This window comes from Pseudomonas sp. BCRC 81390, from assembly GCF_030341915.1.
Taxonomy (GTDB): domain Bacteria; phylum Pseudomonadota; class Gammaproteobacteria; order Pseudomonadales; family Pseudomonadaceae; genus Aquipseudomonas.
Genome location: NZ_JATAAG010000091.1, coordinates 129,793 through 182,603, shown reverse-complemented (window position 1 = coordinate 182,603; position 52,811 = coordinate 129,793). Strand labels below are relative to the sequence as shown.

General features: G+C 63.3%; 48 protein-coding genes (1 of these 48 running past the window's edge). 10 read left to right on the top strand and 38 right to left on the bottom strand.

All coding sequences use genetic code 11. The features are described from left to right. Positions 1-2,113 (top strand): T6SS effector BTH_I2691 family protein (locus QSV36_RS25870; protein ID WP_289135971.1); only part of this gene is annotated, 2,113 nt, incomplete at its 5' end. Further along, a complete protein-coding gene (locus tag QSV36_RS25975; RefSeq protein ID WP_353853269.1) occupies positions 2,113-2,883 on the top strand; it encodes a DUF6708 domain-containing protein in 771 nt (256 codons plus the stop codon). The genes QSV36_RS25870 and QSV36_RS25975, both read left to right, overlap by 1 nt. Before the next feature lie 77 nt (positions 2,884-2,960). On the opposite strand, the gene QSV36_RS25865 is transcribed toward QSV36_RS25975, so the two are convergent. The 13 genes from QSV36_RS25865 to QSV36_RS25805 form a co-directional block, all read right to left on the bottom strand. Further along, positions 2,961-3,656, bottom strand: coding sequence for a response regulator (locus QSV36_RS25865; RefSeq protein WP_289135969.1), 696 nt, complete (start codon positions 3,654-3,656; stop codon positions 2,961-2,963). Next, on the bottom strand, positions 3,653-6,313 hold the full coding sequence (locus QSV36_RS25860; protein ID WP_289135967.1) for a DUF4118 domain-containing protein: 2,661 nt from the start codon (positions 6,311-6,313) through the stop codon (positions 3,653-3,655). The genes QSV36_RS25865 and QSV36_RS25860 overlap by 4 nt, the downstream gene beginning before the upstream one ends. A 155-nt stretch (positions 6,314-6,468) precedes the next feature. Beyond that, positions 6,469-7,020, bottom strand: a complete 552-nt coding sequence (gene kdpC, locus QSV36_RS25855; RefSeq protein WP_289135965.1) for a potassium-transporting ATPase subunit KdpC — start codon at positions 7,018-7,020, stop codon at positions 6,469-6,471. A gap of 10 nt (positions 7,021-7,030) precedes the next feature. Continuing rightward, complete coding sequence (gene kdpB / locus QSV36_RS25850) at positions 7,031-9,085, bottom strand: potassium-transporting ATPase subunit KdpB (RefSeq protein ID WP_289135963.1); 2,055 nt, start codon at positions 9,083-9,085, stop codon at positions 7,031-7,033. A 9-nt stretch (positions 9,086-9,094) separates the two neighbouring features. Further along, positions 9,095-10,789, bottom strand: coding sequence for a potassium-transporting ATPase subunit KdpA (gene kdpA, locus QSV36_RS25845; protein ID WP_289135961.1), 1,695 nt, complete (start codon positions 10,787-10,789; stop codon positions 9,095-9,097). Between the two features lie 9 nt (positions 10,790-10,798). Further along, positions 10,799-10,888, bottom strand: coding sequence for a K(+)-transporting ATPase subunit F (gene kdpF, locus QSV36_RS25840; protein WP_170030809.1), 90 nt, complete (start codon positions 10,886-10,888; stop codon positions 10,799-10,801). 238 nt (positions 10,889-11,126) lie between these two features. Beyond that, positions 11,127-12,176, bottom strand: a complete 1,050-nt coding sequence (locus tag QSV36_RS25835; protein ID WP_289135956.1) for an AI-2E family transporter — start codon at positions 12,174-12,176, stop codon at positions 11,127-11,129. A gap of 11 nt (positions 12,177-12,187) precedes the next feature. Beyond that, complete coding sequence (locus QSV36_RS25830) at positions 12,188-12,982, bottom strand: DUF4892 domain-containing protein (RefSeq protein WP_289135954.1); 795 nt, start codon at positions 12,980-12,982, stop codon at positions 12,188-12,190. 109 nt (positions 12,983-13,091) lie between these two features. Then, a complete protein-coding gene (locus QSV36_RS25825; protein ID WP_289135952.1) occupies positions 13,092-13,946 on the bottom strand; it encodes an alpha/beta hydrolase in 855 nt (284 codons plus the stop codon). Continuing rightward, a complete protein-coding gene (locus QSV36_RS25820) occupies positions 13,943-14,731 on the bottom strand; it encodes an alpha/beta fold hydrolase (RefSeq protein ID WP_289135950.1) in 789 nt (262 codons plus the stop codon). The genes QSV36_RS25825 and QSV36_RS25820 overlap by 4 nt, the downstream gene beginning before the upstream one ends. 153 nt (positions 14,732-14,884) lie before the next feature. Then, positions 14,885-15,343, bottom strand: a complete 459-nt coding sequence (gene sixA / locus QSV36_RS25815; protein WP_289135948.1) for a phosphohistidine phosphatase SixA — start codon at positions 15,341-15,343, stop codon at positions 14,885-14,887. Beyond that, positions 15,340-15,687: a DUF4389 domain-containing protein gene (locus QSV36_RS25810; RefSeq protein WP_289135946.1), complete on the bottom strand. Its 348-nt coding sequence runs from the start codon at positions 15,685-15,687 to the stop codon at positions 15,340-15,342. Before QSV36_RS25810 ends, sixA begins: the two co-directional genes overlap by 4 nt. A gap of 15 nt (positions 15,688-15,702) precedes the next feature. Further along, entirely contained in the window at positions 15,703-16,728 is a 1,026-nt protein-coding gene (locus tag QSV36_RS25805; protein ID WP_289135944.1) for an NAD(P)H-dependent glycerol-3-phosphate dehydrogenase, read from the bottom strand. Between the two features lie 262 nt (positions 16,729-16,990). Here QSV36_RS25805 and QSV36_RS25800 point away from each other — a divergent pair, with 262 nt between their 5' ends. From QSV36_RS25800 to fabB, 5 genes are all read left to right on the top strand, one after another. Beyond that, entirely contained in the window at positions 16,991-19,138 is a 2,148-nt protein-coding gene (locus tag QSV36_RS25800) for a TonB-dependent receptor plug domain-containing protein (protein WP_289135942.1), read from the top strand. Beyond that, positions 19,138-20,028, top strand: a complete 891-nt coding sequence (locus tag QSV36_RS25795; RefSeq protein WP_289135940.1) for an ABC transporter substrate-binding protein — start codon at positions 19,138-19,140, stop codon at positions 20,026-20,028. Before QSV36_RS25800 ends, QSV36_RS25795 begins: the two co-directional genes overlap by 1 nt. Beyond that, positions 20,025-21,956, top strand: coding sequence for an ATP-binding protein (locus QSV36_RS25790; RefSeq protein ID WP_289135938.1), 1,932 nt, complete (start codon positions 20,025-20,027; stop codon positions 21,954-21,956). Before QSV36_RS25795 ends, QSV36_RS25790 begins: the two co-directional genes overlap by 4 nt. A gap of 207 nt (positions 21,957-22,163) precedes the next feature. Beyond that, on the top strand, positions 22,164-22,679 hold the full coding sequence (gene fabA / locus QSV36_RS25785; protein ID WP_170030830.1) for a 3-hydroxyacyl-[acyl-carrier-protein] dehydratase FabA: 516 nt from the start codon (positions 22,164-22,166) through the stop codon (positions 22,677-22,679). 11 nt (positions 22,680-22,690) lie between these two features. Further along, complete coding sequence (gene fabB, locus QSV36_RS25780) at positions 22,691-23,911, top strand: beta-ketoacyl-ACP synthase I (RefSeq protein ID WP_225778538.1); 1,221 nt, start codon at positions 22,691-22,693, stop codon at positions 23,909-23,911. A 118-nt stretch (positions 23,912-24,029) separates the two neighbouring features. Here fabB and QSV36_RS25775 read toward each other — a convergent pair whose 3' ends face one another. After that, positions 24,030-25,034, bottom strand: coding sequence for an amidohydrolase family protein (locus QSV36_RS25775; protein WP_289135935.1), 1,005 nt, complete (start codon positions 25,032-25,034; stop codon positions 24,030-24,032). 117 nt (positions 25,035-25,151) lie between these two features. Here QSV36_RS25775 and QSV36_RS25770 point away from each other — a divergent pair, with 117 nt between their 5' ends. Then, the gene (locus tag QSV36_RS25770; RefSeq protein ID WP_289135933.1) at positions 25,152-26,015 is read left to right on the top strand and encodes a pirin family protein; all 864 of its coding nucleotides are present in this window, start codon (positions 25,152-25,154) and stop codon (positions 26,013-26,015) included. A 94-nt stretch (positions 26,016-26,109) separates the two neighbouring features. On the opposite strand, the gene QSV36_RS25765 is transcribed toward QSV36_RS25770, so the two are convergent. The 4 genes from QSV36_RS25765 to QSV36_RS25750 all read right to left on the bottom strand — a co-directional run bounded on the left by QSV36_RS25765 (position 26,110) and on the right by QSV36_RS25750 (position 29,842). Continuing rightward, on the bottom strand, positions 26,110-26,835 hold the full coding sequence (locus tag QSV36_RS25765; protein WP_289135931.1) for a dienelactone hydrolase family protein: 726 nt from the start codon (positions 26,833-26,835) through the stop codon (positions 26,110-26,112). Between the two features lie 77 nt (positions 26,836-26,912). Then, complete coding sequence (gene htpG, locus QSV36_RS25760; RefSeq protein ID WP_186688238.1) at positions 26,913-28,817, bottom strand: molecular chaperone HtpG; 1,905 nt, start codon at positions 28,815-28,817, stop codon at positions 26,913-26,915. Positions 28,818-28,886: 69 nt separating this feature from the next. Further along, entirely contained in the window at positions 28,887-29,369 is a 483-nt protein-coding gene (locus QSV36_RS25755; protein WP_289135928.1) for a PaaI family thioesterase, read from the bottom strand. Next, the gene (locus tag QSV36_RS25750) at positions 29,366-29,842 is read right to left on the bottom strand and encodes a PaaI family thioesterase (RefSeq protein WP_289135926.1); all 477 of its coding nucleotides are present in this window, start codon (positions 29,840-29,842) and stop codon (positions 29,366-29,368) included. Before QSV36_RS25750 ends, QSV36_RS25755 begins: the two co-directional genes overlap by 4 nt. Positions 29,843-29,996: 154 nt before the next feature. Here QSV36_RS25750 and QSV36_RS25745 point away from each other — a divergent pair, with 154 nt between their 5' ends. Further along, on the top strand, positions 29,997-30,281 hold the full coding sequence (locus tag QSV36_RS25745) for a hypothetical protein (protein ID WP_086978461.1): 285 nt from the start codon (positions 29,997-29,999) through the stop codon (positions 30,279-30,281). Between the two features lie 67 nt (positions 30,282-30,348). Here QSV36_RS25745 and QSV36_RS25740 read toward each other — a convergent pair whose 3' ends face one another. The 11 genes from QSV36_RS25740 to sdhC all read right to left on the bottom strand — a co-directional run bounded on the left by QSV36_RS25740 (position 30,349) and on the right by sdhC (position 44,543). Next, entirely contained in the window at positions 30,349-31,101 is a 753-nt protein-coding gene (locus QSV36_RS25740) for a DUF599 domain-containing protein (protein WP_289135921.1), read from the bottom strand. A gap of 310 nt (positions 31,102-31,411) precedes the next feature. Then, positions 31,412-32,725: a branched-chain amino acid transport system II carrier protein gene (brnQ, locus tag QSV36_RS25735; protein ID WP_289135919.1), complete on the bottom strand. Its 1,314-nt coding sequence runs from the start codon at positions 32,723-32,725 to the stop codon at positions 31,412-31,414. A gap of 479 nt (positions 32,726-33,204) precedes the next feature. Beyond that, positions 33,205-34,089 carry a succinate--CoA ligase subunit alpha gene (gene sucD, locus QSV36_RS25730; RefSeq protein ID WP_004376004.1) on the bottom strand — a complete coding sequence of 295 codons (885 nt, stop codon included), beginning with the start codon at positions 34,087-34,089 and terminating at the stop codon, positions 33,205-33,207. Continuing rightward, positions 34,089-35,255 carry an ADP-forming succinate--CoA ligase subunit beta gene (sucC, locus tag QSV36_RS25725; RefSeq protein ID WP_003254205.1) on the bottom strand — a complete coding sequence of 389 codons (1,167 nt, stop codon included), beginning with the start codon at positions 35,253-35,255 and terminating at the stop codon, positions 34,089-34,091. Before sucC ends, sucD begins: the two co-directional genes overlap by 1 nt. 172 nt (positions 35,256-35,427) lie before the next feature. Continuing rightward, complete coding sequence (gene lpdA, locus QSV36_RS25720; RefSeq protein ID WP_013973439.1) at positions 35,428-36,864, bottom strand: dihydrolipoyl dehydrogenase; 1,437 nt, start codon at positions 36,862-36,864, stop codon at positions 35,428-35,430. Between the two features lie 97 nt (positions 36,865-36,961). Next, positions 36,962-38,182: a 2-oxoglutarate dehydrogenase complex dihydrolipoyllysine-residue succinyltransferase gene (gene odhB, locus QSV36_RS25715; RefSeq protein WP_289135916.1), complete on the bottom strand. Its 1,221-nt coding sequence runs from the start codon at positions 38,180-38,182 to the stop codon at positions 36,962-36,964. A 42-nt stretch (positions 38,183-38,224) separates the two neighbouring features. Then, on the bottom strand, positions 38,225-41,056 hold the full coding sequence (locus QSV36_RS25710; RefSeq protein WP_225778551.1) for a 2-oxoglutarate dehydrogenase E1 component: 2,832 nt from the start codon (positions 41,054-41,056) through the stop codon (positions 38,225-38,227). Positions 41,057-41,302: 246 nt separating this feature from the next. Then, the gene (locus QSV36_RS25705) at positions 41,303-42,007 is read right to left on the bottom strand and encodes a succinate dehydrogenase iron-sulfur subunit (protein WP_011534752.1); all 705 of its coding nucleotides are present in this window, start codon (positions 42,005-42,007) and stop codon (positions 41,303-41,305) included. An 11-nt stretch (positions 42,008-42,018) separates the two neighbouring features. Continuing rightward, entirely contained in the window at positions 42,019-43,791 is a 1,773-nt protein-coding gene (gene sdhA / locus QSV36_RS25700) for a succinate dehydrogenase flavoprotein subunit (protein ID WP_289135914.1), read from the bottom strand. 3 nt (positions 43,792-43,794) lie between these two features. Then, positions 43,795-44,163: a succinate dehydrogenase, hydrophobic membrane anchor protein gene (sdhD, locus tag QSV36_RS25695; RefSeq protein WP_003254214.1), complete on the bottom strand. Its 369-nt coding sequence runs from the start codon at positions 44,161-44,163 to the stop codon at positions 43,795-43,797. Beyond that, positions 44,157-44,543, bottom strand: coding sequence for a succinate dehydrogenase, cytochrome b556 subunit (gene sdhC / locus QSV36_RS25690; protein ID WP_012315350.1), 387 nt, complete (start codon positions 44,541-44,543; stop codon positions 44,157-44,159). The genes sdhD and sdhC overlap by 7 nt, the downstream gene beginning before the upstream one ends. Positions 44,544-44,895: 352 nt before the next feature. On the opposite strand from sdhC, the gene gltA reads away from it, so the two are divergent. Next, positions 44,896-46,185 carry a citrate synthase gene (gene gltA / locus QSV36_RS25685; protein ID WP_085625400.1) on the top strand — a complete coding sequence of 430 codons (1,290 nt, stop codon included), beginning with the start codon at positions 44,896-44,898 and terminating at the stop codon, positions 46,183-46,185. A gap of 102 nt (positions 46,186-46,287) precedes the next feature. On the opposite strand, the gene QSV36_RS25680 is transcribed toward gltA, so the two are convergent. The 9 genes from QSV36_RS25680 to QSV36_RS25640 form a co-directional block, all read right to left on the bottom strand. Next, entirely contained in the window at positions 46,288-46,896 is a 609-nt protein-coding gene (locus QSV36_RS25680; RefSeq protein WP_289135911.1) for an START domain-containing protein, read from the bottom strand. A 28-nt stretch (positions 46,897-46,924) separates the two neighbouring features. Next, positions 46,925-47,179 (bottom strand): YkgJ family cysteine cluster protein, encoded by a 255-nt coding sequence (locus tag QSV36_RS25675; protein ID WP_225778555.1) that lies wholly within the window; start codon positions 47,177-47,179, stop codon positions 46,925-46,927. Between the two features lie 129 nt (positions 47,180-47,308). Continuing rightward, positions 47,309-47,806, bottom strand: coding sequence for a hypothetical protein (locus QSV36_RS25670; RefSeq protein WP_289135910.1), 498 nt, complete (start codon positions 47,804-47,806; stop codon positions 47,309-47,311). 63 nt (positions 47,807-47,869) lie between these two features. Further along, positions 47,870-49,312, bottom strand: coding sequence for an aminotransferase-like domain-containing protein (locus QSV36_RS25665; RefSeq protein ID WP_013973449.1), 1,443 nt, complete (start codon positions 49,310-49,312; stop codon positions 47,870-47,872). Positions 49,313-49,684: 372 nt separating this feature from the next. Further along, on the bottom strand, positions 49,685-50,497 hold the full coding sequence (locus QSV36_RS25660) for an OmpA family protein (RefSeq protein WP_225778557.1): 813 nt from the start codon (positions 50,495-50,497) through the stop codon (positions 49,685-49,687). Next, entirely contained in the window at positions 50,494-50,847 is a 354-nt protein-coding gene (locus QSV36_RS25655) for a DUF4398 domain-containing protein (protein ID WP_289135909.1), read from the bottom strand. The genes QSV36_RS25660 and QSV36_RS25655 overlap by 4 nt, the downstream gene beginning before the upstream one ends. Positions 50,848-50,856: 9 nt before the next feature. Next, the gene (locus tag QSV36_RS25650) at positions 50,857-51,678 is read right to left on the bottom strand and encodes a substrate-binding periplasmic protein (RefSeq protein ID WP_289135908.1); all 822 of its coding nucleotides are present in this window, start codon (positions 51,676-51,678) and stop codon (positions 50,857-50,859) included. Between the two features lie 75 nt (positions 51,679-51,753). Beyond that, complete coding sequence (locus tag QSV36_RS25645) at positions 51,754-52,683, bottom strand: electron transfer flavoprotein subunit alpha/FixB family protein (RefSeq protein ID WP_289135907.1); 930 nt, start codon at positions 52,681-52,683, stop codon at positions 51,754-51,756. Then, positions 52,684-52,811 carry the final stretch of an electron transfer flavoprotein subunit beta/FixA family protein gene (locus tag QSV36_RS25640; RefSeq protein ID WP_225778561.1) on the bottom strand. 622 nt of this gene lie beyond the right edge of the window, so the window shows 128 of its 750 coding nt (coding positions 623-750); its start codon lies off the right edge, out of view — the gene reads right to left on this strand; the stop codon is at positions 52,684-52,686.

Below are 52,811 nucleotides of genomic sequence, written 5' to 3'. Positions count from 1 at the left end.
CGAAAGCGCCCGCGCCGCGTTCCAGGCCGATTACGACCGCGAGCTGAAGAACTGGCAGGCAATGATCGACCAGGTCGGCAAGCTGTATGCACGGCACTACGCCGCGCGCGCGTTTCAGCAGATCGGTTATTTCGACTATGACGCGGCAGACCCTGTTTCGGTCGAATATTTCATTCAGATGATGGCGGCCTGCCTGGCCGGTGGCCCTACTGAAGCCCTGCCCGAGCAAGGCCAGCCGCTCGGGCTGACCCAGCATGTCTGGCAGCAACTGCTGGAAGATGATCAGAGCCTGCTGTACCAGGCGCTGCTGGCCAAGCACCAGGGGCTGATGCAGCACGTGGTCGCTGCGCTGTCCGGGGACGACTTCGGCAAGGTGTACGACATCATCAAGGGCATCGCCGGGACTGACGACGGCCAGCTGTTGATGATCAAGCCGATACAGGATGCTGTCGGCCAATTGCTGGCCGCGACCAACAGTGCTGGGAACGCACTCAGCCAGCACCTCAGTGAACGGACCAGGACGCTGATCGGCCACGTGCACCGCTCGGCGTTGGCACTGTTCGCCGGGCAGCAGGTGACCCCATTCCGGCTCTCGCTGACCCTGGGCGAATACATGAGCCTGCTCGACGAGGCCTTGCAGGCACGGACCGATGCGTTCTTGCAGCGGATCGACCAGCAGTTTCGTGATCCGCTGGGGCGCAAGGTGCGGGCCATGGTGTTGAGCGGGGCAATCAATATCGCGGCACCGGGCAATCGCAACCAGATGATCGAGGTGATGCTGTGGACGTTCGAAAGCGCCGAGACGCTGCAGGCGCGGCTGGTGCAACTGCGGGAGGGAGCAGCCGGTGGTGTCGGGGCGCTGGTACGGAATATCGCGATAGGTGCGGGTACGCTGCGTGCACAGGCCACGGAGGGATTGAAGATCAGCTCACTGGCCGCGCAAAGCGTGGCCAGCGACGCCATGCGCAGCCTGCGCGATGCCGCCGCCAGTGGCGGCAGCGTCGGCCTGCTGTTTGCCCTGGGCAGCCTGTGGTTTCATCAGGACAGCCTGGGCAGGAACTATCGGGCATTGCAGGAAACGCATCAGCACAACCCGGAAGCGCTGGCGGCGATCTGGTCTTCGTCGCTTGGGTTGTTGGGGGTTGGGGTTGAAGTGGCTGGGGGTGTCGTCGCGGTAGTACGCCCAAAGATACCGTGGCCCGGGACGGTAACCGAGGCATCATTGGGAAAGAACCTGGCCAGGTATGGCGGTGCCATCACCGCGCTCGCCAGTGCCATTGATGCCGTGCAATACGTTAATGCGTACATGCGGACGAATCGTCAAGGAGACGAAGCTTCGGCCGATAGTTACCAGCGTGCGGCCGAACTCGCAGCATTCTCCGCAGGTTTTGGCGTCTACGCGGCGCTATTCGCAAACACGCTACTCGGCCCCTTAGGCATTGCGATAATCCTTGGTGTGGCAGCCTACACACTCGCGACAGATGCTAAAAATCGAGAATCTTCACTACTGGAACTTTGGTCCCGACACTGCAAATGGGGAACACCAGAAGGACATCGCCGCTGGATAAACTCAAAAGATATGGACACTTCTATCGGCGCACTGAACGCCGCAGCACTCGGCATTGAGGCTTACGCGTCAATCGAAACCAGATTTCAAATATCTCACACCACTCAAACAGCAAACGAAACTGGAGCCTTGATCAGCGATGGCGCTGCTGTCGCAGCAGGTTACTATCTTGACTTGCACATAGTTCTGCCAAATTTCAGGGCCGAATCCGCACAGTACGAATGGCGCCTGGCAGTGCATACCGTAGGCCATGATCAAGAACCATTTCTACTTATCGGCAAAGATTCAAACCCTAAAACAATTGAGTACAGACAGGAAGAAACAAAAAAAACCTTTGCGAATCCTGCAAGCGCAGCCGACTGCATATTTAAAAAAATCCATAATGGAAACCTATACATCACCGGGTCAATCCCCCTATTGGAGAGCCATAGCGCAAAGGCGATTGAACTGACACTCACTTATTGGCCCGACAAGCACGACCGATCAGGCTACGCGAAGGTGATTGCAAAAGAAAACAATTTAACTTCCGTAAGGAGCTTATTTTAATGTCTCGCCCGAGTCTTAACCCGCCCTGTACAGGCTGGAAGGAAGATCTTCCTCTCCCCAATATTCCCCCTTCAATCGAAACCAGTCTGGGCGATCAAAGCCCAAACCACCAGGACTTTACTTATCTTGAGGTACCCAGAACCCTCGGATGGGCGAGAGAAATAATGGCTTTTTCTTCAATACCAAGTGTCATCTTCACCATGTCTCAGCCCACGCTTCTAAAAAAAAGCCTTGAACGCCAAGATATCGAATTAATATTAATCGACATTTTAATACTCATCTGCGGAATATGGGCATCTGCCTTTTTCGTCCGAATAAGCATATCTCCACCGCGAGACGAACCACTCCGTTTTAACCGAGCACGGAAAAAGATCTACGCATATAATTTCAGGTACTGTTGGTGGAAGCCCTTCTCGACCTGGAAGGTTGAACCGGTTTGCTACGACTGGTCCCAGGTCCGTGCCGAACGCTGGTCACAAACCGGCGTCCTGCCAAGCGGCGGAGTCATTTACAAATGGGGTGTCATGCTGTCCATCGTCGCACCGGGTACGAACAATGTCATCGACCGGTTTCGCCTAAGTACGATGGGAGCTGACCAACATGCCTGGGCTTATATCTGCACGTACATGCAACAAGGCCCTTCAGCCCTGCCGCCCCCCGGCGAACCGAAGGACCATAACGATGTGCTCTGGTGTGAATTCGCCCTGCGTTTAGCGCCTAGGGTCGTGTGGCCAGCAGAAATGGATCTGGAGTCGAGAACAGCGCCCTGAACCAAGGTGTTCCAGCTTGCCGGATGGGGCCGGGACAGGCAGCACAGGGCAGCCACTATCACCCGCTTTTCCCATGGTCAAGCGGTTGGCGCTACCAACCTGTACCCGACCCCCGCCTCGGTGATGATGAAGCGTGGCGCGGTGGGATCATCGCCCAGCTTCTGCCGCAAGTGCCCCACCACGATCCGCAGGTAATGGCTGTCATCCACGTGGGTCGGCCCCCAGATATCCTTCAGCAGCTGCTGCTGGGTAATCACCCGCCCCGAGTGCCCGGCCAATTGCGCCAGCAGTGCATATTCCTTGCGCGTCAAGGCGACCTCTACCCCGTCCAGGGTCACCCGGCGAAAGGCGAAGTCCACGGTCAGCGGCCCGAAGCTGGCGGCGATTTCCGAGCCGCCGGCCTGCGGCACCTGGCGCAGCAAGGCACGCACCCGGGCGAGGAATTCCTGAATACCAAACGGCTTGGTCACATAGTCGTTGGCGCCGCCATCCAGCGCATCGACCTTCTGCACTTCGCTGGCACGCACCGACAACACCAGCACCGGCACCGCACTCCACTCCCGCAGTTCACGCAGCACCTGCTGGCCGTCCATGTCCGGCAGGCCGAGGTCGAGCACCACCAGGTCGGGTTTGCCCAGCGCCGCCTGGGCCAGCCCTTCGCTGCCGGTGGCAGCCTCGAGCACCTTGTAGCCTTGCGAGGCCAGGCTGATGCGCAGGAACTTGCGGATCTGCGGTTCATCGTCGATGACCAGCAGGGTAGCGGAGTGACTCATGGGGTTTCGCTTTCGGCTTCAGGTTGAGGGGGCAGCGGCAAGCATAGAGTGATGCACGTGCCCTGGCCATCGATGCCTTCGCCAACCTCGATCTGGCCACCGTGGGCGCCGATCATGCCCTGGCAGATGGCCAGGCCCAAGCCGGTGCCCTGCCCGCCACGGTCGCCGCGGGCCGCGGTATAGAACATGTCGAAGATCTTGTCGCGGTCGGCTACCGGAATGCCCGGGCCCTGGTCGCTGACGGCGAAGCATAACTGGGCCTCGCGCACCGCCACCTGCAATTCCAGCCGGCCATTGGCGGGCGAGAAGCGCGCGGCATTTTCCAGCACATTGACCAGCGCCTGTTCGATCAGCGCCGCATGCACGAACAGCAACGGCAGCTCGGCCAGCACATCGGTGTGCACGCGCAGCGGTGCCAGCACCACGCGCAGGCGGTTGAGTGCGCTGCCGACGATGTCGGCCGGGGCCACCCAGTCACGGGCCAGCTTGAGGCCGCCATGGCCCAGGCGGGTCATGTCCAGCAGGTTCTGGATATAGCGGTCGAGGCGCTCCGCCTCATTACGAGTGCCCTCCAGCAGTTCGCGGCGGTCTGCGAGCGGAATCGCCTCGCCCAGCGCCAGCAGGCTGTCGATGCTGCCGCGCATGGCCGTCAACGGGGTACGCAGGTCGTGCGACACCGATGCGAGCAAGGCGCTGCGCAGTTGCTCGGTTTCGCCATGCAGGCGTGCGGCCTCCAGCTGTTCGCCCAGGCGCGCGCGGGCCAGGGCCTGGGCCAACGGCTGGCCAAGGGCAGTCAACAAGCGCCGGCGCGGATCGCTGAGCGGCTGGCCGGAACGTGAGCGCACGCCGAGCAAGGCCAGGGGCTGTTCATCCACCGCCAGCGGCCACCACCACCAGCGGCCATTGGGCAGGGTATCGCTGCCATGACCGGCGGCCTGGCCATGCTGCCAGGCCCATTCGGCTGCAGCGCGTTCGTTATCGCTGAAGACATGAGTAATGCCGCTGGCCACCTGCAGCTGGCCTTCGGCATTGCGCTCCAGCAGGCATACCTGCGCATCCTGCCAGCCATCCAGGTACTGCGCGGCAGCGTTGAGCACCGCCTGACGGTCGGTGGCCACCGTCAGCCGGCGCGACAGGTCGAGCAGCTGGCTGGTCTGCGCCTGGGTCTCGCGCAGCGCCTGCAACTGGCGGCGCTGGCGCGCGGCCAGGTTGCCGGTGAGCGCGGCCATCAGCAGGAAGAACAGCAAGGTCAGCACGTCTTCTTCGCGCTGGATGGTGAACGAGAAGTTGGGCGGGATGAACAGGAAGTCGTAGGTCAGGAACGACAGCGCGGCGCAGGCCAGGGCAGGCCCGAGGCTGCTGCGCACTGCCACCAGCAACACGGCGGCGAGAAATACCAGCGAGATATTGGGCAGCGCCAGCACGCTCGACACCGCCCAGGCCAGGCCCGCGGCCAGAGCGGTCGCCAGCAATGCCAGCAGGTAATGGCGCCAGACCCACACCTGCCGCACCGCCAGACGCGGCGCCTGCGCCTGCGCCTGCACATCACGGTCGAGCACGTTGATTTCCAGGCCGTGGCTTTCCCGCAACAGGCGCGCGGCCACGCCAGCACCGAACAGGCGCCGGCGCAGGCGGTTGCGTGACTGCCCGACCAGCACCAGGCTGGCGCGCCGCTCGGCGGCATGCTGGATCAATGTGCCTGCCACTTCGCCGGCGCGCAACAGCACCACTTCCCCACCCAGGCGCTCGGCCAGTTGCTGGGCCGCCAGCAGGCGCTGCCGCGCGGCTTCGTCGCGCAGACGGCCGTTGTCCACGTGCACCAGGCTCCAAGGCAGGTGGCGGCGCTGCGCCACCCGGCTGGCATGGCGCACCAGGCGTTCGGCCTGGTCGTCGCCATCCACCCCCACCAGCAGGCGCCCGCGCAGCGCCGGAGCCTCCTGCCCGCGCTGGCGATAGCCATGCGCCAGGTCGGCATCCACCTGGGCGGCGGCAGTCTGCATGGCCAGCTCACGCAGGGCGGTGAGGTTGGTTTGCGAGAAGAACGCGTCGATGGCGGCGCGCGCCTGCTCGGGCACGTACACCTTGCCTTCGCGCAGGCGCTCGAGCAGTTCACGCGGTGGCAGGTCGATCAGCACCAGCTCGAAGGCTTCCTGCAGCACCCAGTCCGGCAGGGTTTCGCGCACCTGCACGCCGGTGATGTCGCGGACCTTGTCGTTGAGGCTTTCCAGGTGCTGGACGTTGACCGTGGTGTACACGTCGATGCCGGCGGCCAGCAGCTCCTGAACGTCCTGCCAGCGCTTGGCGTGGCGACTGCCGGGCGCGTTGGTGTGTGCCAGTTCGTCGACCAGCACCAGGGTTGGCGCGGCCTTCAGCAAGCCATCGAGGTCCATTTCCTCGAGGGTGACGCCGCGATACTGGCTGCGCAGCAACGGCTGCTGCTGCAGGCCGCCGAGCAGCGCCTCGGTTTCGGCGCGGCCATGGGTTTCGACCACCCCGGCCACTACCTGCACGCCCTGGCGTTGCTGGGCATGGGCGGCCTGGAGCATGGCAAAGGTCTTGCCGACGCCGGGGGCGGCGCCGAGAAACACCTTCAGCCGGCCCCGGCCGGTTTGCGGGAGGGTAGCCAACAGCGCGTCTGCGCGGGTGGAGTCACTCATCTTTCATCCTTTGCTATTTCCAGCAAGCAGCAAACCCAGGGACAAACACCGTACCTGTGGGCGCGGGTTCACCCGCGAATGCAGTAGTAGCGCCACCGCGCATTCGCGGGTAAACCCGCTCCCACAGGGTCCCTGCCAGCCCCTCAAGTCATCTATCAATGGCTGAGGTTTTCCAAGGCCTGGTTCAAGGCCAGCACATTGACCACCGGCGGGCCGATCAATGGGTGCAGGGTGGCCGCTTCCAGCAAGCCTTGCAAGCGCTCCACCGGCAACTGCCGCGCCGCCGCCACGCGTGGGATCTGGTAGGCCACGGCTTCCGGTGGCAGGTGCGGGTCGAGGCCACTGCCCGAAGTGGTCAGCAGGGCCTGGGGCACCGGCCCCTGCTGCGCCTGATACTGCGCTGCCGCAGCACCCTTGACCCGCTCGGCCAGCGCCGGGTTGCTCGGCGACAGGTTGCTGGCGCTGCTGGCCACGGTGGCGAATGCGCCTGCCGAAGGGCGTGAATGGAACCAGCCATCACCCTGGAAACCCTGGGCGATCAGCGCCGAACCGCGCACCTGGCCTTGGTCATCGCGCACCAGGCTGCCGTTGGCCTGGCTGGGGAATGCCAACTGGGCAATCCCGGTCACCGCCAGCGGATACAGCGCGCCAGTCAGCAGGGTCATCAACAAGGCCAGGCTCAACGCCGGGCGGACATAAGCATTCATGGCGGCCTCCTCAGACCAGGTGCAGGGCATTGAGCAGCAGATCGATCAGCTTGATCCCGGCAAACGGCACGACGATGCCGCCCAGCCCGTAGATCAGCAGGTTGCGACGTAGCAGGTGCGCCGCACTGGCGGCCTGCACGCGTACGCCGCGCAGCGCCAGCGGGATCAGCACGATGATGATCAGCGCATTGAACACGATGGCCGACAGGATCGCGCTTTGCGGGCTGGCCAGGTGCATCAGGTTGAGCACGCCCAGCTGCGGGTAGATGGCGGCGAACAGCGCCGGCAGGATGGCGAAGTACTTGGCGACGTCGTTGGCGATGGAGAAGGTGGTCAGCGCACCGCGGGTGACCAGCAGCTCCTTGCCGACCTGGACCACGTCGAGCAGCTTGGTCGGGTCGCTGTCCAGGTCGACCATGTTGGCCGCCTCGCGCGCGGCCTGGGTGCCGTCGTTCATGGCCATGCCCACGTCAGCCTGGGCCAGTGCCGGAGCATCGTTGGCGCCGTCGCCGCACATCGCCACCAGGCGGCCGTCGTTCTGCTCCTGGCGAATGCGGGCCAGCTTCTTCTCCGGCGTGGCCTCGGCCAGCACGTCGTCGACGCCGGCCTCGGCGGCAATCGCGGCAGCGGTCAGCGGGTTGTCGCCGGTCACCATCACCGTGCGAATGCCGAGCTTGCGCAGCTCGGCGAAGCGCTCGCGAATGCCGGGCTTGACCACATCCTTCAGGTGGATAACGCCGAGCAGACGCTTGTCCAGGCACACCAGCAACGGCGTGCCGCCGCTCTGGGCGATGCGCTCCACTTCACGGGCCAGTGCCGGCGGCATTTCCAGGCGTTGCATGCCGACGAAGGCCAGCACGGCATCGACGGCACCCTTGCGATAACGGTGCTGCTGGAAGTCGATGCCCGACAGGCGCGTCTCGGCGCTGAACGCCACGGCCTCGAATTGCCCGGCGGCCGGTTCAATGAAGTCATGCAGTTGGCGCAGGTACTCGACGATCGACTTGCCCTCGGCGGTGTCGTCGGCCAGCGATGCCAGCAAGGCGCCCTCCCCCAGCTCACGGGCGGTGATGCCCGGGGCGGCATGCAGCGCGCTGCAGCGGCGGTTGCCGAAGGTAATGGTGCCGGTCTTGTCGAGCATCAGCGTGTGCACGTCACCGGCGGCTTCCACTGCACGCCCCGAGCGGGCAATCACGTTCAGCCGCACCAGCCGGTCCATGCCGGCGATACCGATGGCCGACAACAGGCCGCCGATGGTGGTGGGGATCAGCGTCACCAGCAACGCGGCGAGGAAAATCAGCGGCAGGCTGCCACCGGCGAAGTGGGCGAACGGCTGCAAGGTCACCACCACGATCAGGAAGATCAGGGTCAGGCCAATCAGCAGGATGTCGAGGGCGATCTCATTCGGGGTCTTCTGCCGCTTGGCGCCTTCGACCAACGCAATCATGCGGTCGAGGGTCGATTCGCCCGGGTTGCTGGTGATACGGATCAACAGCCAGTCGGAGACCAGCCGGGTATTGCCGGTCACTGCCGAGCGGTCGCCACCGGACTCGCGGATCACGGGCGCCGACTCGCCGGTAATGGCGGCTTCGTTGACCGCAGCGATACCTTCGAGCACCTCGCCGTCACCGGGGATCATCTCGCCGGCCGTCACGCGCACCACATCGTCCTTGCGCAGCGCGCTGGCCGCGACGGTTTCGTAGCTGCCATCGCGCTTGCGCCGTTGCGCAGTCAGGCCCTGGCTGCCGGCCTTGAGGCTGTCGGCGCGGGCCTTGCCACGGCCTTCGGCCAGGGCTTCGGCGAAGTTGGCGAACAACACCGTGAACCACAGCCACAGGGCGATCTGCACGGCTACCCCGGTGCTGACGCCACTGCCAGGTACGGCGCACAGGACGGTGGTCAGCAGCGCCGTCAGGGCGACCACCAGCATCACCGGTGAGCGCTTGAGCTGACGCGGGTCGAGCTTGACGAATGCCTGCACCAGCGCCGGGCGCCACAGCGCGGCGAAGCGGGTCTGGTCCTTGGCACTGTGACGGGTTTGCATTTCAGGAATGGGCATGTTCATGGTCGATCCTCAAAAACCCAGGCTCAGGTGTTCGGCGATTGGTCCAAGGGCCAGCGCCGGCAGGAAGGTCAGGCCACCGACCAGCAGGATGGTCACCAGCAGCAGGCCGGTGAACAGCGGGCCATGGGTGGGGAAGCTGTTCAGCCCCTGGGGCGCGCTTTTTTTCGCCGCCAGGCTGCCGGCTAGGGCCAGCACCGGCAGGATGTAGCCAAAGCGGCCGATGAGCATGGCCAGGCCGATCATCAGGTTATGGAACACCGTACCGGCGCCGAAGCCGGCAAAAGCCGAGCCGTTGTTGGCGGCACCCGAGGTGTAGGCGTACAGCAACTGGCTGAAACCATGCGCACCGGGGTTACTCACCGCAGCTGCCGGGCCAGGCAGGCTGGCGGCGATGGCACCGAGCACCAGCACGCCGACCGGCATTACCAGCAGGGTCGCCACCAGCAGTTGCACCTCGCGGGCCTGCAACTTCTTGCCCAGGTATTCCGGGGTGCGGCCAATCATCAGCCCCGCCAGGAATACGGCAATCAACACGAACAGCAGCATGCCGTACAGCCCTGCACCAACGCCGCCGAAGATCACCTCGCCGACCATCATGTTGACCATCGCCACCATCCCGGTGAGAGGGTTGAGGCTGTCGTGCATGGCATTGACCGAACCGTTGGAGGCGGCGGTGGTGGTCACCGTCCACAGCACCGAACCGGTGGTGCCAAAGCGGCTTTCCTTGCCCTCCAGCGGCGCGCTCTGCTGGACCTGCGCACTGTCCAGGGCCGGGTTGGGCTGATACTCGGACCACAACGCCGTGCTGCCGCCGATCAGGAACAGCGCCAGCATGCAGGCGAGGATGGCGCGGCTCTGGCGCAGGTCCTTCACGTAGTGGCCGAAGGTGAACACCAGCGCCGCCGGAATGAGGATGATCGACGCCACCTCGAACAGGTTGCTCCAGGCCGTGGGGTTCTCGAACGGGTGCGCCGAGTTGACGCCGAAGAAGCCACCGCCGTTGGTGCCCAGTTGCTTGATGGCGATCTGGCTGGCGGCCGGGCCCAGCGGGATGGTCTGTTCGCTGCCTTGCAGGGTGATTGCATGGGCGTAATCGGCCAGGGTCTGCGGCACGCCCTGCCACACCAGCAGCAGTGCCAGCAGCAGGCACAGCGGCAGCAGGCCGTAGAGGGTGGCACGGGTCATGTCGACCCAGAAATTGCCCAGCGTCGTCGCGCTGCGCCGGGCGATGCCACGGCACAGGGCAACCAGCACGGCCAGGCCGGTGGCAGCGCTGACGAAGTTCTGCACGGTCAGGCCGAGCATCTGGCTCAGGTAGCTGACCGACGCCTCACCGCTGTAGGCCTGCCAGTTGGTGTTGGTGACGAAGCTGACGGCGGTGTTGAATGCCAGCGACCATTCCTGGCCGGGCAGCTGCTGCGGATTCAACGGCAGGTAGCCTTGCAGCAGCAACACGGCGAACAGCAGCAGGAACCCAGCCAGGTTGAACGCCAGCAGGGCCAGGCTGTACTGCCGCCAGTTCTGTTCCTGGCTGCTGCGCACACCCGCCAGCCGGTAGCAGGCCTGCTCGACCGGGCCGAGCACAGGTGACAACCAGGTCCGCTGGCCCTCCATGACCTTGTAATAGAAACGCCCGAGCCAGGGTGCCGGTAGCAGCACGATGGCGAAAAAAGCCAGGAGCAAGGCGAAATCGTAACTGTGCATGGCCGCTCCCTAGCTGCGATCGGCGCGCAGCAGCGCCACCAGCAGATAAAACGCCAATGCCACTGCCAGCAGCAGTGACAGCCCGTCGAGCACGTTCATGTATGGTTCTCCCCGTGGTGCGGCTTGGGCCGCTTTGGGGAAATTGTCCGAGGGAGGGGCGTAAAGGAGCGAGATCGGGGGGTGGGGATGGGAATAAAGAACGCGTAAAAATCAGGGGTTGAGGTTGCCTGAGCCGGCCTCTTCGCGGGTAAACCCGTTCCCACAGGAACTGCACCAGGGGCAAGGCCTGTGCTGCACCGGTGGGAGCGGGTTTACCCGCGAAGAGGCCAGTTACAGGCTACCGCTGGGGCTGCTGCTCGGCGTTGCGGCTCCACTCCAGCAGCAGGCTGTAGCCGACCGCCAGCAAGGTCGGGCCGATGAACAGGCCGATGAAGCCAAAGGCGATCAAGCCGCCAAACACCCCCAGCAGCACAATCACCAGCGGCAGGTTGCCGCCACGGCTGATCAGGTACGGCTTGAGCACGTTGTCCACGCCACTGATGACGAAGGTGCCCCAGACGCCGAGAAACACCGCCATGCCGTAATCGCCCTTCCACACCAGCCAGGCCGTGGCCGGGATCCAGGCCAATGGCGGCCCCATGGGGATCAGGCTGAGCATGAAGGTCACCAGGCCCAGCACGATGGCGCCGGGGACACCGGCAATTAGGAAGCCGATCAAGGCCAGCACGGCCTGCGCCGCAGCCGTGCCGATCACACCGTTGACCACCCGCTGCACCGTGCCGGCAACCAGCTCCAGGTAGTACTCGCCGCGCTCGCCCACCAGGCGGTGCAGCAGGCGCAGGACGAACGCCGACAAACGCGGGCCGTCGCGATAGAAGAAGAACACGAACACCAGGCTCAGGGTCAGCTCCAGCACGCCGCTGCCGATTTGCGCACTGCGCGCCAGCAACCAGTTACCCACCTGCCCCAGGTGCGGCTTGATCGAAGCCAGCAAGGCCGCGCCCTGCTGGTCCAGCGACTGCCACCAGCTGACCAGTCGTTCGCCCACCAACGGGATGCCCCCCAGCCAGGCCGGTGCATCGGGCAGGCCATCGACCTGCACGTCACGGACAAACGCCGTGGCATCGCGAATGTGGTCGGCCAGGTTGAACCCCAGCCACACCAGCGGCAGGGCCACGATCAGGATCCAGGCGCTGGTAAGCAGGCTGGCGGCCAGGGTTTCGCGCCCGCCCAGCACGCGGGTGAGAAAGCGCATCAGCGGCCAACTGGCAAAGGCCAGGATGGCCCCCCACAACAGCGCCGAAATGAACGGTGCCATCACCCAAAGGCCGGCCCCCAGCAGTGCCAGCAGCAGAATCTGGATCAACAGGCGGTCATTGTTAACCATGGCGGGCTCGTTCAACGGATCAGTTCAAGGTGCAGGCCTTCGCCAGGCGCGCTACCGACCTCGAGGCGGCCACTGCGCACCCCCGCCTTGATCAACGCCTCGCGCCAGGCTTCGGCCTGGGGCCCACTGAGGCTGGCACGCAGGGTGCTGTCGAGGTTCAGGCTGCGCGCCAGCAGGTCTGCCCAGGTGTCTTGCGGGGCCGCGAGGTCAGGGTAGTCGAGCTTGCCGGTGTCGCGCATTTCCCGCATCACCGTGGCGGCAGTCGGCAGCAGCACGCCCAGCGGGCTGCCGGCGACGAACTCTTCCACGTGCAGGTAGGCGCGGCGGTTGCCGCGGGTAACGCTGTACAGCGCGACCAGAGTGTCGGCCTGCTGCGCCGAGCGGCGCAACAGGATGAACGCCTGTTGCTCGTCACCGCCGTTGAGGCTGGCATTGCCGAATACATCATTGGCCCACAGGCTGGCTTCGCCGCAATCGCGGCCCAGGCACCAGAACAGCGGGTAGCCACCCTCGCGCTGCAGCGCTTCGCGCGCGCTGGTGAACGCTTCGCGGGCAGTGCGCTCGACTGGCAGCTCATAGGTGACCGAGCTGACCTGGCCGCGGCTTTCGACCTTGTTTTCGACCCGCAAGCGGCCACTGATCTTGCGCAGCGGGCCCAGCGGATAGACGCGTTCCTGCTCCACGGCCGGGCGTTGGTCCACCACCTTGGCGTCCACCGGTACCGGCAGGTTGCTGCCCCATGAGACAGGGCTGACGAACCCCAGGCAGGCCGCGAAGGCAAAACGAATGGCAACAGGCGCGCTCATCGGCGACCCAGGCGGCGCTCAGCGCCGAGGTGAAGCTCCAGGATGTCTGGCAATTGCATGGTTGTCTCCCTGTTCAACCCGCCAAGCCTCGACAGTTGTCCGGTGCAAGTCAAGCAAAGCCAAAGAAGCGATTGAAACAGTCTGCGACAAGCGCTGCGCCCTGCTCATCGTTCAGGTGCAGGTGATGGCCACCGGGCAGCCTCACCTGTTCAAAGGGTAGCTGCTGCTGCAACGCGGTGTGGCGTGCCAGCATGCCGTCGGCCGCCACGACCAGGCACGCCGGGCAACTCACCCGGCGCACATGGGCCATGGCCTGGGCTTCACTCAGGCGCAGCGGCGATGGCAGGGTCAGGCGGCTGTCGCTGCGCCAGCTGTAGCCACCCGGCACCGGCATCAGGCCGCGCTGGGCCAGCAGCTCGGCTGCCTCGCGACTGACCGCGACCATGCCCTTCATGCGCGCCTCTACGCCCTGCTCGAGCGTCATGTACACCGACTTGCGCTTGTCGTCCAGGCGCAGCTGGGCCTGCAGGGCCATGCCCAGGCGCTCGGCGGCGTCCTGCTCGGCACCGGTCGGGGGAATGACGCCATCGATCAAGGCCAGGTGGCTGACCCGCTCTGGCAACGCGCCAGCCAGTTGTACCGAAATGATTGCCCCCAACGAATGGCCGAGCAGGGCGAAACGTTGCCAGCCCAGTTGCCCGGCTACCCGCAGCACGTCATGGGCGTAATCGGCCAGGGCATAGCCGGCGCCGGGCGGGCGGTGCTCCGAGTAGCCATGCCCGGCCAGGTCCAGGGCGACGATGCGCAGGCCTTGCAGGCGCGGTGCCAGGCGGGCGAAGCTGTTGGCGTTGTCGAGCCAGCCATGCAGGGCGATCACCGGCAGGCCATCTTCCGGGCCGAACAGGTGCGCCGCCAGCTCGATATGGCCCAGGCTCAGGCGGATTTCCTCGACCTGCGTGCTCATGCCTGGCTCCAGCGGTCGAACAGGCCCTTGATCAGGCTGGCGGTGTCGGTTGGCCGCTCCAGGGGGAACATGTGCCCTCCCGGCACGCTGTGGTATTCGCCCTTGGGCATGCCGCGTACAGCCAGCGCATGGTGGCGGCGAATGACATTGCTGCGCTCGCCGCGGACCATGGCCAGTGGCACCTGCAGCTGCCGTGCAGGCGCAGGGCTGGTATGCGGAATGCTACGGTAGATGCTGATTTCGGTGGCGACGTCGAAGCGCAGTTGCAGCCCCTGCGGCATCGTCTGCAGACCATGCTCGACATACGCATCCAGGCAATCGGGGTCGAAATGGCGAAACAGCGACTTGCCGGCAAAATAAGCACGGGCGCTGTTACGGTCGCCGAAGAGTTCCCGGCGTCCCAAGGTGCGGCCAGCCGGGGTGATACGGTCGATGAAACCGAAGCGCTTGGCGGTACGCAGCAGCCACTGGTCGGCGCGGGTGAGCACTGGCGAGTCGAGCAGCACCACACCGCGGTAGTACTCCGGGTGGCGTAAGGCCGCATGCAGGTGCAGCACACCGCCCAGTGAATGGCCGACACCCCATACCGGCTGGTCCTGCCGGGCCAGGTGGTGCAGCAACTCGTCGACCAGACTCTGCCAGTTGTCGTCCACCGGGAAGCGCGGATCGTGCCCGTGCTGATCCAGGTGCTGCACCTGGTAGTCCGGTGCCAGTGCCGCGAACAACTTGCCGTACGTGGCAGAAGGGAAACCGTTGGCATGGGCGAAGAAGATCTGCTGCGACATGGCGCCACATCCGGATGGCAAATGATGGCCCATTGTCGGTATCGCCGGAAGGTTCGGCAACATCCGGAAAGGTCATCGACAAGGGCTATCAGGTCACTGTTGCCCAGATCTGAAGAATTGCACAATCTTCCTGGGAGCGGGCACGCCTTGGGCTCAAGCCGGGGAGTTGATCGCCCGGAGGGTCATCAGGCCAGCCAGCGGCCAGTCCCCTTCCAGTTCCGCCAGGCTGGCAGTGCTCATGCCCGCCGGCCGCTGGTGATGGCCATGCTCCAGCATGCCGACCAATGCCCCTACCAACGGCTGATGACTGACCAGCAACACATGCTCCAGGCCCAGGCGCTCGATTTCGCCGATCACCTGCTGCACGTCGCTTTCGGGCGTCAACCACGGCACAGTGCGCACCGGTTCGGCGAAGCCCAGGGTGTGATGCACCAGGGCCGCCGTCTGCTGGGCGCGTACGTATGGGCTGGCGAGGATCGCCTGCAACGGCTGGTCCAGCAGGCGAGCAGCGCTGTGCAGCACCTGCTCGCGGCCATGGGCGGTCAGCCGGCGTTCGGCATCGCTGCTGGCCCGCGGCTCCGCTTCGCCGTGGCGCAGTACCCACAGCTTCACAGCTTGGGCTCCTCATCACGCACCGGGTGCGGCGCCGGGGCCACGGTGTGCGGGGTTTCACCTTGCGGAGCGCGCGGCGCTGGCCAGTCGGCGAACGGCCAAGGCTTCTGGTCAGTGTGGAAGGTGCCGAAACGGCCAATCTGTGCCAGGTACTGGCTGAGGCTGTCACCGAAGTTCATCAGGCTGGCGCTCGGTGCGCCATAAACCAGGCGGTAGATCAGCTGCACCAGCACCAGGCCGCCGAGGAGGATCTCGGCCAGTTGCCAGACCACCAGGAACACCAGCATCCACAGCACCCGCAGGATGATCGACTCGCGCTGGGCGCGCTCGGGGGTATCGTTCATGTGCTGCTCCTTCGCTTAATTGAAACCACTGATGGAAATGAAATCGACATCGGTCTTCGGCTCGGCGCGCATCAGGTGCTCGATCACCTGGTTCAGCGTGCGGCCTTCGAACAGGATCGCATGCAGGCCAGCCACCAGCGGCATGTATACCTGCACTTCCTGGGCCTTGGCCTTGAGTACCTTGAGTGTATTGACCCCTTCGGCCACTTCGCCCAGGCGGTTGACGGCCTGCTCCAGGCTCAGGCCTTGGCCCAGCGCATAGCCAACCTGGTAGTTGCGGCTCTTGGGCGAGGAGCAGGTGACGATCAGGTCACCGACACCGGCCAGGCCCAGGAACGTCATGGGGTTGGCACCCTGGCTGACGGCGAAGCGGGTCATCTCGGCCAGGGCACGGGTGATCAGCATGCTCTTGGTGTTTTCGCCCATGCCCAGGGCAACGGCCATGCCGGCGATGATGGCGTAGACGTTCTTCAGTGCACCGCCCAGCTCGACGCCGAAGCGATCGCTGCTGGCGTATACCCGGAAAGTGCGGCCGTGCAGCACGGCTTGTACGCGCTGGCACAGTTGTTCGTCTTCGCTGGCGACCACGGTGGCGGTCAGCGCGTGTTCGGCGATCTCGCGGGCCAGGTTGGGGCCGGAGAGCACGCCGATACGGGCCTCGGGGGCGATTTCCTCGAGGATCTGGCTCATCAGCTTGAAGCTCTGCGCTTCGATGCCCTTGGTCAGGCTGACCAGGTATTTGCCGCGCAGCAGTTCAGCATGGGGCGCCAGCACGCTGCGCAGGGCGCTCGATGGCAGGGCGACGAAGATCAGGTCGCTGGCTTGCAAGGTGGCCAGCAGGTCATTGACCGGCTCGACGCCGTCCTGCAGGCGGATGCCCTTGAGATAGCGTGGGTTTTCGCGGTTGACGCGCATGGCTTCGGCTTGCTCGGGGTCGCGCATCCATTGGCGTACTGGCACGCCATTTTCGGCCAGCAGGTTCGCCACGGCGGTGCCGAAGCTGCCGCCTCCCAGAACTGCAACAGGTTGCTGTTCAGTCATAATCAATCCGTTAGAGCCATTAAGTTAAGTGGCGACCTGAACATTATACGGGTCGTCTGCTACAGAGCCAGTGGTGGGGGTTTTCCGGGTTCGCCCTGGGGTTTATGGCGCCTGTGCGATCGAGCGCCGCCCGCGATGCGCCGCGCGGGCGGCGCTCGATCGCACAGGCGCTGACCCCCTCAAGACATGCACCCCACCCCAGCCACCCTCCCAAGCCCGCCTCCCCCACGGCCCGCTGGCAAAACCCGCCCGGTCAGTTACCATGCCTGTCTCAATCCTGAAACAAGGCAGCTTTGTGTTCCCTGGCACGCCCCCGTACCCGCGCCTGCTCCTGCTGACTGCCCTGCTCGGCGGCCCGGCCGTGGCCGACGATCTGTTCGTCGACAACACCGACCTGCCACAGGTGCTGACCGCCACACGCCTGAAACAATCCCCCGCAGCAGTGCCAGGCAGCATGACCGTGCTCGACAGCGAGCTGATCCGCGCCAGCGGCGCTCGCGATATCCCCGAGCTGCTGCGCCTGGTGCCGGGCATGATGATCGGCTACGGCGCCGGCAACCAGCCGACGGTCAACTACCACGGCAGCAACGTCAATGACGCCCGACGCATGCAGGTACTGATCGACGGCCGCTCGGTGTACCGCGCAGGCCTGGCCACGGTGGACTGGAGCGATATCCCGCTGGCCATGGAAGACATCGAGCGCATCGAGGTATTCCGTGGCCCCAACACGGTCAGCTACGGCGCCAATGCGCTGATGGCGGTGGTCAACATCCTCACCCGCAACCCCGCCGACAGCCATGGCACGCGGCTGAAGACCACCCGCGGCGAGGATGGCATCAACGACTTCTACGCCAGCCACGGCTTCGGCTGGGACGGTGGCGACATGCGCCTGTCGCTGTCCGGCCAGCAGGACGACGGTTTCGATGAAAACCAGTTTGGCCAGGACTACCGTGACAGCCGCCGGCTGACCCGCTTCAACCTCAATGCCAGCCACAGCCTGGCACACGACCAGACCCTGGAATGGCAACTGGCAGTGAAGGAAGGCAGCAACCAGCGGCCATACACCTACCAGCCGGTGTTCAAGAAATACGAGGCGGGCAACGACGCTGACGTCAATGCCAAGGATTACGCTGGCTCGGTACGCTGGACCAAGGACTTCAGCTCCGAACACAGCCTGTATGTCCAGGGCTCGGCCCAGCACTTCGACCGTCAGCAGGTCTGGCGGGCCTGCGACGCCTTGCAGTCGTTCAGCCCGGAATTGACCCAGCTCTGGCAGATCAACCCTGACTTCGCCGAAAAAGTGGCACGCGGCATTGCTACCGGTGCGCCACTTTCGACCGACGACCCGGTCATGAAAGGGCTGCTGGAGAAAGTTCAGCAGCAATGGGCGAACGGTGGCAACCAGCAGGTCTGCGGCGATGTCGACCAGAGCACGCGTGAAACCCGCTACGACCTGGAAATCCAGGACACCCTGAGCCTGACCGACAGCCTGCGCCTGCTCAGCGGCATGAATTACCGCTACGATCGTGCCGACTCGCAAACCTACTTCAATGGCAGCATTGACGACCAGACCTGGCGCCTGTTCGGCCAGTTGGAGTGGCGCGCCGACGAGCACTGGATCCTGCAGGGCGGCACCATGTTCGAAGACTCGCGCCTGTCGGGCAGTTCACTGACGCCGCGGGTGGCGGTCAACTACCTGATCACCCCGCGCCATGGCTTGCGCGCGGTGTATTCCGAGGCCGTGCGTTCGCCCGACATGTTCGAGAACAACGTCAACTGGAGCTACACGGTCAAGAACCTCAGCCCCAATGCGTTCGGCCTGCAAAACGGCGAGTACTTCGTCAAGACCCGTGGCCCGGGCGACCTCGAGCAGGAGCGCATGCGCTCGCGCGAGGTAGGCTACAACGGTTACTTCAGCGACATCGGCCTGAGCATGGATGTGAAGCTGTTCTACGACGAGATCACCGGAATGATCAGCGAGCCCCTGAAGAACAACCAGTTCATCGCCAGCAACGCCAACAAGGCCCGCTTCAGCGGTAGCGAGGCACAACTGGACTGGCGCCCGACCCTGCGCGACCGCCTGCGCCTGACCTATGCCTACGTGGATGCGTGGGCCAGCAACCCCAACGACCGCCGCCTAAGCGCCCGCAACAGCGGTTCGGCCGGGTGGATGCGCGAATGGGGCGATGGCTGGTCGAGCGCGCTGTTCTACTATGGCGACGATGCGCTCAACCAGTACCGTTATGAACGCCTCGACCTGCGCCTGGCCAAACGCTTCCGGGTGCGCGGCAGTAACCTTGAACTGGCGGCGCTGTGGCAGCAGCGCCTGGACGATGAGCCGACCACGGCGATCCAGAACCGCTACGACAGCCGCCACCGCCTGAGCGTCAGCGCGGAGCTGGAGTTCTGATGGCCCTGTTGCTGCGCCTGTTGCTGCTGTGCCTGTGGCCGTTGGGGCCGCTGTCTGCCAGCGAAATCGTGCTGGTCGGCGCAGAGGACCAACCCGGCATCCGCAGCTTCGTCGCGGCACTGGAAAGCCGCCGCCCGCACGATCATGTGCACTTCCAGACCACCGCCGACCTGCCACGCCCCGGCCTGCTCAAAAACGACCTGCGCCTGATCCTGCTGGACAACGCCGCGCTGGAATGGCGCCTGGGGGAAAACACCGGCCCGCCAGCCCTGGCCATGCGGGTCAGCCGAGTACAGGCTGCACAGCGCCTGGGAAAGTCGCTGCCAGCGTTCCTCACGTTGTTGTGGAGCGACCCTCCGCTGGGCCGGCAACTACGCCTGGCGCGCTACCTGCTGCCACAGGCCCAGCGCATTGGCGTGCTGTACGGCGAGCACAGCGGTTTCCTGCTCGAAGAGCTGCGCCTTGCCGCCCGCCCGCTGGGCCTGGAGATCATTGCCCAGGACTGGCCCGACCCGCGTGACAGCCGGCCGCTGCAGCACCTGCTGGCCAACAGCGATGTGCTGCTGGGCCTGGACGACCCTGACCTGTACAACTCCAAGACCGCCAAGAACCTGCTGCTGAGCAGCTATGGCCGGCAGATGGCGCTGATCGGCCCGAACGCCGGGTTCGTCCGCGCCGGCGCCCTGGCCAGCACCTTCAGCGACCAGGACGACTGGCTGGCGGTACTCGACCAGTTGCTCGACCAGCCGCCGGCGCGCTGGCCGCGCAGCTTGTATCCGGCACGCTACGGCGTCAGCGGCAACCAGCAGGTGGCACGCGCCCTGGGCCTTGAACCGATCGATCCGAACGCCGCCGCCAAGGCCCTGGCCGAAGGAGAACCCACCCCATGAGCAAGCGCCTGAGCTGGGACATCCACACCCGCACCCAGATCATCAGCCTCGGCCCTGCCCTGTTGCTGACCCTGCTGCTGATCAGCTTCTTTACCTTCGTCCGCATCCAGGACCTGCGCCAGGAGCTGAACCACACCGGGCAACTGATCGCCAACCAGTTGGCACCGGCCTCGGAGTACGGGGTGATCTCCGGCAACAACGAGGTACTCGAGGGCCTGATGCGCGCCACCCTCAGCATTCCCCACGTGCGCTTCCTCGAAGTGCAGGACAGCCGCAACCACATTCTGGTGTACGTCGAGCAGTCCGACGAAAGCGCCAACCGCGCGCAGCGTGTCGAAGTGTTCCAGGCGCCCATCCGCCTGCAGCAGATCCGCCTGGACAGTGACTTCCTGCAACAGGGCAAGGCAACCGTCCCGGCCATCGGCGACGACTACCTCGGCCGGGTGATCGTCGGCATGTCCGATGACGCCTTCAGCCAGCGCCAGCAGGAAATCGTGATCAAGGCCGGCATCCTCGCGCTGTTCGCCTTGTTGTTCACCTTCCTCCTGGCGCGCCGCCTGGCCCTCAGCCTGGCCAAGCCGATCAGCGACATGGGCCATGCGGTCAAGGCCATCCAGCAGGGCGAGTACGACAGGTTGTTGCCGGTGGTCGACGACAGCGAGCTGGGCCACCTGGCACGCCATATCAACAACCTGGCGCACGCCCTGGAGCAGGCCAGCGACGAGCAGAAGCAGGCGATTGCCGAGCTGATCCAGGCCCGCGAAGAGGCCGAGCAGGCCAACCGCGCCAAGTCGGACTTCCTGGCAATGATGAGCCACGAGCTACGCACCCCGATGAATGGCGTGCTGGGCATGCTGCAGTTGCTGGAAACCACGCCGCTGAACACCGAACAGGCCGAGTACGCCGCGGTGGCCAGCGAGTCCACCGGGCACCTGCTCAAGGTCATCAATGACATCCTCGACTTCTCGCGTATCGAACGTACCGCGCTGCAGCTGGAGCACATCGACTTCAACCTCGGCGAGCTGATCACCAGCAGCGTCCTGTCGTTCCAGCACAGCGCCCAGCAACGCGGCCTCGGCCTGCACCTGCAACTACCGGTCGGGATCGAGCACTTGCAGGTCAACGGCGACCCCACGCGCATCCGCCAGATCCTGCTGAACCTGGTCGGCAACGCGCTGAAGTTCACCGAACGCGGGCAGGTGCAGGTCGAGGCGCACTGGCAGGTGCTCGACCGGCAACTGATCTGGCTGACCTGCAGCGTGCGTGACACCGGCATCGGCATCGACAGCGAACGCCTGGAAATGATGTTCGTGGCCTTCCAGCAGGCGGACAGCTCGATTTCCCGCCGCTATGGCGGCACCGGGCTGGGGCTGTCGATCGCCCGCACCCTGGCCGAACGCATGGGTGGCAAGCTGCGCGGCGAAAGCCGTGAAGGGCTTGGCTCGACCTTCACCCTGGAAATGCCCTTGGCCCTGGCCGGCCCTGCCGCGGCCGCGCTGGCGCAGCCTGCCGATACACAACCTGCGGTTGGCGACCACGACCAGGTGCTGCTGGTGGAGGACAACCAGGTCAACCAGAGTGTCATCGCCGCCATGCTGCGCAGCCTGGGGCTGGCGGTATGCACCGCCGAGGACGGCCTGGAGGCGGTCGAGCGGGTCAGCCGGCAGCGCTTTGCCGCCGTGCTGATGGACTGTCGCCTGCCGCACCTGGACGGCTATGAGGCCACCCGGCGTATCCGCCAGTTGCCCAACGGTGCCGCGCTACCGATCATCGCCCTGACCGCCAACGCCTTGCAGGGCGACCGCGAGCGTTGCATGGCAGCCGGGATGGACGACTACCTGAGCAAACCCTTGCGCCGCACCGAACTGCAGCAGGTACTGCAGCGCTGGCTGCCCGGTCGGACAACCGCGACTGGCGATAAATGCTAAAGTGCGGCAGTCTTAAACACTGGACAGGACCTTCAACGGACCTGAAAATAGACGTTTCAGTGCACACCTGTACTTCTTTCACCAGGCGCACTGTGACTTTCACCACAACGCAATAGTCTACCTGTAGGCTGCCGCCCCGAAGCAGTTGGTTTTCGGGCCGGCCGGGAAGATTCATCCCCTGCCACAGGGGGTTATTGAGGAGCTCGCATGACCAAACAACACGCCTTTACTCGGGAAGACCTGCTGCGCTGCAGTCGCGGTGAGCTGTTCGGCCCAGGTAATGCGCAACTGCCCGCGCCGAACATGCTGATGGTCGATCGCATCACCCATATCAGCGAAGAAGGCGGCAAGTACGGCAAAGGTGAATTGGTCGCCGAGCTGGATATCACCCCGGACCTGTGGTTCTTCGCCTGCCATTTCGAAGGCGACCCGGTAATGCCGGGCTGCCTGGGCCTCGACGCCATGTGGCAGCTGGTCGGTTTCTTCCTCGGCTGGCAGGGCCTGCCGGGCCGCGGCCGCGCCCTGGGTTCGGGCGAGGTGAAGTTCTTTGGCCAGGTACTGCCGCAGGCCAAGAAGGTCACTTACAACATCCACATCAAGCGCGTCCTGAAGGGCAAGCTGAACATGGCCATCGCCGATGGCTCGGTCAGCGTCGACGGCCGCGAGATCTACACTGCCGAAGGCCTGCGGGTCGGCGTGTTCACCTCCACTGACAATTTCTAAGGGTTATTCGCATGCGCCGCGTCGTTATCACTGGTCTGGGCATCGTATCGTGCCTGGGCAATGACAAAGCTACCGTCACCGAAAACCTGCGCAACAGCCGTCCGGGTATCCGTTACAACCCGGAATACAAGGAAATGGGGCTGCGTAGCCAGGTTTCCGGGTCCATCGACCTCAACCTCGAAGAACTGATCGACCGCAAGGTCTACCGCTTCGTCGGCCATGCCGCTGCCTACGCCTACCTGGCGATGCAGGACGCGATCAAGGACGCCGGCCTGACCGAAGAACAGGTTTCCAACCCGCGCACCGGCCTGGTGGCCGGCTCCGGCGGCGCCTCGACCCTGAACCAGATGGAAGCGCTGGACACCCTGCGCGAGAAAGGCGTCAAGCGTGTCGGCCCGTACCGCGTAACCCGCACCATGGGCAGCACCGTTTCGGCGTGCCTGGCCACCCCGTTCAAGATCAAGGGCATCAACTACTCGATCTCGTCGGCCTGCGCCACTTCGGCACACTGCATCGGCACCGCGCTGGAGCAGATCCAGTGGGGCAAGCAGGACATCGTCTTCGCCGGTGGCGGTGAAGAAGAGCACTGGAGCCAGTCGTTCCTGTTCGACGCCATGGGTGCCCTGTCGACCAAGCGCAACGAAACCCCGGAGCTGGCCTCGCGCGCCTACGACGCCGACCGTGATGGCTTCGTCATCGCCGGTGGCGGCGGCATGGTGGTGGTCGAGGAGCTGGAACACGCCCTGGCCCGTGGCGCCAAGATCTACGCCGAGATCGTTGGCTACGGCGCCACTTCCGACGGTTACGACATGGTTGCCCCGAGCGGCGAAGGCGCCATCCGCTGCATGCAGCAGGCGCTGTCCACTGTCGACACTCCGATCGACTACCTGAACACCCACGGCACCTCGACCCCGGTCGGCGACGTTGCCGAAATCAAGGGCGTTCGCGAAGTATTCGGTGCCAACGCGCCGAAGATCAGCTCGACCAAGAGCCTGTCGGGCCACTCGCTGGGCGCTGCCGGCGTGCACGAGGCGATCTACTGCCTGCTGATGATGGAAAACAACTTCATCGCCGGCTCCGCCAACATCGACGAGCTGGACCCGGAGGTCGCCGACCTGCCGATCCTGCGCAAGACCGAAGAAAACGCCAAGATCGACACGGTCATGAGCAACAGCTTCGGCTTCGGCGGCACCAACGCCACCCTGGTGCTCAAGCGCTGGACTGGCAAGTAAGACGCTGATGCAGTAAACGAAAACGCCCCGACTGGTTCGGGGCGTTTTCATTTGTGCCACCTGGCGGCAAGGCCTGTGGGCGCTGGCTCGCCAACGACAGGGCCAGCACAGACCGCCCTTAGTTCTGCCTGGGCAGCACAGCCAGGAAGTTATCCTTGGCCACTTTGTTGGCCACCTGTTCCGGCAAGGCATCCAGAAACGGCCTGAACCCGTGCATCTGCTCGCCCAGGCTGCCAAAGCGCCCCACCACATCCGAGCCCAGCATGAAGCGCTCCGGATACTTCTCGACCAACGCCAGCCACGCCTTGCGCGGCACGCCCTTGTCGTCCAGCAGGTAGGGCTCCAGCACGCTCCACGACAGGTCGACATACAGGTTCGGGTAATCTTCCAGCAACCGCGTCAGCACCGGCAGGAGAAAATCCATCTGCGTCTGGTGCCGGTGAATTTCCATGCTGCTGCCGGCGTGCGCCCAGATGAAACGCGTGTGCGGATGATTGCGCAGCGGCTCTTCGATCTCTGCCAGGTACAGCGGGTTGCGCTCGCGCTTTGAGGTGATATTGGAATGCAGCAGCACCGGCAGGTCGCGCTCGGCCGCCAGGTGATAGATACGGGTCATGGCTTCGTTGTTGGCGCGCGGTGTGTCGCCGCTGGTCAGCGCCGTCAGGTCGTCATGCCGGGTAAACACCTCGCCAATGCCCTGCCACAGCCCAGGGTACAGATCGAGCATGCGCTCGATATGGCTGACGGCATTCTTGTCTACCGGGTTGAAGCCGGTCAGGAACGGATGAAAGCGTTTGCGCTGCGCCTGCGGCAACTGCTGCAGTGCCGCCGCCACATAGGTGTCGGTGGCGCTGTACCAGTAGGCATCGGCGTCGTCGCCCGCGTAGTAGCGCGGGCGCTTGGGCTCGTCTTCATGCCATTTCTTGGCCACCGGGATGCCGGAAATCATCGATTGCTCGATGCCAGCGGCATCCATCGCCTTGATCAATGCCGGCATGCCTTCGCTTTCCTGGAAGAAATCGACGTAGTGCAGATGCGCATCACTGTAGCGGTAGTCACGCGCCTGTACCGCCTGGCACAACCAGGCGGACAACAGCGCGCAGGCCAGCGCTCGGGCTATCATGGGCAGCGTCCTCTTGCGAATACCGATCCTGTAGACCGGCTGCCCAGCGAGACGGTTCAGCCGAGGCAGACAAACCGCTATGCTTGGGGCATTTCCACCGTGCCTGGAGCCCGTCCCATGAGCAGCCCCCTGGTCATCCACCCGCGCGCCGAATCGGTCGAGGGCCAGCCGATCCTCCGGCCGCTGCCGTCGGCCCAGTGCCGCAGTGTCGGCCCGTTCGTGTTTTTCGACCACATGCTCGAAACCGACTATGCCCCGGGGCATGGCATGGACATCCGCCAGCACCCGCATATCGGCCTGTCTACCCTGACCTACCTGTTCGAAGGGGCAATACTGCACAAGGACAGCCTCGGCTCGGCACAGCGGGTGCTACCGGGTGACGTCAGCTGGATGACCGCAGGCAGCGGCGTGGCCCATGTCGAGCGTACGCCCGAAGATGCCTTGGCGCATGGCTCGCGCCTGCATGGGTTGCAGGTATGGCTGGCATCGCCGCGCGAGCAGGAACAAGGCCCGGCAAGCTACAGCCATTACCCGGCTGCCAGCCTGCCCGTCAGTGATAGCCTGGGGGTGCGCATCTGCATGATCGCCGGCAGCGGGTTTTGCCTGGAATCACCGGTGGCAGTGCTTTCCCCTACCCTTTACGCCCATGTGCAAATGCAGCCGGCGACCACCTTGCGCGTCCCGACCGAGCATGCCCAGCGGGCGCTGTACCTGCTCGATGGCGAGCTGATGATGAACGATGAGGAGGTGGAGCCGTGCAGCCTGGTGGTCCTGCCGGAGGGCGAAGAGGTGACGCTGTATGCGGCGGCTGAGTGCCAGCTGGTGCTGATTGGCGGTGCGCCACTGGATGGGCCACGGCGAATGAACTGGAATTTTGTCGCCAGTGATGGAGAACTGATCGAACAGGCCCGGGCCAGGTGGGCTGCAGGGGATTGGCCGGTGGTACCCGGGGAAACTTCGAGGATCGAGCTGCCGCGCTGATTCACAAGGCCGCCCCTACTGGGACCGCGCATGCCATGAGCCACGCTTTCCCTGTATCGTGTCGCGATGGGCCGCAGAGCGGCCCCGTGCAACGTCAGCGCTGGAACACTTCGGCCAGCAGATTATGCATCGCGCGGAACGCCCGCTCCGAGGTACGCCGGTCATACTGCATCTTGCCTGGCACATTGGCGCTCGGGTCGGTAAACGAATGCACTGCGCCGCCATAGCTGAGCAATTGCCAATCGACCTTTGCCGCGTTCATCTCGTCCTCGAACGCCGGCAGCTGCTCTTTCGGCACCAGCGGGTCCGAGGCGCCGTGCAGCACCAGCACCGAGCCCTTGATGCGCTTGGCATCCGCCGGGTCCGGCGTGTCCAGGGTGCCATGGAACGACACCGCCGCGCGCAGGTCGGCGCCAGAACGTGCCAGCTCAAGGGCACAGCAGCCACCGAAGCAGAAGCCGAACGTGGCCACCTTGCCCGGCTCCAGCAACGCCTTCGACTGCCCCAGCAGCTGGGCCAGGGCTTCCTGCATGCGCTTGCGCAATTCACCACGGTCGTTCTTCAGCGGCATCATGGCCGCACCCGCCTCGTCGGCATTGGACGGGCGCAACGATTGCCCGTACAGGTCGGCAATCAGCACCACATAGCCCTTCTCGGCCACTTCCTTGGCGATGCGCTCGGCCCCTTCGCCAATGCCCATCCAGTTCGGCGCCATCACCAGGCCAGGGCGGCCGAGCGCACCCGGCTCATACACCAGGCGGCTTTCGTAGGTCTTCCCGGAGAGGTGGTAGACCAGCGATTCGACGATTACTTTGCTCATCAAACACTCCTTTGCCACTCATGATCACAATGCCCGCCATGAAAAAAGCCCGCCGAAGCGGGCTTTCATCCATCAACTCAAGCAGACAGCTCGACCAGCAGCTTGTTCAGGCGACGAACGTAAGCCGCCGGGTCCTTCAGGCTGTCACCGGCCGCCAGGGCCGCCTGATCGAACAGGATATGCGACAGCTCGGCGAAGCGGTCTTCGCTCTGTTCGTTGTCCAGCTTCTCGATCAGCGGGTGGGTCGGGTTGAACTCGAAGATCGGCTTGGACTCCGGCACCTTCTGCCCGCTGGCCTCGAGGATCTGGCGCATCTGCAGGCCCAGGTCCTGCTCACCGATGGCAAGAATCGCCGGCGAGTCGGTCAGGCGGTGCGACACGCGAACTTCGGCCACGCTGTCACCCAGTGCGCCCTTCAGGCGCTCGACCAGGCCTTCCTTCTCCTTGGCGACTTCTTCCTGGGCTTTCTTGTCTTCTTCCGAATCCAGCTTGCCCAGGTCCAGGTCGCCGCGGGCGACGTCGACGAAGGCCTTGCCGTCGAACTCGTTGAGGTAGCTCATCAGCCACTCGTCGATACGGTCGGTCAGCAGCAGCACTTCGATGCCTTTCTTGCGGAAGACCTCCAGGTGCGGGCTGTTCTTGACCTGCGCATACGATTCGCCGGTCAGGTAGTAGATCTTGTCCTGGCCTTCCTTGGCACGGGCCAGGTAGTCGGCCAGGGCAACGCTCTGCTCGCCGCTGTCGTCCTGGGTGGAGGCGAAGCGCAGCAGGCCGGCAATCTTCTCCTTGTTGGCGAAGTCCTCGGCCGGGCCTTCCTTCAGCACCTGGCCGAAGTTTTTCCAGAAGCCCTTGTACTGCTCGGGTTCGTTCTTGGCCAGTTTCTCCAGCATGTCCAGCACGCGCTTGGTCAGCGCGGTCTTCATCGAGTCGATGATCGGGTCTTTCTGCAGGATTTCCCGCGACACGTTGAGCGACAGGTCGTTGGAGTCGACCACACCCTTGATGAAGCGCAGGTACAGCGGCAGGAACGACTCGGCCTGGTCCATGATGAACACGCGCTGCACATACAGCTTCAGGCCGCGTGGCGCTTCGCGCTGGTACAGGTCGAACGGCGCGCGGGCCGGCACGTACAGCAGCGAGTTGTATTCCAGCTTGCCTTCGACCTTGTTGTGGCTCCAGGCCAGCGGGTTCTCGAAGTCGTGGCCGATGTGCTTGTAGAACTCCTGGTACTCCTCGTCCTTGATCTCGGTACGCGGGCGGGTCCACAGGGCGCTGGCACGGTTGACGGTTTCCCATTCCTGGGCCGGCTGTTCCTCGCCTTCGGCGGCAACCTGCTCCTTCGGCAGCTGGATCGGCAGGGCAATGTGGTCGGAGTATTTCTTGACCACGTTGCGCAGGCGCCAGCCATCGGCGAACTCCTGCTCGCCCTTTTTCAGGTGCAGGACGATACGGGTACCGCGCTGCGGCTTGTCGACGGTGGCGACTTCGAACTCGCCCTCGCCCTTCGACGACCAGTGCACGCCTTCGGCGGCCGGCAGGCCGGCGCGACGGCTGTACACGTCGACCTTGTCGGCAACGATGAATGCGGAGTAGAAGCCCACACCGAACTGACCGATCAGGTGCGAGTCCTTCTTCTGGTCACCGGTAAGGTTCTTCATGAAGTCGGCGGTGCCGGACTTGGCGATGGTGCCCAGGTGGGCGATGACGTCTTCACGGCTCATGCCGATGCCGTTGTCCTCGAGGGTCACGGTACCGGCGTCCTTGTCGAAGCTCAGGCGAATCTTCAGGTCGGCGTCGTCCTCGAACAGCTCTGGCTTGGCCAGGGCCTCGAAACGCAGCTTGTCGGCGGCGTCGGAGGCGTTGGAGATCAATTCACGCAGGAAGATCTCCTTGTTCGAATACAAGGAATGGATCATGAGGTGCAGCAGCTGCTTCACCTCGGTCTGGAAGCCCAGCGTTTCTTTTTGAGTCTCCACACTCATGGTCTTCAAAACTCCGATCTGATGGCAGTTGGCGCCGGCGGCCGGTTCGGCCTGCGTTAACGGCGGATGTCATGCAGATGGGGGCTGCCCGGATGATTTCAAGGGCGTTTCCGGTTCGATCTTGAAATGCGCGCGGGCAGTGGCAATCGGCGCCTGCCGGTCGCCCTGCCAGGCCGTGATCGCCACATTGGTCACCCGCCGCCCCTGGCGCCATAGCTGGCACTGGGCATAGGTATCGCGAAAGTGCCCGGCGCGCAGGTAGTCGATGGAAAAGTCGATGATCTTCGGAATGCTCGCGCTCTCGCTGTAGATCAGCAGATAAAGGGCTGCCGACAACTCCATGAAGCCTGCAATCACCCCGCCGTGGATGGCGGGCAGCAGCGGGTTGCCGATATTGTTCTGGCTGGCCGGCAGGCGGAACAGCAGATCATCACCCTGGCGTTCGCATTCGATGCCGATCAGGCTGGCGTAGGGAATCAGCGCCAGTAATGGCCGGTAGTCGCCAACCGCGTGGGCGGCGTTGAGCTGCTGGCGAACCGCGTGCGGAATCATGCGCCGCCCTCCTTCAGGCTATTGCCGAAACGGATGCCACCTTTGACCTGCTGACCCAGGCGCATGAACGTACCCACCACCTGGCAGATCGGTTGCGCCGGGTCGTCCTGGTAGGCCGTGCCACGGGTGAAGATTACGTCGCGGGTTACCCGATAGCACTGGGCGTGACCGTAGATGGCCTTGCCGGCTTCGGCCGGGTGCATGTAGTCAATGCGCAGGTCCAAGGTCGGGCACACTTCGAAACGCGGAAGCACGCACAAGGTGGCCATGCCGCAGGTGGTGTCCATCAGCGTGGTCAGCGCGCCGCCGTGCACGGCACCGGTCTGCGGGTTGCCGACAATGGCCGGCGACCAAGGCAGGACCAGGGTCATGCCATCGGCATCGGCCTGAGCCACGCGCATCTGCAATAACTGACAATGTTGCAGCGCCGAGAGAAAACGCTCGGCCATGGCCTTCAAGGTTGCATCGCTCATAGGCTGTTACCACCCACATTGCCACTGCGGCATAAATTCGTTAAAAAGTCTATATAGAAGAGGATGTTATATATGTGTAACCTTCGCGGAACTTATTCCGCGTAGTTGGACTCGAAGGAACAAGTCACTTATTCCACCAAGGAGAAACACCCCCATGCGTAAACCTTTTGCTTTTGCTCTGATGCTGGCCGCTGCCATGGGCCTGGCTGCTTGCGATAAAGCGAGCGAAGACAAAGCCCAGGACGCACAGCAACACGCCGAGCAAGCCCAGGAAAAAGCGGGCGAAGCTCAGGATAAAATGAACGAGGCTGCCAAGGAAAACGCCGAAGCCGCCAAAGATCAGGCCGAAGCCGAGCAGAAGGCTGCCGAAGAAGCCGCTCCGGCTACTCCGGCTCCGGAAGCTGCGCCGGCCACCCCGGCCGAACCTGCCAAGCAGTAATCGGTCTACACAAAAAAACCCGACATGGTCGGGTTTTTTTGTGCCTGCAAACAGCAAGTAAAACGTTTCAGTTGTTTACGCCCACGGTCGGTTCCCTGGGCACTTCGGTTGGCAGACTTTCAGTGGGTGTGAATACCATCACATCCAGCACGTCCGAATGGAACTCGCGGCGGTACAGAATCAGCACCACGCCCACACTCATGGCCATGAATAACCACGGGCTGATGAACCAGCTCAACATGGCCATGCCGAAGTAATAAGAACGCAGCCCGAAGTTGAACTGGTTGGCTGCCAGTGACAACACCCTCGCCGCCCGCGAGGCGAATGCCTTGCGTTCCAGTTCATTGACCAGGCGCTCGCCTATCATCGGCGCCGAACCCACCAGCACTGCAGCGAAGTTGTACTGGCGCATGCACCAGCTGAAGGTGAAGAAGGCGTAGACGAACACCATGGCCAGGCACAACAGCTTGATCTCCGACATACCCTGCGAGGTTTGCTGCACCAGCGGCAGGTCCGCCAGCAATGACAGTGCCCGGTCGGAAGCGCCGAGCACAGTGAGGATACCCGCCAGGATGATCAGGGTGCTGGAGGCGAAGAACGAAGCGTTGCGCTCAAGGTTGCCGATCACGCTGGCATCGGCGATGCGGTTGTCACGCAACAGCATGCGGCGCATCCAGTCCTCACGGTACAGGTGCAGCACGCTGGCCAGGCACGCGGTGTCGCGGCCCTTCCAGATGGCATAGCGGGTATAGCCGCCCCAGCACAGGGCGAACCAGGCGATGGCCAACAGGTTGTTGAGATTGCTTTGGATGAAATTCATGCAGGGTTCCCGAGAGGGCCAGATACCTGAAGGATAGGGACCGATTTTCGACGCTGGCAAGCGGCAAAAGGCACACATCCATCCTGATATTTGCACCGCTCATCCCGGCCTCTTCGCGGGCACGCCGGCTCCCACAGGTACACCGCCAATTCTGAGGCTTGCGCTTTCCTGTGGGAGCCGGCGCGCCCGCGAAGAGGCCAGTACAGGCAAACAAAAAGCCCCGCATCCTCTCGGATACGGGGCTTTGTAGTTTCCACCCTTGGCAAGCACCCTGCGGCTTGTGGCCAGTGCTGCCCTCAGGTTTCGACTGTCAGGCCAGCGCTTCGCGCGGCTTGCCCAGCAGGCGGTCGCAGGCTACGGCGCCGACCAGGGTCACCACCGAAGGCACCAGCCAGGCCAGGCCCTGGTCGCTCAGCGGCAGGTGGGCCAGGAAGTCCGGCAGCACGTGGGCAATGCTGCTGCCCTTGATGGCGTCGACCATGCCGAACAGCAGCGACACCAGCATCACCGGTGCCAGGATGCGGGTTGGCGAGTTCCACAGGTCCTTCACGAAGCTCAGGCCGACCACCACGATGCAGGGTGGGTAGATCGCGGTGAGCACCGGGATCGAGAACATGATCAGCTTGGTCAGGCCGAGGTTGGAAATCAGCAGCGAGAAGCCCGCCAGGATCACCACCAGGGCACGGTACGACAGCGGCAGGATCTGGCTGAAATACTCGGCGCAGGCGCAGGTCAGGCCGACAGCGGTGACCAGGCACGCCAGTGCGATCAGCACGGCGAGGAAGCCGCTGCCCAGCGAGCCGAAGGTGTGCTGCACATAGGCATGCAGCACCGCCGCACCATTGGTGGCACCCGCCGCGATCTCGTGGCTGCCGGCGCCCAGGCGGAACAGGCTTACATACACCAGGGCCAGGCCGACACCGGCGATCAGGCCGGCGATGATCGCATAGCGGGTGATCAGCTTCGGCGACTCGACGCCGCGCGAGCGAATGGCATTGACGATGACGATACCGAATACCAGGGCGCCCAGGGTGTCCATGGTCAGGTAGCCATCGGAGAAGCCCTTGGAGAAGGCCGCGGCGGCATAGGCCGGCTGCGCTTCACCCATGGTCCCGGCAGGCAGTGCGAAGGCGGCGATGCCCAGCACCGCCAGGGCGATGATCTTCAACGGCGCAAGGAAGCGGCCCACGGTATCGAGCAACTTGCCCGGGTACATGGACACCGCCAGCACCACGAGGAAGTACACCAGGCTGTAGATGAACAGTGCCAGCGGGCTTTCGCCGGTCAGCGGTGCCACACCCACTTCGAACGACACGGTGGCGGTGCGCGGGGTGGCGAACAGCGGACCGACCGACAGGTAGCACACGGCCGCCAGCAGGCCACCAAAGAACTTGCCGATCGGGCTGCTAAGGGCATCCATACCGCCACCGACCTTGGCCAGGGCGACCACGGTGATGACCGGCAGGCCCACGGCGGTAACCAGGAAGCCCAGGGCGGCCATCCACACGTGCGGGCCAGACTGCAGGCCGACGATAGGCGGGAAGATGATATTGCCCGCGCCCACGAAAAGCGCAAACGTCATAAAGCCAAGCGCCAGGATGTCCTGGCCTTTTAAAACTTTCATTTAAGGTAGTACCACACTGCTGAAATCGGGATTCGAGAAGGGATTTCCCCATGGGTTGGGGGAAATGCTGCCCGGCTTGATAAGCCAGACCCGTTTAGCGTGTCGTTCCCTTTTGGGGGACGGGCACAGAGTGAGCGCGTAGGGTAACTGTTTTGTCACTTAAACGCACTGGCACAGTGCTGCTTGTCCGATGTGCGTACATGTTTGTCGTCTGTGCAACCGGGACAGGGGGATTATCCCAGTATTGAAACTGTCGTCTGCGTGAAAAATCCTATCAAACCCATCGAAAAATCTTTACTGACTGTACTGGCCTGTTCGCGGGCAAACCCGCTCCCACAGGTACTTCACCATGCTCAAGGTTAGTGATTTCCGGTGGAAGCGGGTTTAACCGCGAAGAGGCTGGCACAGGAATACCCATACCCCGGAAACGACAAAGGCCACCCGAAGGTGGCCTCTGTGCGCGTGGGGGTGCAGCGGTATTACTTCTTCACTTCCCAGCCAGTCAGCTCGGCCAGGGCCTTGCCGATGTCAGCCAGGGAACGCACGGTCTTCACACCAGCGTCCTGCAGGGCGGCGAACTTCTCGTCCGCAGTGCCCTTGCCGCCGGAGATGATGGCGCCAGCGTGGCCCATGCGCTTGCCCGCCGGAGCGGTAACACCAGCGATGTAGGAAACTACAGGCTTGGTGACGTTGGCCTTGATGTAGGCCGCAGCTTCTTCTTCAGCCGAACCGCCGATCTCGCCGATCATGACGATCGCTTCGGTCTTCGGGTCTTCCTGGAACAGCTTCAGGATGTCGATGAAGTTGGAGCCCGGGATCGGGTCGCCACCGATACCGACGCAGGTCGACTGGCCGAAGCCGGCGTCGGTGGTCTGCTTGACCGCTTCGTAGGTCAGGGTGCCGGAACGCGAAACGATACCGACCTTGCCTGGCAGGTGGATGTGGCCTGGCATGATGCCGATCTTGCACTCGCCCGGGGTGATGACACCTGGGCAGTTAGGGCCGATCAGGGTCACGCCCAGCTCGTCGCACTTGACCTTGGCATCCAGCATGTCCAGGGTAGGAATGCCTTCGGTGATGCAGACGATCAGCTTGATGCCGCCGAAGGCCGCTTCCAGGATCGAGTCCTTGCAGAAAGGCGCCGGAACGTAGATGACCGAAGCGTCGGCGCCGGTGGCCTCTACAGCTTCTTTCACGGTGTTGAACACCGGCAGGCCCAGGTGGGTGGTGCCACCCTTGCCTGGGGTTACGCCGCCGACCATTTTGGTGCCGTAGGCGATGGCCTGTTCGGAGTGGAAAGTACCCTGCGAGCCGGTGAAGCCCTGGCAGATAACCTTGGTGTCTTTATTGATCAGGACGCTCATTACTTGCCCTCCGCAGCTTTGACAACTTGTTGAGCAGCGTCGGTCAGGCTGGTTGCCGCAATGATGTTCAAACCGCTTTCTGCCAGTACTTTAGCGCCCAGTTCGGCGTTGTTGCCTTCAAGGCGAACGACCACCGGAACCTTGACGCCGACTTCTTTCACTGCACCGATGATGCCTTCGGCAATCATGTCGCAGCGAACGATGCCGCCGAAGATGTTGACCAGTACGGCCGCGACATTGCTGTCGGACAGAATGATCTTGAACGCTTCGGTAACGCGCTCTTTGGTAGCACCACCGCCAACGTCAAGGAAGTTGGCCGGCTTGCCGCCGTGCAGGTTGACGATGTCCATGGTACCCATGGCCAGGCCGGCACCGTTGACCATGCAGCCGATGTTGCCTTCGAGGGCAACGTAGTTCAGTTCGAACTTGGCAGCGTGGGCTTCACGGGCGTCGTCCTGCGACGGGTCGTGGAAGGTTTTCAGCTTCGGCTGACGGTACATGGCGTTGGCGTCGATGTTGATCTTGGCATCGAGGCAGTGCAGGTCGCCGTCGGCCTTGATCACCAGCGGGTTGACTTCCAGCAGCGCCAGGTCGTGGTCCTTGAACAGCTTGGCCAGGCCTACGAAGATCTTGGCGAACTGTTGAACCTGCTTGCCTTCCAGACCCAGCTGGAACGCCAGTTCACGGCCCTGGAACGGCTGCGCGCCGACCAGCGGATCGATAGTGGCCTTGAGGATCTTTTCAGGGGTTTCGTGAGCGACTTTCTCGATGTCCACGCCACCTTCGGTGGAGGCCATGAACACGATACGGCGGCTCGAACGATCGACTACAGCGCCCAGGTACAGCTCTTTGGCGATGTCAGTGCAGGATTCGACCAGAATCTTGGAGACGGGTTGACCGTTGGCATCGGTCTGGTAGGTAACCAGATTCTTGCCCAACCACTGTGCAGCGAACGCCTTGGCGTCTTCTTTGCTGCGAACCAGCTTGACGCCGCCCGCCTTGCCGCGACCACCCGCGTGAACCTGGGCTTTTACCACCCACTCGTTCCCGCCGATCTTGTCGCAGGCTTCTGCCGCTTGCTCAGGGGTATCGACAGCGAAACCCTTGGAAACTGGCAGGCCGTATTCAGCGAACAGCTGCTTACCCTGATACTCGTGAAGATTCATGCTTTTTACCGTCTTCGTTAGGTACTGCGCTTCGGCGCTGCGCCATTACTGGCGCCGCACCACCTGTGACCGTTGACCCCGGGTTTTCCCGTGTGATCCGGTCCGGCGGACTTTCCGCGGTGAGTCATGCACGCAAGACTCACGACGGGCAGCCCGCCGTGGTTTCTTATAATTAACGCTTCTTACGGTTGGCCACGTGAATGGCGCCGCCATTCACAGCCAGCGCTGCTTCATGCAACGCTTCGGACAGGGTCGGATGGCTGAAGACCATCATGCCCAGGTCCTCGGCACTGGTGCCGAATTCCATTGCGATTGCGCCCTGCTGCACCAGTTCGGCAGCCGATGGGCCAATCACGTGTACACCCAGGACGCGGTCGGTCTTGGCATCGGCGATGACCTTGACGAAACCACCGGTGTCGTTGGCAGCCATCGCACGGCCGCTGGCCGCGAACGGGAAGGTGCCCACGTTAACCTCAACGCCCTCGGCCTTCAAGGCCTGTTCGGTCTTGCCGACCCACGCGATTTCCGGGTGGGTGTAGATGACCGACGGGATCAGGTCGTAGTTCATCTGGGCCTTGTGGCCCTTGATGCGCTCGACCACCATGATGCCTTCTTCCGAAGCCTTGTGGGCCAGCATCATGCCGCGTACCACGTCGCCGATGGCGTAGACGCCCGGCACGCTGGTGGCGCAGTAGTCGTCGACGAAGATGTAGCCACGCTCGTCGATGGTCACGCCGCTGTCGGCAGCCAGCAGGTCAGTGGTCACCGGACGACGGCCGACCGCGACGATCAGCTTGTCGAAGGTGATCTTCTGCTCGCCATTGGCGTCGGTGTAGGTCACTTCAACTTCGTTGCCGTTGACTTTCGAACCGGTGACGCGTGCGCCCAGCTTGATGTCCAGGCCTTGCTTGGTCAGGGTCTTCTGGGCTTCTTTCGACACGGCGGTGTCGGCAGCCATCAGGAAGGTGTCCAGGGCTTCCAGGACGGTGACTTCGGCACCCAGGCGCGCCCATACCGAGCCCAGCTCGAGGCCGATCACGCCAGCACCGATAACGCCCAGGCGCTTCGGCACGGCCTGGAATTCCAGGGCGCCGGTGGAGTCGACGATGACGTTCTGGTCGACCGGAGCCGGCGGAATGTCGATCGGGCGCGAACCGGAAGCCAGGATCACGTTCTCGGCTTCGATGACTTCGGTGGTGCCGTCAGCCTTGGTGACTTCGACCTTCTTGCCAGCCAGCAGCTTGCCGTGGCCCTGGATCGAGGTCACGCCGTTGGCCTTGAACAGGGTGGCGACGCCACCGGTCAGGTTCTTGACGATGCCCGCCTTGCGGCCGACCATCGCGGCGACGTCCATCTTCACTTCGCCAGTGGAGATACCGTGGACATTGAAGCTCTCTTTGGCTTCCTTGTATTTCCAGGAGCTGTCCAGCAGCGCCTTGGAAGGAATGCAACCCACGTTCAGGCAGGTGCCGCCCAGGGCCAGCTTGCCCTCGGCGTCGGTGTATTTTTCGATACAGGCAGTCTTCAGACCAAGCTGTGCGGCCTTGATGGCAGCCACATAGCCGCCAGGACCTGCACCAATCACCACTACGTCGAATTTCTGGGTCATAAAAGATTCCTTTTTTAGCTTCAAGCGACAAGCTGCAAGCCGCAAGACCGGCAGGCTTCAAACTGAAGCCTGCCGCTTGCCGCTTGCAGCTGCGCGATTAGATGTCCAGCAGCAGGCGAGACGGGTCTTCCAGCAGGTTCTTGATGGTGACCAGGAAGGTTACCGCTTCCTTGCCGTCGATCAGGCGGTGATCGTACGACAGCGCCAGGTACATCATCGGGCGGATCACGACCTGGCCGTTGATGGCCATCGGGCGCTGGATGATGTTGTGCATGCCGAGGATGGCGGCCTGCGGCGGGTTGACGATCGGGGTCGACATCATCGAACCGAAGGTACCACCGTTGGTGATGGTGAAGGTGCCACCGGTCATCTCTTCGATGGCCAGCTTGCCGTCACGGGCCTTCTTGCCGAAGGTGGCGATGCCGTTCTCGATTTCCGCCAGGCTCATCGACTCGGCGTTACGCAGTACCGGTACCACCAGGCCACGGTCGCTGGACACGGCAACGCCGACGTCGGCGTAGCCATGGTAGACGATGTCGTTGCCATCGATCGAGGCGTTCACGGCCGGGAAGCGCTTCAGGGCTTCGGTAGCGGCCTTGACGAAGAACGACATGAAGCCCAGGCGTACGCCGTTGTGGGTCTTCTCGAACAGGTCCTTGTACTTCGAACGCAGGGCCATGACTTCGGTCATGTCGACTTCGTTGAAGGTGGTCAGCATGGCCATGCTCGACTGGGCTTCGACCAGACGCTCGGCGATCTTGGCACGCAGGCGGGTCATCGGCACGCGCTTCTCGGTGCGGTCGCCAGCGGCAACCACAACCGGGGCAGCAGCAGCGGCGGCAGCCGGCTTGGCCGCCGGGGCCGGGGCCGACTTCTTGTTGGCGACGGCAGCGACGACGTCTTCCTTGGTGATGCGACCACCTTTGCCAGTGCCGGCAACGCTGGCCAGGTCGATGCCGTTTTCTTCAGCCAGCTTGCGCGCGGCCGGGGCGGCAACCGGGTCTTCTTCGCCAGCGTCGGCAGCAGCGGCAGCCGGAGCAGCAGCGGCCGGGGCGGCAGCTGGAGCAGCGGCGGCAGCACCGCCCTCAACGATCGAACCCAGCACTTCGTCGGACAGGACGGTGTCGCCCTCGCCCTTGACGATGGCGCCCAGTACGCCGTCGGCGGTAGCCAGTACTTCCAGGACGACCTTGTCGGTCTCGATGTCGACGATCAGCTCGTCACGCTTGACGGCATCGCCCGGCTGCTTGTGCCAGGTGGCAACGGTGCCATCGGCAACCGATTCCGGGAAGGTTGGGGCTTTGATCTCGATAGCCATTATCAGTGTTTCCTTAAATTCGGTTTCAGGTGCGCGAAGGCGTTAGACAGTGAAGGCGTCTTGCAGCAGTTTTTCCTGCTGTTCGGCGTGCTTCGAAGCGTAACCACAGGCTGGCGCGGCGGAAGCGTCGCGGCCGGCGTATTCCAGGACCAGTGCCTTGTTGTGGCGGCCCAGGATACGGCGCATGTGGTGCTGGCTGCTGTACCAGGCGCCCTGGTTCATCGGCTCTTCCTGACACCAGACCGCATGCTTGAGGTTGGTGTAGGGCGCAAGGATTTCGACCAGGTCGTCTTCCGGGAACGGGTACAGCTGCTCGATACGCACGATGGCGATGTCTTCGCGGCCTTCGGCACGGCGTTTTTCCAGCAGGTCGTAGTAAACCTTGCCGCCGCACAGGATCAGGCGTTCGACCTTGGCCGGATCGAGGCTGTCGATTTCCGGGATCACGGTCTGGAACGAACCTTCTGCCAGGTCCTCGAGGGTCGACACGGCCAGCTTGTGGCGCAGCAGCGACTTCGGCGTCAGGACGATCAGCGGCTTGCGCAGCGGACGGATGACCTGGCGACGCAGCAGGTGGTAGATCTGCGCCGGGGTGGTCGGTACGCAGACCTGGATGTTGTGCTCGGCGCACAGCTGCAGGTAACGCTCCAGGCGCGCGGAGGAGTGCTCCGGGCCCTGCCCTTCATAACCGTGTGGCAGCAGCATGGTCAGACCGCACAGACGGCCCCACTTGTGCTCGCCGCTGGTGATGAACTGGTCGATCACCACTTGCGCACCGTTGGCGAAGTCGCCGAACTGGGCTTCCCAGATCACCAGCGCGTTCGGCGTGGTGGTGGAGTAGCCATATTCGAAGGCCAGTACCGCCTCTTCCGACAGGAACGAGTCGTACAGTTCGAACTTCGGCTGGCCCGGGAACAGGTTCTTCAGCGGTACGTAGGTGCTGGCGTCCTTCTGGTTGTGCAGCACCGCGTGACGGTGCGAGAAGGTGCCACGGCCGATGTCCTGGCCGGTCATGCGGATCGGGTGACCTTCGAACTGCAGGGTGGCGTAAGCCATGGTCTCTGCATAACCCCAGTTGATCGGCAAGCCACCGGCCTGCATCTTCTGGCGGTCTTCGTAGATCTTGGCGACCTGGCGCTGTACCACGAAGCCTTCCGGGATCTCCAGCAGCTTGGCCGACAGTTCCTGCAGGGTCTTGAGGTCGAAGCGGGTGTCGTGACGCGCGGTCCAGGCATGGCCCAGGTACGGACGCCAGTCGACGAACAGCTCGCGGTTCGGCTCCTTGACCAGGCTCTTGACCACATGCAGGCCGTTGTCCAGCGCGTTGCGGTACTCGTCGATCTTGGCCTGGGCGCGCTCGGCATCGATGCGGCCGGCCTGGATCAGTGCATCGGCGTACAGCTCACGGGTGGTGCGCTGCTTGCTGATCTGCTGGTACATCAGCGGCTGGGTGCCGTTCGGCTCGTCGGCCTCGTTGTGGCCGCGACGGCGGTAGCAGACCAGGTCGATGACCACGTCACGCTTGAACTGCATGCGGTAGTCGATGGCCAGCTGGGTCACGAACAGCACGGCTTCCGGGTCGTCGCCGTTCACGTGCAGGATAGGCGCCTGGATCATCTTGGCCACGTCGGTGGCGTACTCGGTGGAGCGCGCATCCAGCGGGTTGCTGATGGTGAAACCGACCTGGTTGTTGATCACGATGTGCACGGTGCCGCCGGTCTTGAAACCGCGGGTCTGCGACATCTGGAAGGTTTCCATGACCACGCCCTGGCCGGCGAATGCAGCATCGCCGTGGATCGAGATCGGCAGTACCTTGTCGCCAACGGTGTCGTTGCGGCGGTCCTGACGGGCGCGCACCGAACCCTCGACCACGGGCGAGACGATTTCCAGGTGGGACGGGTTGAACGCCATGGCCAGGTGCACTTCGCCACCCGGGGTCATCACGTTCGAGGAGAAGCCCTGGTGATACTTCACGTCACCGGAGCCCAGCTCGTTCATCTTCTTGCCTTCGAACTCGTCGAACAGCTCGCGCGGGTTCTTGCCGAAGGTGTTAACCAGCACGTTCAGGCGGCCACGGTGGGCCATGCCGATCACGACTTCCTTGGTGCCGTAGGAGCCGGAACGCTGGATCATCTCGTCCAGCATCGGGATCAGGCTTTCGCCGCCCTCGAGGCCGAAACGCTTGGTGCCCGGGTACTTGGTGCCCAGGTATTTCTCGAGGCCTTCACCGGCGGTCACGCGCTCGAGCAGGTGGGCCTGCACGTCGGCGGAAAACTCCGGACGGCCGCGCACGCTTTCCAGGCGCTGCTGGAACCAGCTGCGCTGCTCGGAGTCGACGATGTGGGTGAACTCGGCGCCAATGGTGCGACAATATGTCTTCTGGAGCGCCTCGACGATCTCGCGTAGGCTCGCCTCCTCTTTGCCGATGAACAGGTCGCCGGCACGGAAAGTCGTATCAAGATCGGCATTGGTCAAGCCGTAGTGATTGATCGACAGGTCTACAGGCGCTGGACGCTGCCACAACCCCAACGGGTCGAGCTTGGCAGCCTGATGGCCGCGCATGCGATAGGCCTGGATCAGTCGCAGAACTTCAACCTGCTTCTTCTCGTGTTCACTGCTCACGCTCCCGGCAGATACCGGTTGGGCGCGGCGCTGGTTCTTCGCCAGCAGTACGAAATGGTCGCGGATTGTCGAGTGCGATACATCGGTAGCGGTGCTGCCGTCGGCGGGCAACTTCTGGAAGTAGGTGCGCCACTCTTCTGGCACAGCGTTAGGGTCGTGCAGGTAGAGCTCATAAAGCTCTTCCACATATGCAGCGTTACCACCTGAAAGGTGGGCGCTTTCCCACATGCGCTGCATCACGCTTTCTTGCATGCTTGGTCACCCTCGGTTAGGGGACTGATCGGCGAGAGCCACAGCAAACCTGGAAAAGTCCGAACACAGCGACTGAACCACGCCACTTGGATCCTGCTGATTTTCCGGGTACCAGCCCGGAAAGCCCCTGCTGGTCTCATATCTTCATAGGTAATGAACGCAGGCTTTGTGGGCCATTGTTCGGGTTTTACCTCGGTGCGGGCTCACCACCCGCACCTCGGCTTACTGCAGGTACAACGCTTTGTATCAGGTGCCGCTTTGCAGCAGCATGTTACGTACGTGACCGATTGCCTTGGTCGGGTTCAGACCCTTAGGGCAAACGTTGACGCAGTTCATGATCCCGCGGCAGCGGAATACGCTGAACGGGTCATCCAGGGACGCCAGGCGCTCCTGGGTCTTGGTATCGCGGCTGTCGGCCAGGAAGCGATAGGCCTGCAGCAGTGCGGCGGGGCCCAGGAACTTGTCCGGGTTCCACCAGAACGACGGGCAGGAGGTCGAGCAGCAAGCGCACAGGATGCACTCGTACAAGCCGTCCAGCTTGTCACGGTCTTCCGGCGACTGCAGGCGCTCGATAGCCGGCGCCGGCGTGTCGTTCTGCAGGAACGGCTTCACCTTCTCGTACTGCTTGTAGAAGATGCTCATGTCGACGACCAGGTCACGAATGACCGGCAGGCCCGGCAGCGGGCGCAGGATCAGCTTGTTGCCCTTCACCACCGCCGACAGCGGGGTGATGCAGGCCAGGCCGTTCTTGCCGTTGATGTTCATGCCATCGGAACCGCAAACGCCTTCACGGCACGAGCGACGGTAGGAGAACCCTTCGTCCTGCTCCTTGATCAGTGCCAGTACGTCCAGCACCATCAGGTCCTTGCCGCCGGTATCGACCTGGAAGGTCTGCATTTTCGGCGCGGAATCGGTGTCCGGGTTGTAACGATAAACTTCGACTTGCAACATAGCGGCCACCCTTAGTAAGTCCGGACTTTTGGTTCGAAGGCTGGAACAGTCTTCGGCGCAAAGTTGACGCCACGCTTGGCGACGCGCTTCTCACCCGGGTAGTACAGGGTGTGGCACAGCCAGTTTTCGTCGTCACGGTCTTCGTAGTCTTCACGGGCGTGAGCGCCGCGGGACTCTTTACGGGCTTCGGCCGCGATGGCGGTAGCTTCGGCGACTTCCAGCAGGTTCTGCAGTTCCAGTGCCTCGATACGCGCGGTGTTGAAGGCCTTGGACTTGTCGTTGATCTTGACGTTGGCGATACGGTCGCGCAGACCGGCCAGCTGCTCGATACCCTTCTGCATGTATTCGCCAGTACGGAATACACCGAAGTAGTTCTGCATGCAGCTCTGCAGCTCGCGCTTCAGGCTGGCAACGTCTTCACCGGTGGTGCGCTCGTTCAGCTTGTTCAGGCGGTTCAGGGCAACATCGACGTCGGTGTCGCTGGCGTCGCGGTATTCCACGCCTTCGCTCAGCGCCTTCTCCAGGTGCAGGCCGGCAGCACGGCCGAACACCACCAGGTCGAGCAGCGAGTTGCCGCCCAGGCGGTTGGCACCGTGCACCGATACGCACGCCACTTCACCTACGGCGAACAGGCCAGGAATGATCTGGTCGTTGCCTTCGGCATCCATGGTGATGGCCTGGCCGTGAATGTTGGTGGCAACGCCGCCCATCATATAGTGGCAGGTCGGGATGACCGGTACTGGCGCGACCACCGGGTCGACGTGGGCGAAGGTCTTGGACAGTTCGCAGATGCCTGGCAGGCGGCTGTGCAGCACTTCCTCGCCCAGGTGGTCCAGCTTCAGCAGTACGTGGTCCTTGTTCGGGCCCACGCCGTTGCCGGCGATGATTTCCTTGACCATGGAACGGGCGACCACGTCGCGGCCGGCCAGGTCCTTGGCGTTCGGCGCGTAACGCTCCATGAAGCGCTCGCCGTGGGCGTTGATCAGGTAGCCACCTTCACCGCGGCAACCTTCGGTGACCAGTACACCGGCGCCGGCGATGCCGGTCGGGTGGAACTGCCACATTTCGATGTCCTGCACCGGCACGCCGGCACGCAGGGCCATGCCCACGCCGTCACCGGTGTTGATCAGGGCGTTGGTGGTGGAGGCGTAGATACGGCCGGCACCGCCAGTGGCCAGTACGGTGGCCTTGGACTTGATGTACAGGGTTTCGCCGGTTTCGATGCAGATCGCGATCACACCCACGAACGCGCCGTCCTGGTTCTTCACCAGGTCTACGGCGTAGTACTCGTTGAGGAAGGTGGTGCCGGCTTTCAGGTTGCCCTGGTACAGGGTGTGCAGCAGCGCGTGACCGGTACGGTCGGACGCGGCGCAGGTACGGGCAGCCTGGCCGCCTTTACCGAAGTCCTTGGACTGGCCGCCGAACGGACGCTGGTAGATACGACCGGTTTCGGTACGCGAGAACGGCAGGCCCATGTGGTCCAGCTCGAAGACCGCAGCCGGGCCTTCCTGGCACATGTATTCGATAGCGTCCTGGTCACCGATGTAGTCGGAGCCCTTGACGGTATCGTACATGTGCCAGCGCCAGTCGTCGTTCGGGTCGGCCGACGCGATGGCGCAGGTGATGCCGCCCTGGGCGGACACAGTGTGCGAACGGGTCGGGAAGACCTTGGTGACCACGGCGGTCTTGTGGCCGCCTTGCGCCAGCTGCAGCGCAGCGCGCATGCCGGCACCGCCGCCACCGATGATGATGGCGTCGAAAGAAATGGTTGGAATGCTAGCCATGGATCAGATACCCCAGAGAATCTGCACACCCCAGACGAAGTAAGCGAACATCGCAACGCCGCATACCGCCTGGAACAGGAAACGAATCGCAGTTGCCGACTTGCCGAACGACATTGGCGTCAGGTAGTCGGTGGCGATGGTCCACATGCCGACCCAGGCGTGAGCGCCCAGGGCAACGAGGGCCAGCAGACTGAAGATCCGCATCGCGTTGTTGGAGAACAGACCATGCCACTGGGTGTAGTCGATGCCTGGGTGGGCGACCACGTAGCCGATCAGGAACAGGAAGTAAGCCGCGAGAACGACCGCAGAAACGCGCTGCGCCATCCAGTCATAGAGACCCGAACGCGACAGGTTCGTGACATTGGTTACCATACCCAAACTCCCACCAGAACGATCAGCACCACGGAGATGACGATCACGATTTTCGAGCCCAGCTTGCCGCCTTCCAGCGTCTCACCGATACCCATGTCCATGATCAGGTGACGCACACCTGCCACGAGGTGATAAAGCAGGGCGGACAGCAGGCCCCAGGTCACGAATTTGGCCAGCGGGCTGGTCAGACACGCCTTCACCTCACCGAAGCCTTCCTCGGAACCCAGCGACTTGCCCAGTGCATAAAGCATGATGGCAAGGCCGAGGAACAGAATGACGCCGGAGATACGGTGCAGGATGGACGTGTACGCAGTGACGGGGAGCTTGATGGTCCTTAGGTCTAGGTTTACAGGTCGTTGGCTTTTCACGGCTTTTTTCACACTGAAGAGCCCCTAGCGAATCAGGGCAAAGTTGTTGGTAAGTGTACTGGTCAGGTACCCACCACCCAGGGAACGGCGACCCCCAGCAGTTCGGGCTTGCAAGCCCCTGGCGGTCGGGTTGCGAGTATAGACAGTTAGGCTGCTTATGACAACGTGACGGGGTAGCCCAAATAGCGCATTGCCTTTAACGGACAAAAGGCGTAAATGGGCGAGAATTTCGCGAAAAACCAGGCATCAATGCCTGTTTCAACAAGCCTTTAGGCAAATTGACTTCTGAATTTATCCCTCTATAGTGGTGCGGGCCCTGCGTGGGGGGTCTGTCTGATGATTTCAAGCATTAATAGGAGGCCACATGGCTGACAAAAAAGCGCAGTTGGTCATCGAGGGCGCTGCCCCCGTCGAGCTGCCCATTTTAACCGGCACCGTTGGTCCTGATGTAATCGACGTCCGCGGGTTGGGGGCCACTGGTCACTTCACCTTCGACCCTGGGTTCATGGCGACCGCTTCGTGCGAGTCGAAGATCACCTACATTGACGGCGACCAGGGTATCCTGCTGCACCGCGGCTACCCGATCGAGCAGCTCGCCGAGAAGTCCGACTACCTCGAAACCTGCTACCTGCTGCTCAACGGCGAACTGCCGAATGCCGAGCAGAAGGCCCAGTTCGTCAGCACCGTGAAGAACCACACCATGGTTCACGAGCAGCTGAAGTCCTTCTTCAACGGCTTCCGCCGCGACGCCCACCCGATGGCGGTAATGTGCGGCGTGGTCGGCGCCCTGTCGGCGTTCTATCACGACTCCCTGGACATCAATAACCCGCAACACCGCGAGATTTCCGCGGTGCGCCTGGTCGCCAAGATGCCGACCCTGGCCGCGATGGTGTACAAATACTCCATGGGCCAGCCGATGATGTACCCGCGCAACGACCTGTCGTACGCGGAAAACTTCCTGCACATGATGTTCAACACCCCGTGCGAGATCAAACCGATCAGCCCGGTGCTGGCCAAGGCGATGGACCGGATCTTCATCCTCCATGCCGACCACGAGCAGAACGCCTCCACCTCCACCGTTCGCCTGGCCGGTTCGTCGGGTGCCAACCCGTTCGCCTGTATCGCTGCCGGTATCGCTGCACTGTGGGGCCCGGCCCACGGCGGCGCCAACGAAGCGGTGCTGACCATGCTCGATGAAATCGGCGATGTCTCGAACATCGACAAGTTCATCGCCAAGGCCAAGGACAAGAACGACCCGTTCAAGCTCATGGGCTTCGGCCACCGCGTGTACAAGAACCGCGACCCGCGCGCCACCGTGATGAAGCAGACCTGCGACGAAGTACTGCGCGAGCTGGGCATCAAGAACGACCCGCAGCTGGAGCTGGCCATGCGCCTGGAGGAGATCGCCCTGACCGATCCGTACTTCATCGAGCGCTCGCTGTACCCGAACGTCGACTTCTACTCGGGGATCATCCTCAAGGCGATCGGCATTCCAACCAGTATGTTCACCGTGATCTTCGCCCTGGCACGTACCGTAGGCTGGATCTCGCACTGGAAAGAAATGCTCTCCAGCCCGTACAAGATCGGCCGCCCGCGTCAGCTGTACACCGGCGAGCAGAAGCGCGACATCGTTGCGCTGCAGGACCGCAAGTAAGCTTCGATAGCCGAACGCAAGAAGGCTGCCCTCGGGCAGCCTTTTTTATTTCTGTTCGACGCGATGCGGCTTTGCAGGAGCAGCCCTCACCAGGGCCGCTTCTCAGTTTTTCTCAGCCCGCTCGCGCAACCCTTTCAGCGTATTGAACGGCGCATCCACCACGAACTTGTTGGCCACCATCGCCGGCACGCTGCCACCCGGTTCGGTGTGCACCTGATAAGTGACTTCGGTGCTGTCGCCCTTGGGCACCAGCTTCCAGAAGCCTTCGACCTTGGCCACCCGCACGAAGCCCTTCTCTTCCGGGACGTAGGTCGGCTCTTCGACCAGCTTGCGGGTCAGGCTGCCGTCGGCCTCCCTGACCGTGGTCACGTGCAGTACCGAATCACGCGGCGTTACCGGCCATGGCGTATTGAACTGGGTATAGGTCCAGACCTGGTCACCTTCCTGCTTGAGCACCTTCTGCATCTTGCATTCGTGGATCCACGCGCAGGCCCCGACCACATCCTCCTGCAGCGCCTGCACCTTCGCCAGCGGCGCCTTGATCAGGGTTACCCCGCGGTAGGCCTTGTACTTGGAACCGGCCACTTCGCTGAGCGATACCTTGATCCCCTCCTCATCCTTTGCCACCTGCCAGTTCTCGGCCCAGGCCACAGGGGACAGCAGAACACCCATGCCACACAGCAGTGCAATACGCTTGAACGGTCTCATCATGTTTATCCTTGTTGTCGAAGATCCAGCCTCACGCCGCCGTCATCTGCTCCCACCAGCCAAGAATCCTGATCGCCTCGTCACGGTCGCTGCCGCACACCTCGACATCAGCCTGGAAACCGCCGCACACCGCGGGCCGTTCGGGCTTGCCGAACAGGTCGCAGAGGTTGTCGGCGGTCAGGTGCAGGCAGCGCTCGCCAGCCGGCTTGCCGTTGGGCATACGCGGCATTGCAGAGCTGATGGACGGGGCAATGCAGCAGGCACCACAACCCTCACGGCATTTCATGGCAACTCACCAAGATCAGGACTCCCTGGAGCAAAACGGGACGAACGTCCCTGGATAGTAACCGCTCAAACAGTCGTTTGAAATTGCTGGCACGATGAAATGTGCCATGACCCGGCAGTCAGTTACTGGCTACTGGCGGTACTCGAAATCGATCGCCGCCCCTTCCACGTCACGACGGCTGTCATTGCGCAGCTGTAGCTGCATTTCGTTATTGATCAACCGGCCATTGAGCTGGAACGGGCTGTCGTCGGCCTCTGGCTTTTCCGTGAACAACGGTGGCAGCAGGGGCTTGCGGCGCTGGATCGGCGAAGGGTCACCAACCTCCGGCTCCAGCTTGTCGACCATATCGGCGGGCAGGCTGAGATCGAGCCTGGGCTTGGGCAGCGGCTTGGCCACCACCGGGCTCATCGGCTTGCGCGCCGGCTTGGCCTTGCTTTTGGCAGTCTTGCTTTTGGCTGCAGTGCTTTTCGCAGCCTTGCTTGCCACTGGCTTCTGCGCAGGCTTCGCCAGCGCCTTCTGTACCGGTTTGCCCTGCGCCTGGCCGGCCGGCTGCGCGGCCTGGCCTGCACCAAGGTAGCAGAGCGGAGCAAGGCACAGGATCAAGGCAAAACGACGCAGAGCTTTCATGGCAAAAGGACAGGCTGGCAGTAAAAGTGCGTATGCTCCCTGTTCCGCAGGCGCGTGGCAAGCCTACAAAAACGCGGCCGCCGGCTCCCGGCATAACTGCTGGGCCAGCAACCCGAGGGTAATCACCGCACGTTCGGCCTCCTTGTTCCACGGAATCCCGCAGTTGAGGCGGATACAGTGGTTGAACTGTTCGGTATTACTGAAGATCAGCCCCGGCGCAATGCTGATACCCTGCTCCAGCGCACGCACATGCAGCTCCTGGGTATTGACCCGCCCCGGCAGGCTCACCCACAGGATGAACCCGCCGGTCGGCCGGGTCATCTGGGTGCCCTCGGGGAAATGTTGCTGCACCGCCAGCTGGTAGGCACTGAGGTTCTTGCGGTACTCCTGGCGAATGTAACGCAAGTGCCGGTCGTAGCCGCCGTTCTCCAGGTAGGCTGCCACCCCCATCTGCGTCACACTGCAGGCCGAGTGGGTGGTGAAGGTTTGCAGGCGCTGGATCTCGTCCTGGTAGCGCCCGGCGATCATCCAGCCCACGCGCACGCCGGGGGACAGGGTCTTGGAAAAGCTCGAGCAGTAGATCACCCGGTCCAGCCGGTCGAACGCCTTCAGCGCCTTGGTCTTGCCCTGTTCGAACATCAACTCGCCGTAGATATCGTCCTCGACGATCTGGATATCGAAATCCGACGCCAGGCGCAGCAACTGCTTCTGCCGCTCTTCCGGCACGGTGCCGCCGAGCGGATTGCTCAGCCGTGCAGTCAGCACCAGGGCCTTGATCGACCACTGGTTGGCGGCCAGCTGCAACGCCTCGAGACTGATGCCGGTGGACGGGTCGCTGGGGATCTCGATCACCTTCAGGCCCAACAGGTCAGCCAGTTGCAGCAGGCCGTAATAGGTAGGCGACTCGGCAGCGATCAGGTCGCCGGGGCGGGTCAGCACGCGCAACGACATCTGCAGCGCATCGACGCAACCATGGGTCACGATTACTTCACGTGGGTCGACCAGCACGCCGGCATCGCGCATGCGGATGGCGATCTGCCGGCGCAGCGGTTCGAAACCGGGGCTGAACATGTAGCTGAAGGCGCGCGGGCTGTGAAAGCGCGTCACCTTGGCGATCTGCTGGTGCAGGGCACGGACCGGCAGGTAATCGACATGCGGCACGGCGGCACCGAACGGGAACACCCCGTCGCGGCGCGCCTCGGTCAGCACTTGCTGGATGATGCTGGCGCGGGTCACCAGCCCGGGGCGCTCCACGCGGGCGATGTCCGGCGTCTGCGCGGTCAGGGCCGGAGTCTGGTGCACGTAGTATCCGGACTGCGGCCGCGCACGGATCAACCCCTGGTCTTCGAGGTTGGCATAGGCCTGCAGCACTGTGGCATGGCTGACGTTGAGCTGGGCGCTCATCTTGCGCACGGACGGTACACGCTCGCCTGGCTGGTAGACACCGCGACGGATGTCATCGGCCAGTTGCTGGGCGATACGCTGGTACAGCAGCAGGTTGGTCATGGCGGGATCTCGACGCGCGGACGGACTCGTTGTTCTTGTGTCGCTCACTGAGGGTAGAGAATACCGTAACAGTTGCAAAGTGTACTGGGACAGATCGCAGGATAGTCAACAATACAGTTGCGTGACAGTGATAAAACACTGAAATCCGAAGGGTGTCGACGAAAAGCCGGGGGTAATGCCAGTCAGTTAAACAATCTGGGACCGCTTTGCGCCTTCGCGGGCAAGCCCGGCTCCCACAGATTTAGCGCCGAGCTTTAGAAATACGCGGTCCCTGTGGGAGCGGGCTTGCCCGCGAAGGGCTGCAAAGCAGCCCCAGTAAAGTCTGCTGCAACTGGCATTAAGGGGGGGCTGCGTTGCAGCCCTTGCCAGGATTCAGCGAGCCGGCGCGAGCCTGCCCTTGTCATCGGAGAACACGATCTCCACCCGGCGGTTCTGCGCCCTGCCCCGCTCCGAGGCATTGGCCTCGATCGGGTACTGGTCACCATAGCCTTCGACCTGCAGGCGCTTCTCGTCGATGCCCAGGTCGACCAGCATGTCCGCCACGGCCTGCGCCCGGTCACGCGACAGTTTCAGGTTGTCCTCGGCCGTACCGGTGCTGTCGGTATAGCCTTCGATCCGTACCACCCGGCGCGGGTTGAGCTGGAGGAACTGCACCAGCTTGAGCACGGTGCGGCTGGCCGAGTTCTTCAGGTCGGCACGGCCGGTATCGAACAGCACGTCACCCAAGGTCATTACCAGACCGCGATCGGTCTGCTCCGAAGCCAGCGCAGCGATCTGCGACTCGATCCACTTGCCCTGCTGCTGGACACTGGCCAGCTTGGCCTCGCGCAAGGCCAGCTGCAGGCGCTGGCGCTCCAGGTCGAGCTTGGCCTGGCGCTCCTGGTTCAGCGCCAGCCGGGCATGCTCGCTGGCGATCTCGCTGTAGCGCTGGCTGAGGTAGGCGTAATGGCGCACGTCCGCACCGGTGCCGATATAGCTGGACAGGCGCTCGGCGCGGGCCAGCGACTCGCCTGCGCGAATCACGTCACGCGGGGCACTGCGCAGCACATCGGAGTTGTCCTTGACCTTCTGGAAAGCGGCGCTGGCATCATCCAGTGCTGCACTGCTGCGCTGGCTGGCGCAACCCTGCAAACCTGCCGCCAGCGCCAGCACGGCGAGCGCGGCCAATGGTGCACGGCGGATCATGGCTGCACCTCCAGCTGCTTGCGCAGGCGCTTGACCCGCGACTGCAGCAGCTGCAACTGCTCTTCGCTCTTCTGGTTCAGCACCTGGGCTTCGGCCAGGCGTGCATCCAGCTCGGCCTGCTCGGCGCGCATGCGCGCATCGCGGTAATCTTCGGTGAGCATGTTGGTCTTGGCGCGGGCCAGCTTGTCTTCGGCCAGCTTGAGCGCTTCGACCTGCTCGGTGGCCCCGACGGCCCTGGCCTGCTCCAGTGCCTGCTCGGAAATGCGCATCTGCTCGACAGGGGCCGGATCGTTGGCGCAGCCAGCCAGGCCGAGTACGGCCAGGGCAAGGATTAGTGGTTGGGTTCTCACGCAATCTTCCTAGTGTTTGGGGGCGTCCGACGGCACTTGCAACTGGGCTTTCCAGCGCTCGACATTGCGCTGCAGCACGGCCTCGGACGCACCGGAGATCGGCAATTCTGTCAGTTTTTTTGCCAGTTGCCCACGCAACCAGCTGTCATTGCAGGCTGAATTGTGCGACACGGCCAGGTACAGCCCCGGCCGGTCCACCGGCAGGCCGCGGGCAATCAGCTGGTTGTCCATGCCCAGGCTCTGGACCATCGCCATACCCGCATAGCGGCCTGCAAGCACATAGTCGACCTGGCCAAGCACCAGCTTCTGAAATGCCTGGGTCAGGTTCTGCGCCGGCACCAGCTTCAGCTGGGCCTTGACGAACGCTGTGAAGGCCGGTGTAAGCCGCGCGCGCTCGGACACACTGCCCTGGTACCTGGCCAGGTCCGCCGGACCATCGAAAGCCAGCTCGGCATCGTGGCGGGTCCACACCAGGTACTCGTTGAGCTGCAGGGGTGGGTGAATGTAGTCGAGCGCGGTCAGTTGCTCCACCTGCATGGGCGTGTCGAGCAACAGGTCCATGCGCCCGCTGCGCACTTCTTCCAGCGCCTGGTCACGACGCCCGGCGCTGAGCACCTCTACCTTCAACCCCAGCTCGCCAGCCACCTGACGCAGCAGGTCGACGTTGGCACCGATCAGGTGTTTCGGGTCGTTCGGGTCTTGCCATGAGTATGGCGGCGCATCGGGGCTGCCAGTGGCCACCAGGCGTTCGCACTTGCCTGCCGCCATGGCCAGCGGCGACGCCAACACCGCCATGCATGCCAGCACCCTGCCCGTTCCGCGCAACGTCATCCCTCACTCCTCAGCCCATAAAAAAACCCGACCCTCGAAACGAGGGCCGGGTTCTTTATAAGTGAAGCAGGCGGATCAGACCAGCTTTTCCAGCTCTGGCACTGCTTCGAACAGGTCGGCGACCAGGCCGTAGTCAGCCACCTGGAAGATTGGCGCTTCTTCGTCCTTGTTGATCGCCACGATCACCTTGGAGTCCTTCATGCCGGCCAGGTGCTGGATCGCGCCGGAGATACCGACGGCGATGTACAGCTGTGGCGCAACGATCTTGCCGGTCTGGCCGACCTGCATGTCGTTGGGCACGAAGCCCGCGTCGACCGCGGCGCGCGAAGCACCGACGGCAGCGCCGAGCTTGTCGGCCAGGCTGTACAGGTGCTTGAAGTTGTCACCGTTGCCCATGCCACGGCCACCGGAGACGACGATCTTGGCAGCGGTCAGTTCCGGGCGGTCGGACTTGGCCAGCTCTTCGCCAACGAAAGCCGAGATGCCGGCATTGTGCGCAGCGCCCACGGCTTCGATGGCAGCCGAACCACCTTCGCCCGCCACGGCGTCGAAGCCGGTGGTACGCACGGTGATGACCTTGATGGCTGCGCTCGACTGCACGGTGGCAATGGCGTTACCGGCATAGATCGGGCGTTTGAAGGTATCGGCGGACTCGACCGAGATGATCTCGGAGATCTGGTCCACGTCCAGCAGCGCAGCAACGCGCGGCAGGATGTTCTTGCCGTTGGTAGTGGCCGGGGCCAGCACGTGGCTGTAGCCCTTGGCCAGTTCGACGATCAGCGGCGCGACGTTTTCCGGCAGGACGTGTGCATAGGCTGCGTTGTCGGCAACCAGCACTTTGGCCACGCCAGCGATCTTCGCGGCAGATTCGGCAACGCCGCCCACGTTCTGGCCGGCGACCAGCACGTGCACATCACCACCGATCTTGGCGGCAGCGGCAACAGTGTTCAGGGTGGCCGGGGCTACGGCACCGTTCTCGTATTCAGCGACAACCAGGATAGTCATTTAGATTACCTTCGCTTCGTTCTTCAGCTTCTCGACCAGTTCGGCCACCGATTTGACCTTGATGCCTGCGCTGCGGGCAGCCGGGGCTTCAACCTTCAGGGTCTTGTTGGTGGAGGCGAGGGAAACGC

Coding starts and splice junctions, on each gene's coding strand:
- QSV36_RS25975 (WP_353853269.1), top strand. CDS start 2,113: ATGTCTCGCCCGAGTCTTAACCCGCCCTGTACAGGCTGGAAGGAAGAT.
- QSV36_RS25865 (WP_289135969.1), bottom strand. CDS start 3,656: ATGAGTCACTCCGCTACCCTGCTGGTCATCGACGATGAACCGCAGATC.
- QSV36_RS25860 (WP_289135967.1), bottom strand. CDS start 6,313: ATGAGTGACTCCACCCGCGCAGACGCGCTGTTGGCTACCCTCCCGCAA.
- kdpC (WP_289135965.1), bottom strand. CDS start 7,020: ATGAATGCTTATGTCCGCCCGGCGTTGAGCCTGGCCTTGTTGATGACC.
- kdpB (WP_289135963.1), bottom strand. CDS start 9,085: ATGAACATGCCCATTCCTGAAATGCAAACCCGTCACAGTGCCAAGGAC.
- kdpA (WP_289135961.1), bottom strand. CDS start 10,789: ATGCACAGTTACGATTTCGCCTTGCTCCTGGCTTTTTTCGCCATCGTG.
- kdpF (WP_170030809.1), bottom strand. CDS start 10,888: ATGAACGTGCTCGACGGGCTGTCACTGCTGCTGGCAGTGGCATTGGCG.
- QSV36_RS25835 (WP_289135956.1), bottom strand. CDS start 12,176: ATGGTTAACAATGACCGCCTGTTGATCCAGATTCTGCTGCTGGCACTG.
- QSV36_RS25830 (WP_289135954.1), bottom strand. CDS start 12,982: ATGAGCGCGCCTGTTGCCATTCGTTTTGCCTTCGCGGCCTGCCTGGGG.
- QSV36_RS25825 (WP_289135952.1), bottom strand. CDS start 13,946: ATGAGCACGCAGGTCGAGGAAATCCGCCTGAGCCTGGGCCATATCGAG.
- QSV36_RS25820 (WP_289135950.1), bottom strand. CDS start 14,731: ATGTCGCAGCAGATCTTCTTCGCCCATGCCAACGGTTTCCCTTCTGCC.
- QSV36_RS25810 (WP_289135946.1), bottom strand. CDS start 15,687: ATGAACGATACCCCCGAGCGCGCCCAGCGCGAGTCGATCATCCTGCGG.
- QSV36_RS25805 (WP_289135944.1), bottom strand. CDS start 16,728: ATGACTGAACAGCAACCTGTTGCAGTTCTGGGAGGCGGCAGCTTCGGC.
- QSV36_RS25800 (WP_289135942.1), top strand. CDS start 16,991: ATGCCTGTCTCAATCCTGAAACAAGGCAGCTTTGTGTTCCCTGGCACG.
- QSV36_RS25795 (WP_289135940.1), top strand. CDS start 19,138: ATGGCCCTGTTGCTGCGCCTGTTGCTGCTGTGCCTGTGGCCGTTGGGG.
- QSV36_RS25790 (WP_289135938.1), top strand. CDS start 20,025: ATGAGCAAGCGCCTGAGCTGGGACATCCACACCCGCACCCAGATCATC.
- fabA (WP_170030830.1), top strand. CDS start 22,164: ATGACCAAACAACACGCCTTTACTCGGGAAGACCTGCTGCGCTGCAGT.
- fabB (WP_225778538.1), top strand. CDS start 22,691: ATGCGCCGCGTCGTTATCACTGGTCTGGGCATCGTATCGTGCCTGGGC.
- QSV36_RS25775 (WP_289135935.1), bottom strand. CDS start 25,034: ATGATAGCCCGAGCGCTGGCCTGCGCGCTGTTGTCCGCCTGGTTGTGC.
- QSV36_RS25770 (WP_289135933.1), top strand. CDS start 25,152: ATGAGCAGCCCCCTGGTCATCCACCCGCGCGCCGAATCGGTCGAGGGC.
- QSV36_RS25765 (WP_289135931.1), bottom strand. CDS start 26,835: ATGAGCAAAGTAATCGTCGAATCGCTGGTCTACCACCTCTCCGGGAAG.
- htpG (WP_186688238.1), bottom strand. CDS start 28,817: ATGAGTGTGGAGACTCAAAAAGAAACGCTGGGCTTCCAGACCGAGGTG.
- QSV36_RS25755 (WP_289135928.1), bottom strand. CDS start 29,369: ATGATTCCGCACGCGGTTCGCCAGCAGCTCAACGCCGCCCACGCGGTT.
- QSV36_RS25750 (WP_289135926.1), bottom strand. CDS start 29,842: ATGAGCGATGCAACCTTGAAGGCCATGGCCGAGCGTTTTCTCTCGGCG.
- QSV36_RS25745 (WP_086978461.1), top strand. CDS start 29,997: ATGCGTAAACCTTTTGCTTTTGCTCTGATGCTGGCCGCTGCCATGGGC.
- QSV36_RS25740 (WP_289135921.1), bottom strand. CDS start 31,101: ATGAATTTCATCCAAAGCAATCTCAACAACCTGTTGGCCATCGCCTGG.
- brnQ (WP_289135919.1), bottom strand. CDS start 32,725: ATGAAAGTTTTAAAAGGCCAGGACATCCTGGCGCTTGGCTTTATGACG.
- sucD (WP_004376004.1), bottom strand. CDS start 34,089: ATGAGCGTCCTGATCAATAAAGACACCAAGGTTATCTGCCAGGGCTTC.
- sucC (WP_003254205.1), bottom strand. CDS start 35,255: ATGAATCTTCACGAGTATCAGGGTAAGCAGCTGTTCGCTGAATACGGC.
- lpdA (WP_013973439.1), bottom strand. CDS start 36,864: ATGACCCAGAAATTCGACGTAGTGGTGATTGGTGCAGGTCCTGGCGGC.
- odhB (WP_289135916.1), bottom strand. CDS start 38,182: ATGGCTATCGAGATCAAAGCCCCAACCTTCCCGGAATCGGTTGCCGAT.
- QSV36_RS25710 (WP_225778551.1), bottom strand. CDS start 41,056: ATGCAAGAAAGCGTGATGCAGCGCATGTGGGAAAGCGCCCACCTTTCA.
- QSV36_RS25705 (WP_011534752.1), bottom strand. CDS start 42,007: ATGTTGCAAGTCGAAGTTTATCGTTACAACCCGGACACCGATTCCGCG.
- sdhA (WP_289135914.1), bottom strand. CDS start 43,791: ATGGCTAGCATTCCAACCATTTCTTTCGACGCCATCATCATCGGTGGC.
- sdhD (WP_003254214.1), bottom strand. CDS start 44,163: ATGGTAACCAATGTCACGAACCTGTCGCGTTCGGGTCTCTATGACTGG.
- gltA (WP_085625400.1), top strand. CDS start 44,896: ATGGCTGACAAAAAAGCGCAGTTGGTCATCGAGGGCGCTGCCCCCGTC.
- QSV36_RS25680 (WP_289135911.1), bottom strand. CDS start 46,896: ATGATGAGACCGTTCAAGCGTATTGCACTGCTGTGTGGCATGGGTGTT.
- QSV36_RS25675 (WP_225778555.1), bottom strand. CDS start 47,179: ATGAAATGCCGTGAGGGTTGTGGTGCCTGCTGCATTGCCCCGTCCATC.
- QSV36_RS25670 (WP_289135910.1), bottom strand. CDS start 47,806: ATGAAAGCTCTGCGTCGTTTTGCCTTGATCCTGTGCCTTGCTCCGCTC.
- QSV36_RS25665 (WP_013973449.1), bottom strand. CDS start 49,312: ATGACCAACCTGCTGCTGTACCAGCGTATCGCCCAGCAACTGGCCGAT.
- QSV36_RS25660 (WP_225778557.1), bottom strand. CDS start 50,497: ATGATCCGCCGTGCACCATTGGCCGCGCTCGCCGTGCTGGCGCTGGCG.
- QSV36_RS25650 (WP_289135908.1), bottom strand. CDS start 51,678: ATGACGTTGCGCGGAACGGGCAGGGTGCTGGCATGCATGGCGGTGTTG.
- QSV36_RS25645 (WP_289135907.1), bottom strand. CDS start 52,683: ATGACTATCCTGGTTGTCGCTGAATACGAGAACGGTGCCGTAGCCCCG.